General features: G+C 57.7%; 61 protein-coding genes (1 of these 61 only partly in view). 16 read left to right on the top strand and 45 right to left on the bottom strand.

What is annotated here, in order from left to right; all coding sequences use genetic code 11:
* The 20 genes from CKW11_RS25690 to CKW11_RS25595 all read right to left on the bottom strand — a co-directional run.
* Positions 1–450, bottom strand: the 5' portion of a protein-coding gene (locus tag CKW11_RS25690; RefSeq protein WP_095139926.1) for a phage major tail tube protein. 54 nt of this gene lie to the left of the window's left edge; the window shows 450 of its 504 coding nt (coding positions 1–450); it begins with the start codon at positions 448–450; its stop codon lies beyond the left edge, outside the window.
* A 12-nt stretch (positions 451–462) separates the two neighbouring features.
* Positions 463–1,629: a phage tail sheath family protein gene (locus CKW11_RS25685; RefSeq protein WP_095139925.1), complete on the bottom strand. Its 1,167-nt coding sequence runs from the start codon at positions 1,627–1,629 to the stop codon at positions 463–465.
* Between the two features lie 103 nt (positions 1,630–1,732).
* A complete protein-coding gene (locus CKW11_RS25680; protein WP_095139924.1) occupies positions 1,733–2,158 on the bottom strand; it encodes a phage tail protein in 426 nt (141 codons plus the stop codon).
* A 9-nt stretch (positions 2,159–2,167) separates the two neighbouring features.
* Entirely contained in the window at positions 2,168–4,138 is a 1,971-nt protein-coding gene (locus CKW11_RS25675) for a phage tail protein (protein WP_095139923.1), read from the bottom strand.
* On the bottom strand, positions 4,135–4,740 hold the full coding sequence (locus CKW11_RS25670) for a phage tail protein I (protein ID WP_095139922.1): 606 nt from the start codon (positions 4,738–4,740) through the stop codon (positions 4,135–4,137). The genes CKW11_RS25675 and CKW11_RS25670 overlap by 4 nt, the downstream gene beginning before the upstream one ends.
* A gap of 1 nt (position 4,741) precedes the next feature.
* Entirely contained in the window at positions 4,742–5,626 is an 885-nt protein-coding gene (locus tag CKW11_RS25665) for a baseplate J/gp47 family protein (RefSeq protein WP_095139921.1), read from the bottom strand.
* Positions 5,623–5,949, bottom strand: a complete 327-nt coding sequence (locus CKW11_RS25660) for a GPW/gp25 family protein (protein ID WP_085701155.1) — start codon at positions 5,947–5,949, stop codon at positions 5,623–5,625. Before CKW11_RS25660 ends, CKW11_RS25665 begins: the two co-directional genes overlap by 4 nt.
* A gap of 5 nt (positions 5,950–5,954) precedes the next feature.
* On the bottom strand, positions 5,955–6,185 hold the full coding sequence (locus CKW11_RS25655) for a hypothetical protein (RefSeq protein ID WP_095139920.1): 231 nt from the start codon (positions 6,183–6,185) through the stop codon (positions 5,955–5,957).
* 53 nt (positions 6,186–6,238) lie between these two features.
* The gene (locus CKW11_RS25650) at positions 6,239–6,826 is read right to left on the bottom strand and encodes a phage baseplate assembly protein V (RefSeq protein ID WP_095139919.1); all 588 of its coding nucleotides are present in this window, start codon (positions 6,824–6,826) and stop codon (positions 6,239–6,241) included.
* Positions 6,823–7,362: a hypothetical protein gene (locus tag CKW11_RS25645; protein ID WP_095139918.1), complete on the bottom strand. Its 540-nt coding sequence runs from the start codon at positions 7,360–7,362 to the stop codon at positions 6,823–6,825. Before CKW11_RS25645 ends, CKW11_RS25650 begins: the two co-directional genes overlap by 4 nt.
* Before the next feature lies 1 nt (position 7,363).
* Entirely contained in the window at positions 7,364–8,020 is a 657-nt protein-coding gene (locus CKW11_RS25640; RefSeq protein WP_095139917.1) for a hypothetical protein, read from the bottom strand.
* Positions 8,017–8,337 carry a hypothetical protein gene (locus tag CKW11_RS25635; protein WP_095139916.1) on the bottom strand — a complete coding sequence of 107 codons (321 nt, stop codon included), beginning with the start codon at positions 8,335–8,337 and terminating at the stop codon, positions 8,017–8,019. The genes CKW11_RS25640 and CKW11_RS25635 overlap by 4 nt, the downstream gene beginning before the upstream one ends.
* Positions 8,338–8,339: 2 nt before the next feature.
* Positions 8,340–9,335: a major capsid protein gene (locus CKW11_RS25630; RefSeq protein ID WP_095139915.1), complete on the bottom strand. Its 996-nt coding sequence runs from the start codon at positions 9,333–9,335 to the stop codon at positions 8,340–8,342.
* 63 nt (positions 9,336–9,398) lie between these two features.
* Positions 9,399–9,743: a head decoration protein gene (locus CKW11_RS25625; protein WP_095139914.1), complete on the bottom strand. Its 345-nt coding sequence runs from the start codon at positions 9,741–9,743 to the stop codon at positions 9,399–9,401.
* On the bottom strand, positions 9,740–10,909 hold the full coding sequence (locus CKW11_RS25620) for a head maturation protease, ClpP-related (RefSeq protein ID WP_095139913.1): 1,170 nt from the start codon (positions 10,907–10,909) through the stop codon (positions 9,740–9,742). The genes CKW11_RS25625 and CKW11_RS25620 overlap by 4 nt, the downstream gene beginning before the upstream one ends.
* Positions 10,906–12,384 carry a phage portal protein gene (locus CKW11_RS25615; protein ID WP_095139912.1) on the bottom strand — a complete coding sequence of 493 codons (1,479 nt, stop codon included), beginning with the start codon at positions 12,382–12,384 and terminating at the stop codon, positions 10,906–10,908. The genes CKW11_RS25620 and CKW11_RS25615 overlap by 4 nt, the downstream gene beginning before the upstream one ends.
* The gene (locus CKW11_RS25610) at positions 12,384–12,590 is read right to left on the bottom strand and encodes a phage head-tail joining protein (RefSeq protein ID WP_095139911.1); all 207 of its coding nucleotides are present in this window, start codon (positions 12,588–12,590) and stop codon (positions 12,384–12,386) included. The genes CKW11_RS25615 and CKW11_RS25610 overlap by 1 nt, the downstream gene beginning before the upstream one ends.
* Before the next feature lies 1 nt (position 12,591).
* Positions 12,592–14,628 (bottom strand): phage terminase large subunit family protein, encoded by a 2,037-nt coding sequence (locus CKW11_RS25605; RefSeq protein WP_095139910.1) that lies wholly within the window; start codon positions 14,626–14,628, stop codon positions 12,592–12,594.
* Positions 14,609–15,241: a terminase small subunit gene (locus CKW11_RS25600; protein WP_095139909.1), complete on the bottom strand. Its 633-nt coding sequence runs from the start codon at positions 15,239–15,241 to the stop codon at positions 14,609–14,611. Before CKW11_RS25600 ends, CKW11_RS25605 begins: the two co-directional genes overlap by 20 nt.
* A 167-nt stretch (positions 15,242–15,408) precedes the next feature.
* On the bottom strand, positions 15,409–15,753 hold the full coding sequence (locus CKW11_RS25595; protein ID WP_095139908.1) for a phage holin family protein: 345 nt from the start codon (positions 15,751–15,753) through the stop codon (positions 15,409–15,411).
* A gap of 108 nt (positions 15,754–15,861) precedes the next feature.
* On the opposite strand from CKW11_RS25595, the gene CKW11_RS25590 reads away from it, so the two are divergent.
* Positions 15,862–16,209 (top strand): hypothetical protein, encoded by a 348-nt coding sequence (locus CKW11_RS25590; RefSeq protein WP_095139907.1) that lies wholly within the window; start codon positions 15,862–15,864, stop codon positions 16,207–16,209.
* Positions 16,210–16,707: 498 nt separating this feature from the next.
* Here the strand turns inward: CKW11_RS25590 and CKW11_RS25585 are convergent, their stop codons facing one another.
* The 5 genes from CKW11_RS25585 to CKW11_RS25565 all read right to left on the bottom strand — a co-directional run bounded on the left by CKW11_RS25585 (position 16,708) and on the right by CKW11_RS25565 (position 20,596).
* On the bottom strand, positions 16,708–17,067 hold the full coding sequence (locus CKW11_RS25585) for a hypothetical protein (protein ID WP_083366733.1): 360 nt from the start codon (positions 17,065–17,067) through the stop codon (positions 16,708–16,710).
* Entirely contained in the window at positions 17,060–19,276 is a 2,217-nt protein-coding gene (locus CKW11_RS25580; protein WP_095139906.1) for a VapE domain-containing protein, read from the bottom strand. The genes CKW11_RS25585 and CKW11_RS25580 overlap by 8 nt, the downstream gene beginning before the upstream one ends.
* Entirely contained in the window at positions 19,266–19,493 is a 228-nt protein-coding gene (locus tag CKW11_RS25575) for a TraR/DksA family transcriptional regulator (protein WP_095139963.1), read from the bottom strand. The genes CKW11_RS25580 and CKW11_RS25575 overlap by 11 nt, the downstream gene beginning before the upstream one ends.
* Positions 19,486–20,004, bottom strand: coding sequence for a phage regulatory CII family protein (locus CKW11_RS25570; RefSeq protein WP_177440041.1), 519 nt, complete (start codon positions 20,002–20,004; stop codon positions 19,486–19,488). The genes CKW11_RS25575 and CKW11_RS25570 overlap by 8 nt, the downstream gene beginning before the upstream one ends.
* Positions 20,005–20,335: 331 nt before the next feature.
* Positions 20,336–20,596 (bottom strand): hypothetical protein, encoded by a 261-nt coding sequence (locus CKW11_RS25565; protein ID WP_095139904.1) that lies wholly within the window; start codon positions 20,594–20,596, stop codon positions 20,336–20,338.
* 79 nt (positions 20,597–20,675) lie between these two features.
* Here CKW11_RS25565 and CKW11_RS25560 point away from each other — a divergent pair, with 79 nt between their 5' ends.
* Positions 20,676–21,407 carry a LexA family transcriptional regulator gene (locus tag CKW11_RS25560; RefSeq protein WP_095139903.1) on the top strand — a complete coding sequence of 244 codons (732 nt, stop codon included), beginning with the start codon at positions 20,676–20,678 and terminating at the stop codon, positions 21,405–21,407.
* A 4-nt stretch (positions 21,408–21,411) separates the two neighbouring features.
* Here the strand turns inward: CKW11_RS25560 and CKW11_RS25555 are convergent, their stop codons facing one another.
* A complete protein-coding gene (locus CKW11_RS25555) occupies positions 21,412–23,151 on the bottom strand; it encodes a P-loop NTPase fold protein (RefSeq protein ID WP_143500112.1) in 1,740 nt (579 codons plus the stop codon).
* Positions 23,152–23,492: 341 nt separating this feature from the next.
* On the opposite strand from CKW11_RS25555, the gene CKW11_RS25550 reads away from it, so the two are divergent.
* The 6 genes from CKW11_RS25550 to CKW11_RS25520 all read left to right on the top strand — a co-directional run bounded on the left by CKW11_RS25550 (position 23,493) and on the right by CKW11_RS25520 (position 26,001).
* A complete protein-coding gene (locus tag CKW11_RS25550) occupies positions 23,493–24,083 on the top strand; it encodes a hypothetical protein (protein WP_095139901.1) in 591 nt (196 codons plus the stop codon).
* A gap of 9 nt (positions 24,084–24,092) precedes the next feature.
* Entirely contained in the window at positions 24,093–24,377 is a 285-nt protein-coding gene (locus CKW11_RS25545) for a phage antirepressor KilAC domain-containing protein (RefSeq protein ID WP_095139900.1), read from the top strand.
* Between the two features lie 158 nt (positions 24,378–24,535).
* The gene (locus tag CKW11_RS25535; protein ID WP_095139898.1) at positions 24,536–24,853 is read left to right on the top strand and encodes a pyocin activator PrtN family protein; all 318 of its coding nucleotides are present in this window, start codon (positions 24,536–24,538) and stop codon (positions 24,851–24,853) included.
* 58 nt (positions 24,854–24,911) lie between these two features.
* Positions 24,912–25,343 (top strand): hypothetical protein, encoded by a 432-nt coding sequence (locus CKW11_RS25530; RefSeq protein ID WP_095139897.1) that lies wholly within the window; start codon positions 24,912–24,914, stop codon positions 25,341–25,343.
* Positions 25,340–25,738 carry a hypothetical protein gene (locus CKW11_RS25525; RefSeq protein WP_256582147.1) on the top strand — a complete coding sequence of 133 codons (399 nt, stop codon included), beginning with the start codon at positions 25,340–25,342 and terminating at the stop codon, positions 25,736–25,738. The genes CKW11_RS25530 and CKW11_RS25525 overlap by 4 nt, the downstream gene beginning before the upstream one ends.
* The gene (locus CKW11_RS25520; protein WP_095139895.1) at positions 25,735–26,001 is read left to right on the top strand and encodes a pyocin activator PrtN family protein; all 267 of its coding nucleotides are present in this window, start codon (positions 25,735–25,737) and stop codon (positions 25,999–26,001) included. Before CKW11_RS25525 ends, CKW11_RS25520 begins: the two co-directional genes overlap by 4 nt.
* 35 nt (positions 26,002–26,036) lie before the next feature.
* Here the strand turns inward: CKW11_RS25520 and CKW11_RS28960 are convergent, their stop codons facing one another.
* The 3 genes from CKW11_RS28960 to CKW11_RS25505 form a co-directional block, all read right to left on the bottom strand.
* On the bottom strand, positions 26,037–26,636 hold the full coding sequence (locus CKW11_RS28960; RefSeq protein ID WP_095139894.1) for an HNH endonuclease: 600 nt from the start codon (positions 26,634–26,636) through the stop codon (positions 26,037–26,039).
* Entirely contained in the window at positions 26,623–28,020 is a 1,398-nt protein-coding gene (locus CKW11_RS28955; RefSeq protein WP_256582146.1) for an AAA family ATPase, read from the bottom strand. The genes CKW11_RS28960 and CKW11_RS28955 overlap by 14 nt, the downstream gene beginning before the upstream one ends.
* A gap of 103 nt (positions 28,021–28,123) precedes the next feature.
* Positions 28,124–29,212: a site-specific integrase gene (locus tag CKW11_RS25505; protein WP_095139893.1), complete on the bottom strand. Its 1,089-nt coding sequence runs from the start codon at positions 29,210–29,212 to the stop codon at positions 28,124–28,126.
* 102 nt (positions 29,213–29,314) lie between these two features.
* Here CKW11_RS25505 and dusA point away from each other — a divergent pair, with 102 nt between their 5' ends.
* A complete protein-coding gene (gene dusA / locus CKW11_RS25500) occupies positions 29,315–30,334 on the top strand; it encodes a tRNA dihydrouridine(20/20a) synthase DusA (protein WP_095139892.1) in 1,020 nt (339 codons plus the stop codon).
* 52 nt (positions 30,335–30,386) lie between these two features.
* Here the strand turns inward: dusA and CKW11_RS25495 are convergent, their stop codons facing one another.
* Complete coding sequence (locus CKW11_RS25495) at positions 30,387–31,220, bottom strand: undecaprenyl-diphosphate phosphatase (RefSeq protein WP_095139891.1); 834 nt, start codon at positions 31,218–31,220, stop codon at positions 30,387–30,389.
* Positions 31,221–31,727: 507 nt separating this feature from the next.
* Here CKW11_RS25495 and CKW11_RS25490 point away from each other — a divergent pair.
* The 3 genes from CKW11_RS25490 to CKW11_RS25480 all read left to right on the top strand — a co-directional run bounded on the left by CKW11_RS25490 (position 31,728) and on the right by CKW11_RS25480 (position 35,191).
* Positions 31,728–32,468 (top strand): winged helix-turn-helix domain-containing protein, encoded by a 741-nt coding sequence (locus CKW11_RS25490; RefSeq protein ID WP_095139890.1) that lies wholly within the window; start codon positions 31,728–31,730, stop codon positions 32,466–32,468.
* A gap of 278 nt (positions 32,469–32,746) precedes the next feature.
* A complete protein-coding gene (locus CKW11_RS25485) occupies positions 32,747–33,406 on the top strand; it encodes a helix-turn-helix domain-containing protein (protein WP_095139889.1) in 660 nt (219 codons plus the stop codon).
* Between the two features lie 390 nt (positions 33,407–33,796).
* Positions 33,797–35,191 (top strand): undecaprenyl-phosphate glucose phosphotransferase, encoded by a 1,395-nt coding sequence (locus CKW11_RS25480; protein WP_095139888.1) that lies wholly within the window; start codon positions 33,797–33,799, stop codon positions 35,189–35,191.
* 420 nt (positions 35,192–35,611) lie between these two features.
* Here CKW11_RS25480 and CKW11_RS25475 read toward each other — a convergent pair whose 3' ends face one another.
* The 6 genes from CKW11_RS25475 to galE all read right to left on the bottom strand — a co-directional run bounded on the left by CKW11_RS25475 (position 35,612) and on the right by galE (position 41,810).
* Positions 35,612–37,690 (bottom strand): YjbH domain-containing protein, encoded by a 2,079-nt coding sequence (locus CKW11_RS25475; protein WP_095139887.1) that lies wholly within the window; start codon positions 37,688–37,690, stop codon positions 35,612–35,614.
* Positions 37,687–38,448, bottom strand: a complete 762-nt coding sequence (locus CKW11_RS25470) for a capsule biosynthesis GfcC family protein (RefSeq protein ID WP_371917889.1) — start codon at positions 38,446–38,448, stop codon at positions 37,687–37,689. The genes CKW11_RS25475 and CKW11_RS25470 overlap by 4 nt, the downstream gene beginning before the upstream one ends.
* On the bottom strand, positions 38,445–39,110 hold the full coding sequence (locus tag CKW11_RS25465) for a YjbF family lipoprotein (protein WP_095139885.1): 666 nt from the start codon (positions 39,108–39,110) through the stop codon (positions 38,445–38,447). Before CKW11_RS25465 ends, CKW11_RS25470 begins: the two co-directional genes overlap by 4 nt.
* A gap of 8 nt (positions 39,111–39,118) precedes the next feature.
* Positions 39,119–40,180, bottom strand: a complete 1,062-nt coding sequence (locus CKW11_RS25460; RefSeq protein ID WP_095139884.1) for a polysaccharide biosynthesis/export family protein — start codon at positions 40,178–40,180, stop codon at positions 39,119–39,121.
* A 144-nt stretch (positions 40,181–40,324) separates the two neighbouring features.
* The gene (locus CKW11_RS25455) at positions 40,325–40,561 is read right to left on the bottom strand and encodes a hypothetical protein (RefSeq protein WP_003226528.1); all 237 of its coding nucleotides are present in this window, start codon (positions 40,559–40,561) and stop codon (positions 40,325–40,327) included.
* A 232-nt stretch (positions 40,562–40,793) separates the two neighbouring features.
* Complete coding sequence (gene galE / locus CKW11_RS25450) at positions 40,794–41,810, bottom strand: UDP-glucose 4-epimerase GalE (RefSeq protein ID WP_095139883.1); 1,017 nt, start codon at positions 41,808–41,810, stop codon at positions 40,794–40,796.
* Positions 41,811–42,198: 388 nt separating this feature from the next.
* Between galE and galU the strand changes: the two genes are divergently transcribed.
* Both galU and CKW11_RS25440 read left to right on the top strand, forming a co-directional pair.
* Positions 42,199–43,032 (top strand): UTP--glucose-1-phosphate uridylyltransferase GalU, encoded by an 834-nt coding sequence (galU, locus tag CKW11_RS25445; RefSeq protein ID WP_047600100.1) that lies wholly within the window; start codon positions 42,199–42,201, stop codon positions 43,030–43,032.
* A gap of 38 nt (positions 43,033–43,070) precedes the next feature.
* Entirely contained in the window at positions 43,071–43,475 is a 405-nt protein-coding gene (locus tag CKW11_RS25440; protein WP_095139882.1) for a mannose-1-phosphate guanylyltransferase, read from the top strand.
* 90 nt (positions 43,476–43,565) lie between these two features.
* Here CKW11_RS25440 and CKW11_RS25435 read toward each other — a convergent pair whose 3' ends face one another.
* From CKW11_RS25435 to CKW11_RS25400, 8 genes are all read right to left on the bottom strand, one after another.
* Positions 43,566–44,693: a GDSL-type esterase/lipase family protein gene (locus CKW11_RS25435; RefSeq protein ID WP_095139881.1), complete on the bottom strand. Its 1,128-nt coding sequence runs from the start codon at positions 44,691–44,693 to the stop codon at positions 43,566–43,568.
* A gap of 214 nt (positions 44,694–44,907) precedes the next feature.
* Positions 44,908–45,951, bottom strand: a complete 1,044-nt coding sequence (locus tag CKW11_RS25430; protein WP_095139880.1) for an acyltransferase family protein — start codon at positions 45,949–45,951, stop codon at positions 44,908–44,910.
* 11 nt (positions 45,952–45,962) lie between these two features.
* Entirely contained in the window at positions 45,963–47,066 is a 1,104-nt protein-coding gene (locus CKW11_RS25425) for a hypothetical protein (RefSeq protein ID WP_095139879.1), read from the bottom strand.
* Positions 47,057–48,286: a polysaccharide biosynthesis C-terminal domain-containing protein gene (locus tag CKW11_RS25420; RefSeq protein WP_095139878.1), complete on the bottom strand. Its 1,230-nt coding sequence runs from the start codon at positions 48,284–48,286 to the stop codon at positions 47,057–47,059. The genes CKW11_RS25425 and CKW11_RS25420 overlap by 10 nt, the downstream gene beginning before the upstream one ends.
* Positions 48,283–49,395 (bottom strand): polysaccharide pyruvyl transferase family protein, encoded by a 1,113-nt coding sequence (locus tag CKW11_RS25415; RefSeq protein WP_095139877.1) that lies wholly within the window; start codon positions 49,393–49,395, stop codon positions 48,283–48,285. Before CKW11_RS25415 ends, CKW11_RS25420 begins: the two co-directional genes overlap by 4 nt.
* Before the next feature lie 14 nt (positions 49,396–49,409).
* Positions 49,410–50,492 (bottom strand): glycosyltransferase, encoded by a 1,083-nt coding sequence (locus CKW11_RS25410; protein ID WP_095139876.1) that lies wholly within the window; start codon positions 50,490–50,492, stop codon positions 49,410–49,412.
* 40 nt (positions 50,493–50,532) lie between these two features.
* Entirely contained in the window at positions 50,533–52,761 is a 2,229-nt protein-coding gene (locus tag CKW11_RS25405; RefSeq protein WP_095139875.1) for a polysaccharide biosynthesis tyrosine autokinase, read from the bottom strand.
* A 38-nt stretch (positions 52,762–52,799) separates the two neighbouring features.
* Positions 52,800–53,240, bottom strand: coding sequence for a low molecular weight protein-tyrosine-phosphatase (locus CKW11_RS25400; RefSeq protein WP_095139874.1), 441 nt, complete (start codon positions 53,238–53,240; stop codon positions 52,800–52,802).
* A 290-nt stretch (positions 53,241–53,530) separates the two neighbouring features.
* On the opposite strand from CKW11_RS25400, the gene CKW11_RS25395 reads away from it, so the two are divergent.
* Together CKW11_RS25395 and tal are read left to right on the top strand one after the other, a co-directional pair.
* Complete coding sequence (locus CKW11_RS25395) at positions 53,531–54,493, top strand: cellulase family glycosylhydrolase (protein ID WP_095139873.1); 963 nt, start codon at positions 53,531–53,533, stop codon at positions 54,491–54,493.
* Positions 54,494–54,695: 202 nt separating this feature from the next.
* A complete protein-coding gene (tal, locus tag CKW11_RS25390) occupies positions 54,696–55,622 on the top strand; it encodes a transaldolase (RefSeq protein ID WP_095139872.1) in 927 nt (308 codons plus the stop codon).
* A gap of 43 nt (positions 55,623–55,665) precedes the next feature.
* On the opposite strand, the gene CKW11_RS25385 is transcribed toward tal, so the two are convergent.
* Positions 55,666–55,800, bottom strand: a 135-nt coding sequence (locus tag CKW11_RS25385; protein ID WP_143499931.1) for an integrase core domain-containing protein, incomplete at its 5' end; no start/stop codon positions are given.

Here is a 55,800-nt window from a genome sequence, read left to right as displayed (position 1 = left end):
CAGGACCATCCCCAGCATGTCGATCTCGTAAACCACTCGGCCGGCAACTTCGAGCTTGTAGTAGGTGAGTGCCATGCTGTGTTTGGTCTCAGCCTTGTCGCCGGGTTTCCAGTCACCCATGTCGACTTCCTTGATGCCGCCACGCATGGTGACAATCACCGGGGTGACCTTGCCCTTGAGGCCTTTGAATGAGCCTCGGAACACCGCGCTGCAGGCGGTGCGATCAGACAGGCCGAAAAACTTCAGTGCTTCGCGGCGTACACCGTTGGTGGTGAAACCGGCCTCGAGCTTTTCCACGCCGGTCGGGATCTCGACCTCGCCGGCCATGCCGCCGCCTCGGTAGGCTTCGGTTTTCAGGACCACCTTGGGCAAAGTGAGACTCGGCATTTCACCGGAAAAACTGACGCCGTCGATAAAACCGGCGCAGTTGGAGAGAACTTCAGGAATCATCAGGGTGCCTCCTTAGGCAGGTTCAAGCACTTCGGTCATCCACTCGTTGGTGACCTCAAAAAGGAAGTTCGGGTTTTCAGCCGGCGGCACGTCGGTGAAGCGGATCCGCCAGTACACCTTGCCCTGCTCGATCTGGCTGGCCGTGTTCAATTCATGATCCGGGAACACCTCGAAGTTGATCACCGCGCCTTGATTTTTCAGGTCGCGCATGAACGCTTCCAGGCCGTCGGTGACGTCCTTGACGTAGGTCTTGGTAATCGAGCGGTCGACCGCCCATTTGTGGCCGGCCTGTACCGCATCCATGAGGATGAACAATGTGCGCACGCGGGTGACGAATGCCCATTTCGGATCGCTCGACAGCGTGCGGTTGCCCCAGAGACGGAAACCGTCGTCACGAATGATCGTGGTGATGTTCGCGTTGTTGAGCAGGTTGGCTCGGCAGGTCTCATCGCCATCCAGGTACTCGACCGCACGGGTGGTACCGGTGATGCCGGTGAATTCCTTGTTTGACGGCGAGGCCCAGAAGCCGTAAGTGGCATCCGTCCAGGCAAACAGGCCGGCAGTCCAGGCCGAACCCGGCGCATCCACCGTCTTGCTTTTGCCGGTGTCCCAGAACTGCACACCGGGGTCGACCATGAACAGGTTGCGACTGCCGAAGTTTTTCGCGTAAGCCATGGCGGCCTCGTCGGTCGTGCATGGCCCGTCGATGATGCCAATGGCGCGAAGCTTCTGCGCCAGGCTATCCATGGCCGTTGCCACCGCTTGCGTCGCCGAATGGCCGGGGGCGATCAACAATCGCGGCTGGGCGTTGAACAGACTCTTGCCGTCGAGCAGCGCCTGCAGGCCAGTACGCTGACCGGATTCCAAAATACCGCCGATGATGGCCGAGGTCTGCAGCGCCGGGTCGTCCATCTTCGGTACACCGATGGCGACGATCACCGCCTTGGCCTTGGCGTAAATCGCCTGGCAGGCTTTGGTGATCGCTGAGTCGGCGCCGAACGCTGCAATGGCTTCACGCTCGGTGGTGATCAGCTTAAGCTCGCCGGCCTTGGCCGTACCGCCGCCCACTAAGCCAGGGCTGAAGGTGTCGCACAAGCCGATGATCGAGGAAGACGGCAGCGAGATAGTGCGTGCGCCAGTATCGACCGCCGTGGTCGTGACGCCGTGAAAGAAACTCATAAGGCTCGTTCTCCAGAAACGAAAAAGCCCCGCGTGTGTGCGAGGCTCAAGGTGTTGGTGTTACGTTTGGCGGAATGAAAAACGCCCCGTGAGTGCGGGGCGTTTAAGTGATTTGCGTGGCCAGCCAGCTCGGTGTTAACGGGCGATGCTCGGTGAGCGGAAATTGCGAACCTTGCGGCCAGTTGCGCAACTGCCGGCGGTAGGTCTGCAGCTCTGCATACTGCTCAGCCGTGATTGAAGTCGAACCGCTCTCCTCGACTTCGTCACGATGCCGGGACACCAGCGGATCGGTCAGCGCTAATTGCGCATCGCGCCAGGCGCGCTCAATAGCCGCAAGCGTCTGCTCATCAAGCGGCGGCGGTTCTACAAGCCTGGGATTGCCCTGACGATCTGGCTCAATACGCTTTCCACTCTCCTGCCCCCTGAGCAGTTCAAAGTAGAGGCTGTCGGAAATTTCTACCGCATCCAGCGGAATAAAGGCGTGAATAACAGGGCTATAAAAGCCGTTATCGATCGCTCTGTAAAACATGGGCGCTCCTTAATATCCTCTGGCCGTCCAGAAATGCTGCGGCCCTGAACTGTTTGTGCCGGAATGCGAATAGTTGAATCCCGTCTTCGTAACACTACCGACCTGAACCGGGCCACCCCTTGAGGCTGGAGCCTGTACGCCGGTATCCACATAGGTCATATGCACACTCAGGCAAGCGGTAGGAAACACCGACGGGAAAGAAATTGGGGTTACAACATTCGTCCCAGCTCCACCCGTCAGTCCCCACTGTTCAATTTCACCTGAAGGCAATCTCCGCCAGCCGGTCGTACCGAGAGAGCAGGCAAACAGTGGCGAGTATTTCAGAGCCGAGTCGCCATCCTCCAGCACCCAGCCTGTACCGTCATTCAGCCGCCTGAAAACCGACATGCTCGACGACAGCACCGCAAGAGGGCCGGCCACGCTGGAAAGACTGACCAGAGACTGGCCGGCCTTGGCCTGAATCATCAGCCCTGCCGTCGCACTCGCGAGCACGGTGATCACCGCCCCCAGAGGCACGGAACCGGCATCTGGCAAGGTGACCGTTGCAGACGTTCCACCGATGGCAACCAAACGCCCGACATCTGCAGCAGTCAACGTTGTGTTGCCGTTGTAAGAAACCGAATCGGCATAACTACCCTGCGCCCGCTGCGCAAACTCCGTCGTAGCGAGGCGCAGGCTGCTATCGAACTTCGGCGGCGTGACGAAGTTCGGGCCGCTCATAGTCCCAGCAAAGCGCAGAGCCGCCGTTCCACCGACCAGCCGCCACTGATCCTGCAAGCGGATGAATTCGGCAGTGTCGCCCAAAGCCAACACCAGCGGCCCAGAAACGCCGGTAGAGGTGTAGACCAGATCGGTACCCGAACCGACGATTTTCAACCCACCCGGCCCGGCGCAGGCCAGCGTGATAGTGGCCGCATACGCGATGCCTGCCGTTGGTGGCAAGGTCGCCGTGAGCTGTGCAGCGTCGGAGAAGCTATGAAGTCCGCCAACATGTGTAGCGGTCATCACCAAATTTGCGGAGTTCGTGGTGAAGCCTGAGAACTCAATGCCGCGTCGCTTCACGTATTCAGTCGTCGCCAGCGATTTGCTCACGTCGAATTGCGCAGGCGTCGGGGCCGTAGGATTACCAGCAAAACTTGGTGATAACAGCCGAGCGAAACCGTCTGTTATGTCCTTGAATGTGAGCGCCGTGGTGCCCACGACAATCGGGCCGTCGGTCACCAATTGCCAGATCGTGTCAGCCTGCGTAGTACCGGCCTCGACCGCCACTGTCAGGTTGGGCGTTACCTTGGTGTTGCTGTCAGCATCCTTGGCTCGTGACCAGGCACCCACTGCCACCACATATGGCCCGTTATCCTTGGTGGCCACCTGATTTTTCACCAGCACCCGGTCACCGGCCGCGAGCGCGAGACCGTCAATCGTCTGCAGACCAACAAGATTGATGTTGGCTGTGGTGGCGGCGCGCACCGACTGCTTGATGTCGAGCTTGCTCAGCTCTTCCAGAATGCGCGAATCGACATATTCTCGCGTCGCCAGCACCACGGATGGATCAATCTTGAGGCTGATGTTCGCGGTACTGGAAACGATCAGGTTCATCCGCACCACCTGCGTGCGACCCGAACCCTGCGACAGGATAGGCTTGAAGCTTGGGGCACAGTTTGCAACTGCCACCAGATCGCCGTCCGCGTCGTACAACCCGACCTCGCGAATCCAGCGGCCGCCCTCATCGGCTGGAATGACCTGCTCGGCGATGATTACCGCTGCGTTGACCGGGTCGATCTTTAGCTGATTCAACGGCCGGCGGCGCCACTCGTTGATCAGTTTGGTTTGCTTGGCACTGGGCTGAGGGTCAGTGTCGTTCGCATCCCCTAGCCCCATTTCCGTGATATTCCATGGCACGCCCAAGACGTTGGCGTTTGCCAGTTTAGCTGCCCCCACGTCCGTCAGGATCGCGAAGAACTTAGAGTTCGCATCAATCATGAATAGATATCCAGAGTGTCTATGGTGTGTTCACGACCGACCACACCGAAGGTGCCGGTTACGTCGATGGCCTGCATTTCAGGTGGGTAGATGTCGAGTTCGTCGCCGTCGTACAGGCTCACGCCAACATTAAGGTTGCCTTGCGTTTCAAGGCTGATTGCCAGCCCGGTGAGGTGCCGGGAGACGGGCTTGGCGTCGTCGATAAGGCGTTCAAGTTCGAGATACATTTCCTCGGTGATGCCGGTGTCCAGCACCCCCACCTTCAGCGCGAAGGTGCCCGGCACCCCCTGCGGCACGGTGTTAAACCATTCAACGATCTCGATCAGGTAGCCCAGCGGCTCGACCACTCGACGTATAGCGCCGATGGTGCCCTTGTGTTTGTGGATGAAGAACGACGCCTTGATGGCTGCGCGCTTGACCGACTCAGACCACGCCGGATCCCAGCGGTCGACCGACCAGGCCCAAGCCAGATGCGGCAGCAGGTGCACTGGACAGGTGTCGGGGTTGTACAAGGTTCGCAACGGAATCAACGTGTCTTCGGCGAACGTCGCCTCGATACCCCGTTCCAAGGGAGTGCTGTTGAGCGGCAAAAGACTGCGCATATCAACCTCCCAACACGACGGAATAGCCGGTGCAGTACGCCGCCTGCGCCTTGGTCGGCTTGAGATCCAGCCAGTCCTTCAGCTCCACGCGAGCCACACCGGCAACGTGCAATTGCGCATCGACGCCAGAGCGCGCCACCTCGACGCCCAACCGGCGGCGCGGATTGATCCAGGCCTCAAGCCGCTTGATCGCCTCGGAAAGCGCGGCGTCGTTTTCCGGTCCGGTACCTTTCATGTGCAGCACCGCGTCGACGCGGTAGCGCAGGATCTGTGCACCACGTACCGTGACGCGGTCCCCCACCGGGCGCACGTCGTCCTCATTGACCGCCGTGGCAACCAGCTTCAACAATTCAGGGCCGGCCGTACCGTCACCTTCAAGGCCCAACACCGTGACATCCACACAGGCAGGTGATGGGCTTTCCGCCGTGGCATCCGCCACCAGCGCCGACGCGTTGCGTGCGTGCAAGATGTAGCTGTTACGCGGCCCTGCGGTGGTCAGTCCCTCATAGGCCAATTGCACACGCTCGCGCAGAGCGTCGTGTGATTCCATCACCGCCTCGACCGGTGGTACCGCCAGCGGATCGGCAGGTTGAATCACCAGGCGCTTGAGATTGACGTTAGCCGCAAGGTGATCCAGATCGGCGCCCGTCGCATAGGCCAGCAGTTGCGATTTGGCCGCGTCGTTGACCCGTGCCCGGTTGCCGAGCTTGATGTAGCTGGCGACCTCCAACAGCTTGGTCACCGGATCACTTTCCAGAGAGGCCGTCCAGTTCCCGCCCATGTGGTCGCGAAACACGTCGAGAGCTTCGCCATACACTTCTTCAAAATCCAGCGGTTCCAGCACGTCCGGTGCCGGCAGCTCCGACAGATCCACCAGGGTACTCATACCCACACCTCCAACGTGCCGCGCACACCGAGGTATTCGCCGCTGACTTGTATGTTGATTTTGCCGCCCAGCACGGACAGCACACGCACCCGTTCCAGCTTCAACCGTGGCTCCCACCGCCCCAGCGCCCGGGCGGCTTCAGCCTGCACGGCGCTTTTCCAGCCCTCGTTGACAGGCAGGTCGACCATGCGCCGCAGTTTGCTGCCGTACTCAGGACGCTCACGGCGACTCACCAATGGCGTGCCGAGGATGTCCCCGACGGACTGGCGTAAATGCTCGATGCCGGAGATGGGTTGCCCGGTGTGGCGATCCATTCCGATCATCAGGTTTACTCCTTGAGTTGCTCGAACTCGGCATGGGCTTTGAGCGTTTTCAGCGCTACATCGTCGGCGCAATCGACCGTAACCTTGTTTTTCGCCACGGTGAGCGTGCGGCCGTCCGGCAGGACGACAGTGCGCGAGGTATAGAGCGTGTCGCGAAAGGTCACGGCCATGGGCATCAGCACTGGGCTGATGGGGGTGGACTCAGGCACAGTGGATTCATCTTGATGTTTGGCCATGGGAGCTCCAGGCATGAAAAAGCCCGCACGCGGCGGGCTGAATAAATGTTGAGTTAGTGTTTGTGATGATTGTCACTTTGACCGGCGGCCAGAATGTCGGCATCGCTGGTGATGCTTTGGGTAGCGTGCAGCGGGCCGTCGATGTTGACCTGGCCCTTGATGTTCACAACGCCCTCCAGATCGATCGTTCCGGACTTCACGGCGACGGCATTGTCAGTGACTTCGGCCAGCGTTGATCCGACCCTGATCGTGACCGTGCCGCTCGGCACGCTGATGGTGTAGCTGCTCGTCTGCCAGTCGTAGACCAGAGATCCGCCATCGTCGAAACGCCAGACTTCGACGTGATCGCGATTGTCCGGCGGCGCGCCGCCATTGCCATAAAGTCCGGGAATGAATGTGCCCTGCGCCACCTCGCCACTGGCACTGAACAGGGTGCCCTGCTCGTTGAGGCTCGGCGCCCGCCAATGCCGTGCCTTGCCGGCGGCGACGCTGTGCCAGCGCACCCAGCCACTGACCCATTCACCGTCGGACACCCGGCACACCGGTGGTGACGCAGCGAGATCCACCGCCACCACATAGCAGTCCTTCACCAGCCCAGCGAGCATGCGGTCATGCTGGGCGCTCACATAGCCACCACTCATGCCTGACTCTCCGGTGCAAAATACTTGTCCCGGTTGGCTGGCCCCGCATCAGGATCAACGCCAAACAGCAGCGTGCCCGGCGGCTGATCTGGCCACGGCCATTGCGCTTCGCCAAGGTAGATCTGCTGCGTCCATTCCACGACCCAGACCGTGTAGCCATCCAGCTCTGGCTTGGTCCAGTCCGGCATGGCCTGAACGAACTCGGCCGGTTCGACCTCTACACCCCAGGATTGCATCCGCAGTAACACAGCCAATTGCCCGACGATAAACACCGCTTGTTGGTGGTGATCGGGCTGGATCGGATCGGTAATCACCCGCGCCTCGAACTTGCAGGACAGGCCTGTCTCGCCCGTTCCCGGGTCAACGCCTGGCTCCATTTCTGCGAGTTCGACCAGCACCGCCGGCAGTGGAATGCTGCTTTCGATGATCGGCCAAGCTGCAACGATCTCAAGGTCCGGCAAATGATCCTGAATGCGCCGCTCGATGGCTTGATACAGCCGCTCAAGACTGAACGGCTCGTCGACTTCATCCGTCACGTCATTTCCCCTTCAAGTGCTTCTGCACTTCGAAATTGAGTTCCTGCTGCAGGACATGCACCAGTTGTTCGTCAGCTTTTCGCACCCAGCTTTCGAAGTGTGGCCGTGCCTGCTCCAGCGATACCTTGGCTTTCGCCAGCGGAAAACGACTACCGTGCTCGGCGATCCAGCCTGAACTGGCGCCGCCCGCCCCGCTGACATCGCTGTCGGGGTAGTCACTGACGTCGAAATACTTGCTCGCTGTGCGGATCCAGACGTCCGCGCTGTTGCCGTAGACCTTCTTGAAGAACGCGCCCTGAAAGCGCCGACCGGCTACCGACACACCGGACCGACTCTGCCGAGGCCGACCAATGCGACTGGCCTCCATCGCGTTCAGACCGAACCACAATTTGCCGCTGTTGGCACCGCCACTAACCGGGTAGGCCCGCAGGCGCTGCCGCACAGCAGCGACCGCAATGCGTTCCTGTCGGCCAACGGCGCGGGCAATTTGCGTGGCGAGCCATCGCAGGGTTTTGTTGATGGCTCGACGCTGAGCAGCGGCGGCGGCCTTTGGCAACAGGGCAGCAAAATCCTGAAAAGCTTTCAGGTCTGCCGCTGAGGTTTGCAGCGAGATCATCCCGCCGCCGGCCGAGGGTTTGAAGTAGCTGCCGACACTCATGGCCGTTTTCTCAGAATCAAGGCGACCAGGCCATCACCGGTGGGTTCAAGCTGCAGCAGATCGTAGTCCCCACCACCGTCCAGTTCCGGTACGTCAACGCTTACCAGCAGCCCCTTGCTCAAACCATCGGCGTCAGCGACGCGGACCTCGAAGCGCGGCTCACGAATGGCGGTGTTCATCCGACCTATCCGCGGTTGCAACCAGGGCGCCGAGAACATGCCCAGCACCGGTTCACTGCGTCCCTCGACCCGCGCGCGGTCGCCCAAGGTTTCGAAGACGACGTCGTCGACATCGGCCATCAGCTCGCGAATGCCCATGACTACATCTCCAGCAGGATCTGCGCCAGCGGCCGAGTGCATATGTGCAGTGGGTTGGACTGCGCCTCACCGACCATGCCCTTGTTGAACGGCAAGGGTTCGATCTTGCTGTAGTACGGCACGCCTTCAGTGTTGACCGTTTCCATGTAGTCGGCCGGTGCAAACACCGAGATATACAAGTCCGGGACGCCCTCGGGAATCAGCAGCGCCTTGTCGTCATGCACGAAGGTCATGCCGGCGATCTTGCCGCGATAACGCTCCCAGGTGATGCCGCCGTAGTCGAAGCTTTCGCGGGCATCGCCACGCAGCGAAGCCGCCTGCTGCGTATTGAGATACGTCTTATTTACCTCTTCGAGCTCCAACATCGCATTCCAAAAGTTCTTACCGCAGAACGCTCGCGAGCCGCTACGCGTCACGGTGCCGAGAGCCTCCTCCTGCATGTCCAGCGCGTCACCACATTTGACGCGGAAATTTGCCTTGGGATTTGCGAACTCCATCGGCATACGTTGTCGCTGCACACCGAAGCGCTCATAAAGATCGAGCAGTACCGTCTTGCCGTCAGCGTCGTAGATCTTGCCGTTGAGTGCGCCCAGGCGCTGGAACTCATGGGTGACGTCCAGCTGGCGGCGCGCCTTGGCCAGACGTTTGTTGACGACGTCCTGCACCGACTGCAGCTCGGAGCGCGTACCGAAGGCGCGAATACCCTGGATCTCGTCAGCCTTGATGGTGAAGCGCTCAGGCAGGTGCACGGTGTTGAACGGAATCAGGTTGCGCTTGCTGCCCGAAACCACCAGACCGGAGGTGCCGCGCTCACCGGCCGGTACCAAGGCGAGGGTGTCGCCGTCTTTCTCGATTTGTACTGTCAGGGTGGTGATGCCCTCCTCCTGGAACAGACCCAAACTGCCAATGCGCCCGGGTACGTATTCCTGTTCGTTGATGGCGGCGGTCAACGAAGACACCGAAAATGCCTCGTCGTTGAAGATTTGAATGTCAGCCATGAAGCAGTCTCCAGAAAACAAAAAACCCGCACAGGGCGGGCTGAAAATTCGAAGTTGATCGCGTTAACGGACGATCACGTTATGGGCAGCCAGCGCTTTCTCGGCGGCCAGATCCAGACCGGTCAGGTGTGCTTCGCTGACCTCGGCCAGACGCACCACGGCGCGCCCGCGACGAACAATGTCGGACGTGCTCAACGGGCCGAAGAGAATCGCCTGCGCGTTCTCGCTGCCGTCTTCAGCGGTCGGGTTATACGGCGCGAATTCGCCGGTGGCGGTGACCAGACCGAGTATCTGTCCAGGCTCCAGCGCCGGGCCGGCGGCGACGTTGATTGCTTCGCGGGAAATGGTGCCGGCGCCCTCGGACAGGAGGAATTCCCCGGCGTGCATCGGTTCACGTTGAATATTCATGCAGTAACTCCAGTAAGTGAGGTTCGTTTGCCGGTCTGCGCCGCTTGGCGTGCGGACCAGATCGAAGGCTGGTCGATTTGCTTGGCCTGCACTTTCGGCGGAGGGTCATCGGCCAGCGGAAGGCTGTTGTCGATCTCGAAGCCTTTGCCGCTGCCTACCAGTTTGTCGAAGAGCCGGGCACGCACCGCCGAGGTATCAAGACCGGCCGAAACGTACTCGGCACTGAACTCCGGTAACCGCGCGGCGACGCACAAATCGTTGATGGCTTTCGCCTGGGTCAGCGCCACCTGCACCACCGCTTCGCTTTCCAGCTTAGTGACAGCGAGCAGCGGCTCGATCAGGTTGCTGATACCCGCCGCTGTGCAACGCTGGCTGATCAGCACCGCGAGTTGTGCGGCATTGGTCACCGGCGCCGGCGGGTCATCCGGGATCGGCGGCGCCGGCTCCGGTGTGGGTTCGTGCTCCGGATCGGTCGGTTCATCCAGTTGAGCCAGCAGTGCGGCCGGTGCATGCTGGAAACGCTGCAGGACGGCGCCCTGCCCCAAACACGCTTTGACTTTGACGCCATCGCCGATCTCATCGGCCAGACCCAAGGCCACCGCTTCGTTTGCCGTCAACCAGGTCTCGGCCGCCACCAGGCGGCGCAGCTCGGGCTCGTCGATGTCAGGGGCTTTGGCCTTGTAGGCCGCGATAATCGCTTCCATGGTCTGGTCCAACACATCGGCGACCTTGCGAAAGCTTTCGGCATCGCCGGCGGCGTAGGTCCACGGGTTGTGAATCATCAACATGGCGTTGGACGCGATCACCACACGGTGCGCACCACACACAGCAACGCTGGCTGCGCTCGCGGCCAGCGCATCGACTCGGCCGGTGCAACGCTCGCCCAACCGCGACAGTGCGTTGTGCATCGCCAGCCCATCGAATAGATCACCTCCGACGCTGTTAAACGCCGCCACGACGGGCGACACACCGTCGTCCATGGCGCGCAGATCCTGGACAAACTGATTGGCGGTGATGCCCCAATTACCGATCTCGCCGTAGACAAACACCTCAATGGTGCGTTGCCCGGCTTCGCCGTTGGCCTGCATGGCGTACCAGCTTTTTTCCGATACCTGCACGCGCTCGCCGGCCTTGTTGTAAATGCGCGGTCGCGCTTGTTTGCTCATGGTTGCTCCTTGTCGTCGAGCGACTCGATGACGTCGAGGGTGTTGTAGTTGAGGCCCAGGCGAACGGCCCGGGCGAGATCAGCGGCGTTCTCCGCATCGACCGTTTCGGCGTCGTAGCCGGTGCGCAGCACCATCTCGCTGCGCGAGGCGAAGCCGGCTTTGACTTCCATCGTGCGCGCCTGCACATCCTGCACCGGCTGGATGTAGGCCCAGCCCTGCGGCACCCAGCGCGTTCGTAGATACTCGCGCCGTCGTTGGGCGTAATCCTCCAGCACTAGTGCACCGGACAGCACCGCCATGTCCATCCACGCGGCACGAACCGGACGACACAGCTGATGCACGTAAACGCTGAACTGCAGCTGCTCCAGCCGACGGCGAAACTCGTTGAGCACAACGCGTAACGCGCGGTCGTTGATCTCGCGCATGTCGCCGGTGAGGATCTCGTAGGGTGTGCCGGTACCGGCAGCAGCGGCCATCAGTTGCTGTCGCATGAAATCCGGGTAGTTGTTGCCCGCGTCCGGCGGCTTGGAGAACTCCACCTCCTCGCCCGGCCCGAGCTCCTGCATAGTGCCGGGCTCAAGTGCGACCATTGGTGTGAAGCCGTCGCGGTCGGTCACCAGCGGCTGACCGGTAACCGGGTCGCGCGGCATGGGACCGGAGTCAGGCGGCGGGCGGGTGATAAAACCCGCGAACAGGTTCGCGACCTCTTGGCGAAACAGCACCGCGTCGTCGTAGTTGTCGAGGCTGCGCAAGCGTTTGAGCACCGGCGACAAGCGCGGCACCCCCCGCAGCTGTCCGGGCTCCAGTGGCTCGAAGATGTGCAGCACCTGAGTGGCGGGCACCCGCACAAGCTGGTTGTAGCCGGCATTCAATGCCGAGGGATCGCCCGGGTGCGAGCGATACATCCAGTACGCCACGCGCTTGCCGACCGGGTTGAATTCGATGCCGGCACGGATCACGTTGCCGTCGCGAGTGGTTTCGAATTTGTCGTGCGGCACGAACTCCGGTGCGAGCAACTGCAATTGCAGTGGCACTGCATGACCATCGTCCAGACTGCGTGGTCGCAACCGAATAAAGCATTCGCCGGAGGTTTCGACCGTGCGCGCAGCGAGCGCCTGCTGACCGTAGAAGTCGGTGAGGTCATCGGCGTCCGACTCATCGACCCAGTCTTCCCACAGATCCTGCAGTTGCTTACGCAGGGCGTCGTCGTCCGTCTTCGGCCGGGGGTTGATGCCGGTGCCGATCAGGTTGCTGACGCGTTTTTCGATAACGTTGAAAGCATACGGGTCGTTGCGCACTGCGGCCCGCGAACGGGAGCGCAGATTGCGCAGCGCCGGAGTGTTGATGGTGTTCAAGCCATTGTCGGGCGCATCCCAACCAGCGGAACGACGACCCTCCCCGGCGCCTTCGTAACTGGCCTTGATATTTGACGGCAGCAAGAATCCGTTACGGGTAAGCGTCGGATAACGAGCCATTACAGTCCTTTGCCTCCGTGATATAGCCGGACCACGCGTGAACGCGGCCCAGCAGCGTTGAGCAGCGAGGTGCGAATTTCTTCGCGCGCCTGCAGAAGCTCGTTGATGGTGCGGTACTCGACGGTGCGGTCGCCAAAGCGAACGGTTTTTTCACCGCGCGCGATGGCCTTCTCGATCACGTCGAGGTGCTGTTGGGTAAAGGACATATCAGCGTCTCTTCAAATAACCGCTGGTAGAGCTGCGGCGTTGTGACGGCGATGCAGCAGGTCGCGGGGGTGCGACAGGTGCTGCCGGTGTAGGCGGTGCCAGCTGGGCTTGCCGGAAAACAGCCGGCAGCGCTGTTTCGGCAGATTGGGCTTGTTCAACACGCGGGGCCTGGACAGGCTGGACCGGTGCATCGTCGAACAGTCCGGATTGTGCCAAGGCTTGCCGCACCCGATCCCAGTCATGCTCCTGGTACCGATTAATGCCCAAGTAATGCGCCATGGCCAGGCAATACACCATCAGGTCTAGTGCTTCGTTGCGCTCGGCTTTGCCCTTGATCCACTCGACACGTTTATGGCCGCGGACGTAGCGGGCGACCTTTCGTTCTGCCACACATTGGGCGAAGAAGTCGTCCGGCAAATCGTTGGCAAAATGCAGCGAGCCGGGTCCATCCGGGAACGGGTAACGGTTGTAGATCCAGTCCTTGGCGGTGTCGGTACCGACGAACCACAGCTCGGCGCCGTGGCGCTCGGTCTGACCCTTCCAGGTCACGTCGACCATCGAGGGCCGCTGGGCAATCACCGGCCTGCCGGGCTTGCTCGCACCTTTGATGGCGAAGATGTTGCGCCAGCGCCGCATGCGGCAGAACTGGTAGACCTCATCGGTGTGGTGGCCCCCGGAGTCGACAGCCGTGGCAAGAATCGCCAAGCCGACACCGCAAGGGTGCCGGTAGCGAGCTTTGAGCAAGTCATCAAGTACCGCCCAAGTTCGCTCATCAGCGGGATCGCCTGAGATCACCTTGTGATCAATCACCCAACGCTCCATACCAACGCCCCAGCCCATGACCATCAACTCCAGACGGTTAGCCTGAACGTCGACGGCGGCGGTCAGCATCAGCGAACCGGACGGCATTGAGCCGAGGCCATAGCTTTCCAGACGTGCCCGGTCCATTAGAGCATCGGCTTTGGTTTGCTCTTGAGCGCTGTCCCAGACCTTGGCCAGGCGGGTGTTGTAGAACACCTGCATCGGTTCAAGATCGCCTTTCGCCTGTGCCCGCTTGGCCTTCTCGTACTGCCTGGCAAGCGTACGCCAGTCCATCCAGCCTGGTGGCGAGTACAACGCGTTGAGATGAAAGCCAACCGTTTCGCCATCACCTTCGGCATGGGCGATCCACTCGCCATTGGCAAGCATCCAGCCCTTATGATGCTCCTCGATCAACACGTCGCACTCAGGCCCAGCACACTGGTAGTGAATGAGCTGGTAATCCTTGGAGTAGAGCAAACGCTCCCACTCCAGTACCTGCTTGTGCCCGCAAGTTGGACACGGCACGTAGAAGTAACGTTGATCGCTGGACTCGAACAGATCACTGATACGCGAAGCACCTTTGATCGTTGGTGAGCTGGAGAAGTAGAACTTGGCATTCCGGCCAAAGGTACTGCCCCGAGTCTCTGCCAGCTCGATGGGATCACCCTCCTCTCCGACGTCGACTTCCCAACGATCCACCTCATCGCCGTACACATAGCGCGCTGAGAGCTCGGCCAAGTTGGCCGCGGAACCCGCAGTGGTCACGTACAGTGAACCACCTTCAAACTCTTTGGTGTCCATCGTGTTGCGGGAGTCACGAGACCGACTGGACGCCACTCGCTTACGCAGAACGGGCGTGGCCTTGATGGTCTTGCTGATCCTCGATGACACCCGCTTAGCCAGGCTAAGGCTCGGCAGCAGTGTCAGGATATTAGACGGTGCCATATGGATCAGGCCACCAATCCAATTTAAGGCGATTTGGGTTTTCATCAACTGCGAAGCCACCATCGTAACGACGCGCTTGCAGGGGTGAGCTGGCGATAAACAGCGCATCGGCTCACGTGCGTAAGGGGTGCGAGAGGTGCGGTATTGGCCGGGTTCAGCGGCACCTGAGTCACGCGGAATACGCATGTATTCGTCGGCCCACTCGTCCACCCACACATCCGGGTCAGGTTGAAGCCCCCGGAAATAAGCCTCGCAGTACACCGTCGCTCCATCAGATCTGGTCAGGTTCATCTATCACCTCCCAGTTAGTATCCAGTGTGTGGCCGAATTCCTCAGAGGACATACGGCCGGCGTCCTCAAGCCGTTGTCTCAATGCTGCAGTCAGGTGTCGTTCGATCTCCCATGGATCCGACATGGCCGCCAGTTCCGGAGCCAGTTGCGGAGGCATACCCAGCAACGTGTCGCGAAGCATGCGACCGGCGTTGTATGCCCCGGACTGAACTGCCGTAACCTCGACTGTTGAGCCCTGTGCTTTGTGAAACTCCATCTCGGCCATCTGCGCCAAGTAGAACTCACGGTGTGCGCGTGCCTTCTGAAAATCCGGATGCTTGTCTGTCGTGGGAGCCGCCAGCGGCGGCGCAGCCATGGAAGTCGGCTCGGTTTGGGTCGACAGTTGGCTGTAAACGTTGCGCTGAATCCGATCTTGTTGATGGCGTTCAGCAACGGCGGCCTTGCTCGGGTCGGCGGTGTCGCGAATCAGCGCTTCGGTGGCATGTACATCAACCTGTTTGCCATTGGGCGAAAGCACCAAACGGTTGTTGTCTTTCAGCCAGGTGATGTAACTCGGCGACCTGCCGAGCCGGGCCGCGAAGGCGCTCTTCGACAGGTAGGTTGGTTCTGTCATGAGCCCTCCTTTTTCAACGTATTTCAATGAATCCTTTCAAGATTTCAATGATTGAAATTTCAGTAAGCTGGGAAGTCTGCGGCTAACAGTTTCCCGCGGGTTTCCGACCCCGTGTCCTTCAGATACCCTAGGGTCCCCGGCGGTTTTCGGCGCCCCAGATCGGTGCATCACCCCTGTTCGCCCCCGGCGGGCGGGACTTCGCAGACACCCAGACGCTTGGCGGCCCAGCGTTCGTACAACCCGATGGCCACATCCGCACCGGCCATCGCCGTGAGGCACCCCAAGGCACCCGCCGTCCAGATCGTCATGCCGGCGGCGATCATCAGCATCATCGCCGACACCCCGCAGACAATGCAGGCACCGGATCGAAGCGCCAGGCGGCGCAACAACGCCCAGCCCCGCGCACCATCCTTGTCGGCCCGCCACATTTCCCCCGATACGCCGCCGACCAGGGCCAGGACGATCACTAACCAGATCGGCATCTCTGCCAGTGCTTGTTGCTCATTCGTCATGTCTGCTCCCTATGGCTTTTAGATTCGGAACACGTCCAAGTTACTTGGCTGTCACGCCAGAATGTAAGAAGCTCTATCCGACGTTTTCCAACGGATCGGAGAAGAGCAATGAGTGTATTGATCGATGTCGTAACCACAGTGGGTGTAGTTGGCTCGCTAATGATCGGATGGGTTCAACTAACAGATCAGAAGCGATTAGAGCTGCGCACATGGGCAATCAAGCTCGCAACAATTGCCAGTGTTCTGCTGGTGGTGGGCAGCGGGATATGGGAAACGATCAAGTTCGGTAGGAGTGATGCGCCTTTGACGCGCATGGATATCTTGTGGCTCCTGGCTAACCTGTGGAACACGGTATTTTATCTAGCGATTGGCGTGGCTCTTGCCGCGTACTGGTCTAGTCCTAAGGGTACGAAGGAAAAGCTGGCAGCCTTTCGAATTCCCACCGTCGACAAATAAAAAAACCGGCCATTTGGCCGGTTTTTTGAACCGCTCTCTACGGTCGCACCTATCGAAGATGACTACTTTTTACAGGTCGATTCCGGTGGCAGCAACCCTGTTTTAATGCCACCCGGTGAATAAGTGGGGAACGCAGGGGGAACGCCTAGCGAATGTCGGCGAATACACCACCCCGGCATTCTGTTGCTTCGGTGGTGTCCCATACGTCCCACTATTCGGAATCGAAGTAGGACACCTGAGAGCGCCTAAATTCGGGGCTTCGCCCCACTGTCCTACTTATCTTTCTCCTTTCTCGTGTAAAGGAAGAAATTTAAAGATCACGCGTTCGCGCGTAAGCGCGTACTGCTCGTCCGCTACGCTCACACGGGCGGGAGGCACTTCCAAGCGGGACGGTGGGACAACCCAACAACGACAAGGCCCGCACCTGTCCCACTGCATCAAAACGCAGCGGGACAAGACGGGCCAGTGGGACAACAACAGCCGGACGAATGCCAGGGGTCACGCAGCCGCCCCCATCAGCACCCAGTAGATCTGCAGATGCGCATCATGCAAACGCTGGTAGTACGTGTCACGGCCACAACCGCAGTGCGCATAACGCAAGCGCATATCAACGTCGAGCGTGCAGTAATGCTCCCGCACAACCGTCACCAGCTCGGGCGCCAGATGCTTGGTCACGATCAGCTCGATGTCGAGAGAACTCTCCAGCGGCGCACGAAAGGCCCGCCGTCCACGGATCAGTTGCCCATTGCTTTCCATCATCATGGCAACCATGTTCCCTCCAGCGAGCCCCCCTTTCGAATGTTCGGAATGCAGCTCCTGCGCCCACAACCGAAGCAGCGAATCGATCTCCTTAATCAAAGCACGGCTCCTCAATCGGTTCCCGCTTCAACGCCGAAGCACCGCCCCAACCTGCAGGCTTCTTGTAAGCCCACGGACGCTGACCACTCTTCACCAACGGCGGCAACCGCACACGCCGCCACCCCAAGCGATGCATGATCGCCCCGACCCGCATCTGCTCAGGCTTACCCCAATGCCCGAAGTCCAACTTCAACGCACTGGTCAGCACTTCACTGCCGGTGGTGGTCTCGCCGATCTGGGATTCTTCCAACCAGGTCAGAATCGGCCCTTCCCACTCGTCCACCACAAAGCGCTCGTCCTGCTCTTCGCCGAACATCGCCGCTTCATCCAGCGTCACCCACCAAAGGTCGCCCGCGTCGTAACAGAACACCGCCTCGGCCCACAGCTGATCGCGGATCGAGCGCAACAGCTCCAGATCCACCTTCGTACACGCCACCGGCCAATAACGGCGGTTACCGGTCGCGTCCTTCAGGTACTCGTCCTGGTTCGTCGTCCCCACGAACACGCACTGACGCGGCACGTCCATCGTGCGACGGCCGTAACTCTCACGGTAGGTATCGGTGGACGCCGAGAAAAACTGCTTGGCCTTGGTACTCTCGGCCTTGTTGAAGCTGTCCAACTCGCCCAGCTCGACGATCCACTTGCCCCGGATCGCCTGAAAGCCATCCTTGTCGCCGAGGGCGAACGGCGTATCCATGAACCACTCGCCGCCGAGGATGCTCATCGCCGTCGACTTACCGGCGCCCTGCGCACCCTCCAGAATCATCACCGAGTCAGCCTTGCAGCCCGGCTTCATCACCCGCGCCACGGCCGACAACATCCAGCGCTTACCGACCTTGCTCGAGTAATCGGTGGCCTTCACGCCCATGACATCCGTGAGCCAGCTTTCCAAGCGCGGCACGCGATCCCACTCATGCTTGCGCAGGTACTGCCGCACCGGATGAAACGCATGGTCATGCGCAACCACGCTCACCGCCTCGATCACATGCGAAGCCTTCACCCGCAAGTTGTACTGCTGCGCGAGCCACTTCATCACCCGCACATCATCGATGTCCGCCCAATCGCCCGTGCCGCCGCCATAAGGCGCCGCACGCAGCTTCACGATCTTCGAACTGAACGCGCTGTAACTGATCACCCCTGCCCAACGCTCATCGTTGGCCAGGATCAACTCGACGTTCTGCATGTGCGCAATCAACGCGCCGCTCTCGCTTCGAGCCAGCATGTCTTTCCAGCCACCAGCGGCCGGCGGCTTGACCACCGCCAGCACCTGACGGCGCACAGCCTCCAAACCTTCGGCGACATGCAGGTCGTTGAAGTCGGTCCACTTGATCTCCCGCTCCCCGGAAAAGATCGGCGCAACCACCTGGCCACCGACGATCAGCGCAGCATTGTTGGCCTTCTCTTCACCAGGGTTCCAGGCATCACCGTTGGGCTTCGTGGTCTTCCAGTCATCGTCCCGGCAAATGATCAGCGGGCAGCCGGCGAAGCGCTCACGCATCGCCTTGCACACCACCAGCAAGTTGCCGGCGTCAAACGCGATGGCCACGGTCAGCGACGTCGCCATATGCAGGCTTGCGCCCGTGGCATAGCCCTCACACACCAACACCGGCTCACCGGGATCCGGATGCGGACCAATCAGGTGAAAAGCGCCCTCCTTCGACATCCCATAGGGCCAATACGTCTTGTCCCGAGCGGTGTCTTCTTGTTTGGTTGGGTACACCACCTGCAGGCCGACAATCTCGTCGCGCACGTTGCACATCGGCACCAGGAACGCACCGGTGCGCGGCGCATACCGAACACCGATACCGACGATCTGCTTACGATCCAGATAGTCGCTACGGCCCTTCTCCGGCATGCGCTTGAACATGCCCGCCGCTCGCTTGGCTGCACGACGTGCCGCACTGGCCGCAATCTCTGCAGCGCGGCGCTTGGCCTCCTCCTGTCGAGCGCGCATAACCTCACGCTCTTCCGGCGACATCCGCCCGGCCTTGACCTTAATCTTCTGCGACTCACCCGAACGCCAGTCACCGAACGCGCCGAAAATAAGCGTCTCGCCCTTCTCGGTGCGATGCTCATGGGCAATGTACCAGCCGTTCTTTTCCTTGCCCTTGTCCTGCGCCGTCTTGCACCGGGTGAGCTTGCCGAACACCAATGGCTGCGCAGGCTCAAGCCCATAGTCGGCGAATTGCCCCAGAACCTCATCCAGCATGGCGAGCCCCCTTCAGTTCGTTGACAGAAAGGCATCCCACGCATTGCGTGCAGCCGAGCTGCGCCAAACGACGGGCCTCAGGGATCGGGTCATCACACGTTTCGCAGAACAGAAACGAATGCGCCGCCAAAGCGGGTTTGGCGGCGTTGCGTGCAGCGAGCGCTTGATCGATACGCTCTTGCACCAGGTCATTAGCGAAGTCAGCGATATCAGCCACGATCAACACCCCGCGTCGTCTGGTTGACATACGTGGCACGGTTAAACATCCCCAGCAGCCCCTGAATCCCACGAAACACCTGCAGGCGAATCGCGGCCAGTTCCTCATCAGTAACAACACCGTCACCAATGCTCTTGGCCCAGGTGTCCGCCAGATCCGCCACCTCGCGAAAGTATTTCGCGATACCGGTGGTCAGCGTCTCGGGCATGTCATTGGTGTACGCCTCGGCCAGCTCCTGCCAGGTCGTGTCACCAACCAACGCATGCACCGCATCCAAAATGCGGCGATCCTTGGTCAGCTCCAGAATCTCGCCGAACTCTTGAATGTTCACCGTGTGACTGGGGTGGGTCGGGGAAAGTTTGTGCTGCAGTGTGGTCGCATTACGGCCGGTGGTGGCGGCGATGGCAGCGGCACCGCCGGGGTAGTCCCGTGCAGCATGGTAAAGCGCGAGATCGAGCGGCAGAACTTCCCGCTGCGCCCGGTCTAGAGAGCTCAGAATGATACGGCTCATGGCATTATTCCTTGTAAGTTGCCAGTGCCGCGCGGCATGCAGTGGTGATACATTTGCCGCGTGGCTTGAAAGGGCCCAAACGCCGGCTAGATCTTCGGGATCGACACCGGCACTGTGCCGGGGCGAACAATCCGTTGTTCACCCCTGGCGAAACAGCTGCCCAATCTGTGGTGGAAAAGGCAGCAACACCAAGGCTTCCGAGCCTTGGAAAAGCGCGATAAAGAGAGGTGGTTGCATGTGGTGTGCCCGCCTACCTTTATCGCGACCCGACAGCGCTGTGGTGGTGCGTGCCGGGAGGAACTGGGCGGCCCTTCGGTCGCCTTTTTTCTATCTACGCTGCGGCTTTCTGAGGAGCTGATGAGTTCAACAGCCAAGCAGCTTGAAAAGCATTGCCTTTCCGCTCTGCGGCATTAGCCAAAAGCTCAGCGTATTTGGTTTCACCGGTGTAATCCGTTCGCGGCAGGAACCCAGCCTGACGCCATTTGTTCAGAGCTTGATAGCTTCGATTGCATATTTTGGCGGCGGCCCCAATGCCACCTACTGCTTCAAAGGCATACGCAATCGCGCTCGGAAAATCTGCGGGGTCCAACATGACAACCTCCATTTATCAACTTGCGGTTGATGTTATAGATCAACTGACTATTGCGCAACCTTTATGAGACTCTCAACTCATGGTTGATAAAAACTCTCTCCGCGCAGCTTTCAGCGAGCGCCTACACGAAGCTCTCGACGATTCCGACGTACGCAGCCGGGGTCGTGGGGTGGACATCCATCGACAGTTGAAAAGCATGGGAGTTGAGAAAACCACTCAAGCAATCAGCAAATGGCTAAACGGTGAGGCAATCGCAGAGGCCGACAGCATGTCCGCGCTTTGCTCTTGGTTGAAGGTTCGACGCGAGTGGCTGGAGTACGGAGTACTACCAAAACACCAGTCTGAAGAGAGCAATGTCCACAGGATAACCGCCGATGACAGAAGCAATGTAAGCGAGGTCAATCAGCGTTTTGGCAAGGTCCCGTTGATTTCGTGGGTCCAAGCAGGCGCTTGGTGTGAAGCGATTTCAAATTTTGAGTCTTACGATGCGGATTCTTGGCTGTCTTGCCCTGTCCAGATAAGCAGTCATGGGTATGCGTTGAAAGTCCTCGGTGACTCAATGACGAACCCCGGTTCGGGTCGTAGTTATCCAGCTGGATGCATAATTTTTGTTGATCCAGAGGCCGAAACTAGAACCGGCGACCGTGTGATTGCAAGTCTACCAAGAACCAATGAAGCAACATTTAAGGTACTAGTAGAAGATGCCGGCTTTCAGTATCTAAAACCGATAAACCCGCAGTATCCGATAATTGAAATTACGGAAGAAACACATATCTGCGGGAAAGTTGTCGGTGCTTTCATTCCGGAGTAACTATCTAAAGCTTTACACCATACATATTCTCGACCCTAATCGAGTTGAGTTTATTCTCACCCCCAATTTTCTTTAATGCTTCCACTACTGCGTGACTAATCGCCGCATAGAGCTCCGCATCATCCGGATTTGTAGTCGATATATTTCGAAAAGAGAGCAACCCACTTCTAATCTTTGTGGTTATATTTTCGGGAGATGAGCGCATCCACTGTATATAGTCATCTACAGTCAAGGTTGCGAGATATGCCACATCCTCCGGACTCCAAGACCGTTCAGTTGCGATCCGCCATGAGATATCATCAATATTATAATTCTTACCCGACTTACCCGCCTCAATGACTTTTGACCTTAGCGATGCATTCTTAACGCGTTCCAAGGTCCAAGAAGACATGATGGCATCATCCTTGAAACTATCATAATGAAGGGATATGTAATCATCTATATATGCGTTAACGGACTCATCCATTTCCTCCAACATCTCAATAGCAGAGGAAAAGTCAGATAATGAAATGCTTTTCAGCTCTCTATCAAGGATACTCTTAAGCTCAGATTTAAACTTCTCGGCGTCATCCCCAAAAGAATCATGATAAATCTTCCATGCGTTCTTTAATTCAGCGTCAATATTACTCTTACGGTAATGCTCTTCGACCTCTTTAAACACCCGTAAGACCGAGAGTTCATCAACATACCCACACTCTAGATAATTTCCGATTAGAGAATCGAACTTTGATTCGGACATTTGCAGATCAATATTTATATTTTTGAATGCCAACTGACCTTCAGTCAAGCTTTCCGCACTAGCGGACAGGTATTTTGCCCATGACCCGCCTACTAAGCTGCTCCGAAGATCTGCATATTTTATAAAACTACTGCCCAGATAATAGGATGAACACAATACCGCCGCATGCAAATAAAACTCGCAAACCAAGCCATCCTCTTTATCTTTGAGAAATGAAGCATGCGCATGCAATAAAGCTCTTAACTTACGGAGTACCCTTACGTTCTTCACCCCTATCCTAAGCACCACCGACTTCAAATATTCAACTTGATTTAATTCGGCTGTAAAGACATGAGAAAAGTTTGTTTCGCAAGACGGGTTGTATAACAACTCAGCGTCAACTACTTTTTCCCGGTACGACTCAAACTGCTCTAAATCTTTGCTGTCTTTATCAAAAGATTTTTCATTAAAAATCAGTACAACTTTACATGACTTGCGTTGAGCCAGTTCATCTGCCAGCCCCATCAACTCTTTGATGCTTAGCGAACTTCCCTTCCGCTCGATGTCATCAAAACAAACGACGTAGTTATTTACCACACTGTATTCAACACTGGACAACAGGCTAGAAAACTTGTCAAGCACCGGAATTTTTTTTGCCGTACCACTGATCCAACCAAGCCAGGGCAGCTTATTTTTTGCAAACTGGAGAGTAGACTTAACTTTTGGAAACTTTGAATAAAGCGTATTAGATTTTTCCAGCTCTATTTCAAATGAACGGATAACCGCATCATCAGAAGCGATAGCTCTTCCACTTTGAAATACACTAGCCTTAATATCTGCGAGAGAATTCTTTCCAAACAGGGAAACATAGCTATATGCAATTTGCTTCAGATCTTTTTTCTGGATTCGGCTATTTATATACTTTTCCCAGAAAAAAGTTTTTCCGACTCCCCAATCTCCCCTTATTACTACAACTCCAGAGTTCGACTCAAAAAAGACATCAAAAGATTTTTTCAAATACTCCATATTCTCAAAGTCCTTTTTTCTGTGAGTAGACCGCATCATATCAATGAGCCACACCTTCATCGCAAGCCTTTCAAGATGCAGTCGTAATAATCAACCATAGGTTGTTGACAAAAAACAACTACTGGTTGATATTTGTCTTACTCTTCCACCACAGAGCGAGGCAATACCATGCACACCACAGCAACCCTGCACGTCCACCCGGCCGCTGCTGACCCCTTCCGAATCTTCGAAATCCGCCGCTTGGCTCGCGAGAGCGGCTGCTCGTTTGTCACCACCAAACCGAAGCAGCAAGCTCGCACCGCCCCTACCCCATTCGATCCGAACGGCGGAGGGTTCGCAGCATGATCAAGTACAAAATCGACAACCGCACCCTGCAGTTGCTCAACGCCCAGGTCAACCTGAGCGAGACCTTCAATCACGTCCTCCGGACAGCGCCCAAGCGTGAGTGTTTGGCGTTCCGTCTCAAGGTCGAACGAGGCACGACCGAGAGTACCTTCGTCGTCGAGCTGGGCAGCGAACACCACACGCTAACCCTGCAGAACGACAAGAAAACGCACCTCAAGCTGGCCGACTTTATCGAAGAGATTGCCAACGGCCCGTTCGACGCGAGCAACACCAGCGACCTGGTGCACCGCCCGCATGCCAGCCGCGAATACGGCCGCTTCGAGGTCTCCGACAAGCAACGCGTGTTCGAGCTGGTACGCACCGGCGGCGTGCTGAGCCTCGACATGGGCTTCGACTACCCCCTACAGGTCGCGCTGCACCGCACGCAATCGCGCTCGGGCGTCACCACCATCCTGAGCCTCGGCAACAAAAGCCCGCACACCCGCTGCTTCACCGCGTACGGCACAGATGTCGAGATCTACGGCAAGGTCACCGAGTCCATCAACCACCTCGCTGCAGCGGCCACCCCAGCCGCACACGCAGCATAAGGGGACGCCATGGAACGCAACCTCGCCCAAGCCGCAACCCAACTCGGCCTCACCCGGCCAAAGCTCATCGCTCGCATGCTGGAAAAAGGCCTGCTCAACGAGAAGAACCTACCGGCCTACCCCAACCGTGACCGCGCCTACCTGCGCATCAAGGACGGCCAGTGGTACCACGACCAGCTCGGCATGCAGTACAGCCAGTCGACCAGGGTGAAACAACCCGGCATCCGCTGGCTAGCTGAACAGTTGGGCATCGACCTACCTGCCATCCCGGCAGACCACCGTGACGTGGCCTAGGGAATACGCCCGCCAGATCATCGCCATGCGGACACGAGAGGAGCGCAACGCCGCGCTCCTCGAAGTGCCCGAACATCTGCGCGAGCTGACCAGAACCCACTGCCTGAACGCCTGGAACCACCCGGCCCGAAAACAACGCAAGGAGGCCCAACAGAGCCATGAGTAACACAGCACAAAACCCGCTGCGCCTGCACCCGGCACCGGAGTCAGCCACCGTCGAGCTGCTCTTTCGCACCTTCGGCGACGTTCTGATCCCGCTAGACAGAATTCGCGAACGCTACTTTCGCAACCTCAACGAGCAATCGTTCGCGGCCGAAATCAGCAGCGGCCGCATCCAGCTCCCAATCACCACGCTGGACACCAGCCGCAAAGCGCCGAAGTACGCCCACATCCGGCACGTCGCCTCGCTGATCGACATCCGCGCCTACAAGGCCGACGAAGTCATGCAGCGACAACAGGACGACACCAACGAGTAACAACCACAAACCAAGCGGCTGCCACCACCAGCCAATGACATCACCAGGAGCACACCACATGACTGCAATTCAAATCTGCGCGCTGATAGCAATCTTCCTCATGACCACCGGCATTTACTGGCTCGCCTACCGGAACGGATTCAACAATGGCCTCACCGAGGGTTATGCAGAAGGCTACAGCGAAGGCATAGCCGTTCAGAGCGCTGACAAATCTGAAGAGATCCGCAACCTCACGCTATCGCTTAAGCAGGTTCAAAACAAACACGAGCAACTATACGACTTCTACAAACGCGCCTTAAAGGCCTCACAGCTTGGAGAACCTGCACGGATCACCCTGCTGGAGATTGCCGAGAAACTGCGGATCGCAGCCGATACGTTCGCCGCCTTCCGCACAGGCAAAAAACTCGAACGCGAAACCCGCGTCCTGCGCGACCAGGCACTCGCCATTGCGGCATTGCTGGAGCCGGCAGATCAGGAGAGCGCCGTATGAACCAGGCCTGTTCCCAATCCCAAACACACCGCAACCCGGCGCACGCCTCACCAGCGGCTGAAGAACCAACCCGCAATCGAACCTCGGAGGAAAGCGGCATGCAAAAGGGCCAGCACAATACCCAATCCCCGACCGCTTTGCTCCGCGAGGAGGCTAGCGTCGACACGCTAGAAACAAACAGCCTCTGCTGTGCAGCAGCAGGCATTATTGCTCTTTCCAGCAACAACATCGAGGCGCTTATACCCCACGAAAAGCTGCGCGAGGCAGCCACACTTAATGCAACACTTACCGTTCAAAATCGCCCGCCCGCGCAGCCTGCTCAGGGGTATATGCGCCGTCAAAGTAAAAGTAATTCAGGAACCGCATTGAACGAGAAAGGAATGGAAGTTTCATGAATACAATTTTCCTACTAATGGCCCAATACGAAGGCCAGGCCGTTATTCCTCTAAGTCGCGTTTGCGCAGACTACATGAATTTGACCGTAGAAAAATTCAAACAGAAACAGATGAATGGAGAGATCGACATACCAGTGGTTCGCCTTGGCGCTCAAAGTCAGAAAGCCGGGCTCGGAATACACCTGAGCGACCTTGCAGACTACATAGATCGCCAGCGACAAAAGGCTGTAATCGAACGAAACAAGCTACTTGGGCGATATTAAAAAATTCAAAGCCCAACCAATGGTCGGGCTTTGAACTACAAATCCACTCTACCCTGATCGTAAAAACGCTCAGATCTTTGCACAAGATCAGCATCATTTACGAATTCATCACAGCGCCCAAATTTTCGAAAGAATCTATTCAAATTACAAATATATATAGTGTAGCCACCCTTATCAGAGCACTCAACATAGAGCTTATTATGCCTCATAATATTATCATCATACTCATCATAATGAGGATGCATGATCCTGAATGCCATTCTGTCTGTGGGATAGTTGACTCGGCTAGCTACCAGAACTGGCTCAACTAAAACCTCTCGCTTCCCTTTGTATTCATTACAATCAGGACAGATAACACATAGATTTTTTGGCTCGAACATAAATCCTAGGTGTTGGGACTTAGGAACAATATGTTCAACTGGCGCCCCAAAGGCCGAGCGCATCGCTACAGGCCCTTGGCAATAGACGCATACTAATCGTTGCACCTCACGATAATGATCACGAATTTCACACCTCACTGACTCGAGGTCGGCATCACTCCACTTTGTATGATCAAACCCCGGCTCTTGTAGTTTTGCCTGAATTATTTCAAGAGAGTTCTGACACAAAACAACAGGATTATTAATTATTGGCATATTGATCACACAAAGCTACGACTGAACTTATTAGTTCCTTCACTGGATCCGACTGCTCAACCTGTAGATCCAAATCCTTCAGCCTTTCTAACTCCCTCAGTGATTCGCCATCAACCTGCCTGCTAGCCTTGACTTTTGCAAGCAAATTGAAAGCAAGACGTGATATATATTCATTCATAATACCGGGAGCGTCGAACAACTCAGCGAGTTGATAATCTGCTGATCTATTATAAAATTCCTCAGCGCGATAAACCTTCTGCTTAGAGAGCGAAGTTATAAAGCACGCCTTATCTCTAAGTCTGGCAATAATCTGAGGCGAATGCGTAGCAACAATAAAATGGCATCCCTTATACGCAGAAAATGAAGTAGTTAAAAGCATCATAAACTGTTCTTGCCAGCGAGGATGCAGACTAATCTCAGGTTCATCAATCAAAATTAGGGAACCATCAGTGATATGACCAGCAACTCCAAGCATCAATACCAGTAAACATTGCTCCCCAGAACTTGCACGCCTTAGCGACATTTCTCCATAGCTTATTTTATTTAGCTTGAGATCAATCAAGCGCATCAATCCAACATTTACCAAAACAAGCATGGCTTGAATATAAGAATCGTTGGCAATTTCACCATCTAAGGATGCGGATCCACCTGTAAAATTAACTCTCAGCTCAACAGCCTTCCTTTTCGTGAGAAGACTCTGAACTTGCACCATCGCGTTAAAAACCTCCCTGAACTTTACGGGATCTAGCGATAACAAAATAGGATAATAGCGCTCATCGACTTGAACGTCGAAGTCTCGATGCAAACGGTCCAGCTCAACGCTTAAATCAGTATTACCAATATTATAAGGATTATATTTACCACCATCCCTAGAGGATCTGATATAGCCAGGCTTGAACACAAAATCGACCACAGGACTAAAATTTAGAGAATTAAATACAGCAAGAAGATTGTGGTTACTCTCTCTTGCGAGCAGTTTGTCAATCAACCCCTTCGCAGCAGAGCCAATTAGCGAAACCGCTGAGGAAGCTTGATACATTCCTTCCCCACGCATGCCGACGTATCGGTAATTCGTATAAACGCCCTTGTGGAATAAACTTTTGGCGTTAGGAAACTTGTCAAATGGGCTCGTAGAAACAGCCACAACTTTTGAACCATCATCGTATTCCATATGATAAGGTTGGATTAAGTACCTATCAGCGGGATCGACTTTATATGTATATTCAATAGTAAAATCTTTAGCGATATCAGCTAACAGCCTACTTTTTCCTTCTCCATTTTTTCCGACTATAACCGTAAAGACGTTGTCATCTTCGAACAGCTCTGCCGACTTCAACAATTGGATGAGATTATCGTCGTGCAGAAAACTCTGTACTCTTGCCATCACCTATACCTTCCTTGAGCCTGGAGACAGAGTATGGTTCAAGATGTCACTTTGCAATCACGACAATTAAATTTTGTTGAAGCTAATCCCTCCCTGCCTAAAGCTAAATCAAACGAGGCAACCACTTCCATAATCTGTACCGATCGCCACGCCCCTTCATGTGCGTGTATCGTCGTAGAGAGTTCCAATCTCTGTGACCCGAGACACTCGACACCCTTGGGATGTCCCAATCCATCTCAAACAGCCGACTCACCCCTTCATGCCGTAGATCATGGAAATGTAGATCCTCAATCCCGAGCATAGGGCACGCCCTCGTGAAAGAGGCCGAGACCGACCTTGCGTTATAAGGGAAGATCTCTCGTTCGACCTTAGGCATGCTCTGCAGAATTGCCCAAGCTTCATCTGGCAGATAACACCACACGTCATTTCCGATCTTCTGACCGGGATTCTTCATATCGCGCACCAGTACAGCGTGTCGCGAATCGTCGAGATCATCCCAGCGAATCCGTGTAATTTCTTCCTGCCGACGCGTCGAAAAAAGCGCAAAGGCGATCACCTTCGGCATGTCGATCTGCGCCTTGCGGCGCTCCTGCATCTCGAAAAAATGCGCCATAAGCTTGTCCAGCTCTTCCAGCGTCGGCCGGCGGTTACGCTCCTTGCTCTTGCTCACCATACCTAGCTTTCGTAACACCTTGCGCGAGTCAGGCATCGCTAACGGATCTACCTCATAGCCCCACGCAGGCCGGGCCACAGATAACACCGCACCGAGGTGCGAGAGATCATTACCAACCGTCTGCGCCTGAACACCGCCGCCCTCTTTGCTCATCCGCCACTGTGCGAATTCCACAAGCTTCTGACTGGTCAGAGCCGAGTCGTCAAGGTCGCCCAACCAGGTATCCTTAATCGCCTTCAACGTCGCATTCTTGGTCTTGCCCAGTGGCCGGATCTTCTCGTACTCGTCCAGGTACTGCTCGATCATCTTCCGGATCGTCACACCCTTACGGTTTGCACGCTCAATCGCACCCGGCTCAGCCAGCTCCGTCTCACGCCGTTTGATCCAAGCCTGCGCGACCTGCTTGCGGTCGAAGGTTTGGCTTTCCTGATAAACTGTGCGCCCGTCCCGATTGATCCGTATCTGCGCCGTGTAGGCCGTCGAGTTGTCCTTGCGCTTGCGTGATGTGATCGTGCCCATTTCCAGTTGCTACATTGCCGAATTCGCTTGCTACATTGTAGCAACCGACCTCAAAAAACAAGGGAAAATGGGTAAAAACCGCTGTATAAAAGATCAGTATCAATGAATTTTGAAAAACCTGAAGCGCCCGTAAATAATAGCCCTGCCCGTTCCGAGCCGTCTCGCCGCTTCAGTGTGGCCCCGATGATGGACTGGACTGATAGGCATTGCAGATACTTCCTACGCCTCCTGTCGAAGAACGCCCTGCTCTACACCGAAATGGTCACCACCGGCGCTCTCCTCAACGGCGATCACGAACGGTTCCTCCTTCACAACGAAGCCGAGCACCCGTTGGCGCTGCAGCTCGGCGGAAGCGTCCCGCTTGATCTGGCCGCCTGCGCGCGCATGGCGCAGGAGCATGGTTACGACGAGGTGAACCTTAATGTTGGCTGCCCGAGTGATCGGGTGCAGAACAATATGATCGGTGCGTGCCTGATGGGGCATCCGCAGTTGGTGGCGGATTGTGTGAAGGCGATGCGCGATGCGGTGTCGATTCCGGTGACGGTGAAGCATCGGATCGGGATCAATGGGCGGGACAGTTACGCCGAGTTGTGTGATTTCGTCGGGACGGTGCGGGATGCCGGGTGTACCAGTTTTACCGTGCATGCGCGGATTGCGATTCTGGAGGGCTTGTCGCCGAAGGAGAATCGCGACATTCCGCCGTTGCGGTATGACGTGGCGGCGCAGTTGAAGGCGGATTTTCCGGAGCTGGAGATTGTGCTGAACGGCGGGATCAAGACTATGGAGGCCTGCCATGAGCATTTGCAGACTTTTGACGGTGTGATGCTCGGGCGTGAAGCTTATCACAATCCGTATTTGCTGGCGGAGGTGGATCAGCAGTTGTTCGGCAGCAGCGCGCCGGTGATCAGCCGTGCCGAGGCGCTGGCGCAGTTGCGGCCTTATATTGCCGAGCATTTGCAGGCGGGCGGTGCGATGCATCACATCACCCGTCACGTGCTGGGTTTGGGCACCGGGTTCCCGGGGGCGCGTAAATTCCGCCAGTTGTTGTCGGTGGATATTCACAAGGCCAAGGATCCGCTGGCGTTGCTGGATCAGGCCGGCGAGTTGCTGCAAGGGCGTTGATGCCCTCCCTCCGTAAAACGCGCCAGGCGGGTTGATCCGCCTGGCGTGCGCATCACCCCGCCGCCGCTTCCGTCCAGTTCACCCAGCCAAACACCCACGTCGCCAGAATCAACAAACCAAACGCGATCCGATACCAGGCGAACGCCGCATAACTGTGGTTGGCGATGAATTTGAGCAGGCCGCGCACGGCGATCATGGCGAAGATGAAGGCGATGACAAAACCGAGTGCGAACACTGGCAGGTCGCCGGCCTGGAACAGGTTGCGGTATTTGTAGCCGGAGTACACCGCGGCGCCGACCATGGTCGGCATGGCGAGGAAGAACGAGAACTCTGTGGCGGCTTTCCGGGACAAGCCGAACAATAAACCGCCGATGATGGTCGAGCCGGAGCGTGACGTGCCGGGAATCATCGCCAGGCATTGTACGAAACCGATTTTCAACGCGTCTGACCAGCGCATGTCGTCGACGTGATCGACGCTCACCACGTGGCTGCGCTGTTCGGCCCACAACATCACAATGCCGCCCACCACCAAGGCCATGGCTACGGTGATCGGGTTAAACAGGTATTGATGGATTTTGTCAGCGAACAGCACGCCGAGGATCACCGCCGGCAAAAAGGCAATCAGCAGGTTGAGGGTGAAACGTTGCGCATTGCGTTGGGTGGGCAGGCCTTTGACGATGTCGAAGATCTTCGGGCGAAACTCCCAGACCACGGCCAGGATCGCCCCCAACTGAATAATGATGTTGAACGCCATTGCGCGTTCGCCGCCAAAGTCCAGCAGGTCGGCGACGATGATCTGGTGGCCGGTACTGGAGATCGGCAGAAACTCGGTCAGGCCCTCTACTGCGCCCAATATCAACACCTGGATAAAGGTCCAGAAATCCATTAATCCTCCGTCAGAGCGCTCGTGATGAGCGACCGGTCAACTGTATTCAGGAATTGAGTATCTGAAGTTAAACAATCGGTATAACGCGACACCCATTGCCTGATCAGGCGACGGAGAATATGTCTTATCAAAAGACACACTCAAGCCATGTTAATAAACGTCCGCCTACGAACTACACGAAAAATATTTAGGGCTATAGTAGAAAAAAGTTCGATTGGCCAATAAAGTGTGATCCAGCTCACATTGTCTCAGGATCGTCGACAGTGGCAATTGGACATGAATAAAGCCGTGGCCATAGATTCAAAATAGTGGCACAATTCCACATCGCCATCATGTAACGACTAGTTCACAACCCCGAGAAAATCAACTAAAAGCTTGAAATGCTTAATTATTGTTAGAAAACTCGGGAGCCACGTCTAAAAATCGCGTGAATGTTACCAATTGTCAGTCACAGATGAGAACCGGTGCTTTAACATCCCGATGTCAGCACCTAATTCGAGTCAAAGCATGATGCTCTCAGGGAACTTGGCGACTAGAAGTCCGCGCCCGACAAACGACGTACCCGGTGTTCTTACTCTGGGTCGTACCCGTGGCGTGGCCGAACATTTCAGGGCGCTGATCGCAAAGCAGGTACGCACTGATATGGTACTTGAGGCGGGTTCGTACACTAGTTCCTATAACGATGAACTTTCCGGTTCGTATCGTGCCATCTTCGTCGTTATCGACAGTCCGCAAGCGCTGGAAGACAATCTTGCGCTGATCGAAAACCTGCGCAGCGACAACTTGAAGCCAATCATCTGCGCAGTCATTACCGGTCGCGGCGCGTTCAACAAGATCAAGTACTTCCTGGCCGGGGCCGACTTCTGTATCAAACTCAATACCCTTTCCGACGAGGGCGACGAGTTGCTCGGTGAGTTCTTCAACAGTGAAGAATGGCAGCGGGATATCAATCTGACACTCGACCCGACGCGCATCTGCCTGCTGGGCGGCGCCAGCCAGAAACTCGACATCTCGTTTGCCGAAATGAAGATCCTGGAAGCCTTTGCGCAGACCAGTAATCACATTCTCAGCCATGATGAAATCGCCAGCATCATGGGGCTCAATACCAATTTCTACGATCCGAGGGCGCTGGAAAAATCCATCAGCCGCTTGCGTGGAAAAATCAAGGACATGTATGGTACCAATGCGATTCAGAGTATCCGCGGCTACGGCTATCGCCTGATGCGGGGTCTGATATCGACTGCCTGACTCTCGGGCAGCCATCCTCTTTGCATAATCACGAAGGATCGTCATATGCAACCATACAGCTCAAGTTGTACTTCAAATCTACTAATAATCAAGCCATTGAATGAGCACGGCTACACCGAACCATAACAATAAACTTAACAACATAGCAGCAGAACGAGTGGAACTTATCGAGGCCATTTTGGGCCCAGACCCTGCCTGTCGGTTACTTCCAAGGAAGTCATTGCTCGCCTGCCGATTTACCTTTTCGCCCATTTTGGTGCAAATTTTAGGAGAGAGACATGGAAACTAGTACAACCCTCCCAAGAAAATATTTTGTCGTCGTGACCAACAGTACAACGTCGCAGCGTGAACTTGAGAGCATTCTGTCCAGCGAGCGCTTCAATTCGTTTGGCACGTCTCAGGCGCAAATGTTTATTGAAGGTGCTACTTCGCCCTCTTCCGCTCCCATGCTGATGGAGTTCTCTTACCCAAGCGGCGCCCGGAAAAACGTCGCCCGTACGATTGAACACGATACCCAGCGCATACTGGCCACCCTCGAGTCGGAATGGCTCGCAGCACAATCGGCCAATCCGTTTCACCAAGTACCGACGATGAGCGCGGAGGCCAGCCACCAGACTTCAGCCAATGAAGACGGCGCTCCTTGCAGCGAAACCTGGCATCTGGACAACGATCAAGGCGCGCTGGTGAAGGAAGGCGTCGAGATCAGTCTTACCGGGCTTGAAACCGCGCTGGTGCGCAAAATGCTCCATCACGAAGAACGCGTGGTCAGTCGAGATGACCTGATCCTCAGCATCGGCCGCGAGCCGGAGCAGTATCGTGGCCTGGAAATGTGCCTGAGTCGCCTGCAGGACAAGTTCAAAAACGCGAGTAATGGTGAGCGCTTGTTCCGTGCCGTAAGAAACCGCGGTTATTGCCTCATTCAGGAAATCGTTGCGTAAGTACCGCCGATATCCGCGAACAAAACAAACAGAAACAGTGCGATTACAAAAACAACAAGAGCACTCTGTTTGGTTTCACCTCTCCTGGTAAATTCAAGCTCCCTGCCTCCACCCCTCCTACAGTAACAAACACAACATAATTTATTCACCCCCTGCTCTGCGACCTTTTCTAACACCCTTGTATTTGATTATTAAAAAGTTGGCACTGTGCCATCTTGTTAGAACTCGTCAGACACCCTCTCCAGCAATAACTTAGTCTATTGATTGACGACAGTTCGGCCTATCGACGTTGTTACCTCAGGACACTCGTCCAATAACAACAACAAGCCTATCTAGCAACTCGGACTTCAACTGTCGAAACCTGAATGGACGTATTTCTGGGGATATCTCATGGAACTTTCTCTACGGATCAATCGAAATAACGGCCTCAAGGGACTTACCTTCTGGGGCCAATGGGCATTGGCGCAGGCTTTCATTGTTGCGTTGTTATTCATACTCGCTGAACGGCAGACGGGGACCGTCGAGTTTTATTACCGCATGTGCGCGACACTGGCGGTATTGGCCTCGGTGCCGGCGTATACGTTCAGCGGCGTGTATCGCAAGCAGGACAACTACCTGACCGGTCTCGGACGTTTGTTCATGGGCTGGTCGATGACTATGGTGGCGCTGGCCGGCATTGCGTTCGTGTGCAAGGCTGACGAGCTGTTCTCCCGCGAGGTGACGCTGAGCTGGGCGGTCTACGGCTTCCTCGGTCAGGCGTTGATGTACGCGCCACTGCATGCCTTTTCCAAGTACTACCAGCGTTCCCGCACCAGCGCGCAGAAGACCCTGATCGTCGGCACTGGCGAGCTGGCTCTGGGTCTGGCGAAGAAGATCAGTCAGGTGGAAAACCTGCCGCTGGTGGGTTTGGTCAGCAATGGCGCGAAGCCGAACCTGGATTCGGATGCGCCACGTGTGGTCGGTGATCAGGAAGATTTGCTCAAGCTGATCAAAGACCATGACATCCGCCGGTTGTACATCACCCTGCCGCTGGCCGAAGCCGCGAAAATCGAAGCGATGTACGTCGATTTGCTCGGCGCCAACGTCGATGTGGTCTGGGTGCCAGACTTGAACAGTCTGACCCTGCTCAACCACTCGGTGAAGGTCGTGGATGGCCTGCCGGCGATCTGCCTCAACGAAAGCCCGCTGACCAGCCGCCCTACTGCTGCGCTGAGCAAGAGTCTGGTGGAAAAAGGCGTGGCGCTGCTGGCGATTATCCTGTTGAGCCCGGTGCTGCTGCTGATTGCGTTGGCGGTGAAGATCAATTCGCCGGGGCCGGTGTTCTTCAAGCAGGATCGCCACGGCTGGAACGGCAAGGTGATTCAGGTCTGGAAATTCCGCTCGATGCGCGTGCACGATGATCGCGAAGTGGTTCAGGCCAGCCGTAATGACTCGCGCATTACTGCGGTTGGCCGCTTCATCCGCCGCACCTCGCTGGATGAGTTGCCGCAGTTGTTCAACGTGCTGCAGGGGCAAATGGCCTTGGTCGGCCCACGCCCGCACGCGGTGGCGCACAACCACTACTACTCGGGGAAAATCCTCGCGTACATGGCCCGTCATCGAATCAAACCGGGCATCACCGGGCTGGCGCAAATCAGCGGCTGCCGTGGCGAGACCGACACCATCGACAAGATGCAGCGTCGGGTGGAGATGGACCTGCATTACATCAACAACTGGTCGTTGTGGCTGGATCTGAAGATCCTGGTGAAGACGCCGTTTACATTGTTGTCGAAGGATATTTATTGATGGGCTGGTGACAAGCCAGGCGATACCGCAAGGGGACGAAAGTCCCCTTTTTTGTGCCTGGGATTTGATGGTGGGTCAGGCTATTGCGAGGGTGACAGTGCCGCCGCCTTCGCGGGCAAGCCCGCTCCCACAGGGTCCGGCGGTGTCCACTCAAATCGGGCACACCACAAAATCACCGTGGGTGCTTGCCTGCAAGCGATAGCGGTGGGTCAGGCAACATGGGTTTTGAATGGATTTGCGCCTTCGCGAGCAGGCTCGCTCCAACCGGGATGGGATTTGGGTCGGGATGTGTGGCCTCACCGCAGGACCATTGTAGGAGTGAGCCTGCTCGCGATTGCGATGGGTCTGGCGACATGGATGTCAACTGGGCTGACGCTATCGCGAGCAGGCTCACTCCTACAGGGAGAGGTGGCTCGGGATTTATTCGGTAATCTTCGAGAAGTTGCGGTAGAACATGTCACCCTCGCGGCTATCGGTCATTGAGTGCAGCTGGAAGCTGCGATTGAGCCTCGCGCCGCCGTCGCGGGTCAGCGGAGCCCAGACCAGGTTGGCGCGGCGCATGGTCGACATGCTCATCATTTCGTCGAACGGGATCGACAGGTAGATGCCCTTGTCGAAACTACCCTCCCCGTACTCGGCGCTGCCAGCGGTGGTGATCGTCGCCCAGGCGCCGAAACGCACGCCATTGAAGAACTCGCGGGAGATGTCGAGTGTCCCGCCCCAGTCGCCGGCCAGATAACGGCCGACGCTGACCGCAGCCAGCGTGTCGTACGGCAAGTCGGTATAGCCGGTGATGTGCCCGGTCCAGACCGAGTAGTCGCGCAGGCCGAAACCCTGGTCGAACTCGCGCTGACGCACGTAGTTCAGATCCGCCCCCACCGACCAGCGCTCACCGGTCGGCCGGAACAGCACCTCACCGCCGACACCGGCAAACATCGACTCCAGATAGCCGCCGTAGACCATGCCATACAGGTCCTTGTCCAACTGCTCGGCATGGCTGACCTGGAACAACGGCATGGTCACTTCCGAGGTGGTCAGGTATTGACGCAAATCGGTACGCACCCGCGGCAGGCCGCTCGGCGCATCGTAGGTGAACTTGTCGAAGTTGTTCACCAGGTTGGCACTGAGCAGACCGTTCCACCAGGTGTTGCGGTTGAAGCGGTACTCCGCGTCCGCGTCGGCACTGAATTGATAGAGCAAACCATCCGGGCCGCCAACGTTTTGTTTGAAGCCCAGCCCGACACCATAATTGAAGTGCTGCGGCGTTTCACTGTAGAGGGTTTTCTCGTTGTGCGGCATCGCCGGATTGATCTCGGTGGTGCGGTGCAACGACTCCAGCGGCTCCTCGTTGTTGATCACTTCGCGGAAAGTCTGGCGCGGCACACTGGTCTCTTCCAGCGGCAGGTCGTAACGCTTGTTGACCACGGTGAACCAGTTGATGTCGTCGTTCACGCTGTTGTCGAGAATCCGGCTCGCGCGACCGACAGCCTTCGACGAATGGAAATAACGCTGCTGCTCGCCGTACACGATCAACTCGGAATCACGCTGACTGATGCGCTCGACCTTGTACCCGGCATTCTGCTGCAGGCGTTGCGACACGTCGGCCCAATTGACCTGTTCCATCGGTGTGGTCGGCATCTTCGCCGGCAGCGGTTCAGGCGTCGGATCGTAGGTCTTGGCCGGCGCCTTGCGGCTGACGAAATTGGTGTGGAAGGTGATGCCGAACATCGCCGTGTTGCCCCGCTCCCACGCCGCGCTGACGTCCACCGAATCGGCCACCTTGAACACCGCACCGAAGTTGATCGGCGAGTCCTGCTTGATCACGTTGTCCTTCGGCTCGTGCTTGTAGTCGTTGCCTTCGTATTCGAGTTTCAGACTGAGTCGATCCCACGGCGTCTGGTAGCTCACACCACCGAAGAACGAAGGCCGACCGCGAAAGTACGAGCCGGAGTTGACGTCACCGGTACCTTCGAGAGCCGGTCGAGTGTCGAAGCGATCACTGACGTAGCCCAACGGGTTGTCGAGATCACCGCGATTACCGAGATAACCCCAGGCAATGCCGGCGCTGAAGTCGAAATTGTCGAAGCGTTTGTTGGCGACGAAAAACTCACTGGAGAACAAGCCCGTACCACCGATGTCTCGGAAGCCCAGCGCGACTTCCGGCGCCCAGTGGCTTTCCTGCCACAGCCGGACTTTGGCGTCGACCGCCTTGTCCTTGTAGCTCTGGCTGCCACTCAGCGCCTCGGAGCCGTACGGCCGGTTGGTGATCGCGGTGTAACGGAACGAACCTTCGAGCCAGTCCAGTGGCTGCAACGACACGCTGTAGCGGCTGTAAGGCTCGGTGCGGTTGGCGTTGACGCTCAGCTCGCCGGCCGGGGCCATGCGCGCGGTCGGGGTCTGCAACAGACCGGTGCCGCCGAAATCATTTTGGGTAATACGCGGCTCGGCATGCACCAGACCGCACGGCAATAACAACACAGCTGCAAAACGTAACTTCAACGAACCACCTCAGCCAGCTGCGTGGCAATCAATTCGGCCAACTGCTGATTCAGTTCAGGAACAGGCGGATCCAGATCATCGTTTTTCACCGGCACCAGAATCTTGCTGCCGGCCACGGGGAACTGCCCGCTCTCGCGATTCCAGTGGGCGATACCCACCCGCCGCACCGCACCATTGGGCTGGATCAGCCACAGGTAATCGGCCTCGGCATCGTCCAGCGGCGTACAGCTTTCCAGATACTCGCGCGCCTCCAGCAGAGGCTCATAAGGCAGGTCGCAAGTCTCGGCGACCGCGCCCAGCACTTGCACCTCGTCGACCCGTTTCGGGTAGATCAGCCGATCGCCATCGTCCAGACGAATGTTGCGCGCGAAACCGACTTCCACCGCGACCGGATCGAGGTCCGCGACCTGACGCCCGGTGACCGGCATCTGCCGCACCTGCTCGGCCAGGCGCAGCGCCAGCGCCGCGCGACTCGGGCGGTCAAACAACGAGGCCATGCGCTGCAACACATCGAGATCAAACAACACTCCAGCCTTGAGCCGCGCCTGCTCCTCCAGCAACGACTGGCGCAGCAACACGCCGGCCAGCCAGTAACCCTCGGCATTCGGCACCGCCACGCTGATCACGTCGAGCAAGCGTCCGCCCGGCGGCAACTCCACCGGCCCCGGATTGGCCACATCACCACTGACCGTGACCGCTGCCTGACTGACGCCGCAGAGCAACAGCAAACCCGCCGATAACATTCGTAAGCGCTTCACGGCAGATGCCTGCGATCAGGGGTCAGTTGCACGATGCGCACACGCATTTGCGCGGTCAGTTGCTGCTCGCTCTGCAGGATGAATCCGTCCAGCGGATCGACCCAGTAATGGTTGGTCGCGCGCAGGCCGATGGCCGGGACGTCGATACGTTCGTCGACACGCAGCACGGTGTATTCCTTGTCGAGAATTTGCAGGGTTTGCGTGGATCGACGGGAGAACCGGCTGTTGACGATCAAGCCGACTTCCTGGCCCTTGTACAGGTCGATCCAGCGCTGACTGGTGAAGCCATCGGCGACTTGATGCAGGCCGCGTTTGAACGGTGCGTTGTCAGCCAGCCGCGTGCCGTCCAGATCGCCCTCCACACCGAGGCCGATGGTGCGCACGGCGAGGCCGTCACGCAGCAGCAACACCTGTTTGCCGGAGGCGACCCAAAATTGCAGGTCCTCGCGCTCGCGCACCAGCGCCAGCACCCCGGAGCCGGACGGCGTGGTCAGTTTGACTTGCGGGTACTTGACCTCGGCCACCTGGGCCGCGCTCACGTCCAGCTCATCCGGGCCGAGCACCGCCGACTTGAGGTTGCGCACCGAGGCGGTCATCAGCGGGTTACAGCCATACAACATCAAGGCCGCCATCAGGCAGACGCCAACTTTCAAGGTTTTCACAGTCGGCCTTATTTGCTGTTGTTACTGTATTCGCTCCAGTTCTTCGCAGCGGAAGCCCCGGTCCCGACAATCGATGCCGACGGCACCAGTTGGCTGATGAAGCGGTTCCAGCGCGTGACATTGGCCGGGCCGACGTACACCACATCCTGCGGACGCACTTCAAAGTGCGAAGCGAGTGCCATGGCGGTCGGCGACTGGGCTTCCAGTTGATAGATCTTCGCCGGCTCGACATCGAGGTTTTCCACCCCGCGAATCACGTACACCGCGTTGCCGTTGGAAGTGGTCTGACTCAGACCGCCGACCGAACCGAGTACGTCGGACAGGTTCATCGTCGAGGTCTTGAAGCTCAGCGCACGCGGCTGATTGACCTCACCCATGACGTAGATGCGCTTTTTGTCGTTGTACGGCAGATACAGCTGATCGCCGCCCTTGAGGAAGACGTGCTGCAACTCGGAATCCTGCTGGTTCAGCGAGTCGAGATTGAGCGGATACACCCGACCATTGCGCGTCAGCAGCAGGCCCGACAGGTCGGCGTTGTTGGTGTCGATGCCGGCAGTACCGAGGGCCTCGACCACGCTCAGCGGGTTGGTGGAAATCGGTTGTGGTCCGGCCTTGGCCACCGCGCCGGAAACCACCACTTTCTGACTGGCGAAACGCAGCACCGCGACATCCACCTGCGGCTCGGCGATGAACGCCGACAGGCGGGATTCGATGTCCGAGCGCAATTGTTGAATAGTCTTGCCGGCCGCCTGCACTTCCTTGATGAACGGGTAGTACAGCGTGCCATCGGAGCGCACCAGTCGACCGTTGGCGTCGATCTGCTGTTGTGCCCCCGATGGCGCGGTCAGCTCCGGGTGATCCCAGACCGTGATGTACAGCACATCGTTGCTGCCGATGCGGTATTCGGCAGGCGTGGCCAACAGCTCCGCCGGCACCGTCTCACGCTTCTGCGTGGCGCGGGTCATCGAGATCAGCTTGGGCGTGATCGGGATCAGCTCGACCCGACTGCTTTCACTGGCGCCCTGGCGCGTGATGTCGACGGTGCTCAGGTACTGGCCGGGGGAAAACATGCAACCTTGCAAAGCGATACTTGCCAACAGCAAAAGAGAAAAACTACGAGTCATAATGGCACTACGCTATTCAAGGGCGAATCTAAAAATAAAGTCACCCGACTTGCGTCGGGCGACCCTGTACTGCACTAACAAATGTTCCTGTTAGTTGTGCGTGCCGGTGGTGCCGGTAGTACCGGTGGTGCCAGTGGTACCGCCGTTGGCACTTCCGCCGCTGTTGGACGCTGCGACTGCACTGGCAACCATTGCAGTACTGGCAGCAGGCGCTGTAGAAGCCGCAACACTGCCAGATACATTGGTCACCGCAGTAAGCGGCGCTTCAGCGGCGGACGCCCAGTTGCTCAACATCGTCAACAGGGCAATCGCCATCACTTTTTTCATATCAACTCCTTTCTAACATTCGACCTGTTAAAAAACCGGTCTTTGTTAGCGGTGGTAGCGTTCAAGTCCGCGAAAAGCGCGAACAAGATCCGTCGTTCTTTCACAGTCTTACCCAACTGATAAAAGTCGAACGGCAGGTTTATATCTACGGACTTGCAAAAGGCATTTCCAGCGTATTTTCCCGACGATATCTAACAGCTGACCGAAACTAACATTCAGTATTAGAACGACATCATTCGAGATAACCGCGCGGATGATTCGATTGCCAGCGCCAGGTGTCGGTGACCATGTCCTGCAAACTGCGCGTGGCTTTCCAGCCGAGTTCTTTTTGCGCTTTCGAGGCGTCGGCCCAGCTCTCGGCGATATCCCCGCTGCGCCGCGGCATCACCCGGTACGGCACGGGTCGCCCGCTGGCCTGTTCGAAGGCGTGCAGCACTTGCATCACGCTGTAGCCGTCGCCGGTGCCGAGGTTCCAGGTATGGATGCCCGGGCGGTCGGCAATCGATTGCAAGGCCTTGAGATGGCCATCGGCGAGGTCGACGACATGGATGTAATCGCGCACCCCGGTGCCGTCGATCGTCGGGTAATCGTCGCCGAAAATCGACAGCTCCTGCAGGCTGCCGACCGCGACCTGGCTGATGTAAGGCAACAAGTTGTTGGGGATCCCGTTGGGATCTTCGCCCATGTGCCCGCTGGCGTGGGCGCCGATCGGGTTGAAGTAACGCAGCAAGGCGATGCTCCAGCGCGGCTCGGCCTGGCTCAGGTCGCGCAACACGTTCTCGACGATAAGCTTGGATTGACCATAGGGATTGGTCGGAATGCCGGTGGGGAAATCCTCGCGGATCGGCATCTCTTCAGGCTCGCCGTACACCGTGGCCGAAGAGCTGAACACCAGCCGGAACACCCCGGCTGCGGCCATCGCCTGACACAGCGTGATGCTGCCGCCGACGTTGTTCTCGTAGTAATCCAGCGGCTTGCGCACGCTCTCGCCGACGGCCTTGAGCCCGGCAAAATGCAGCACCGCGTCGATCGCATGCTCGCGGAAAATCCGGTCCAGCAACGCCCGGTCGCAGACATCGCCGCGAATCATCAACGCGCTTTTGCCGCAGATACCTTCTATCGCATGCAATGCCGCATCGCTGCTGTTGCAAAGATTATCCAGTACAACAACTTCATAACCTGCTTCAAGCAGCGCAAGTGTGGTGTGCGAGCCGATATAGCCGGCGCCACCCGTTACCAGAATCTTCATAGCGCGGTCCGTCATTGGATAAGTGACAAGTAGCTGTCAAGTCCCTTTCATTGAATCTGTGGCGCACCACACAAATAAGGACGACAACAGCCTCAAACAAAATTAGTTCAACCACTGGCAATAAATATTTTTGCAGGTCAAACTGTATTGCCTGGTACTTATTAGCACCCCAAGTACACTCATCACTATCAACAGATACCGACTAAAAATAACTAATAACGTTGTTACCGACATCTCATAACATTGTCATGTTTTATCCCCCGCGCTAATTGCCATTAACAACCTGACTCAGGTATTAAAGTACTCGTTCAATAATCATTGAAACTTGTGCGCTTTCGTAAGTGCGCGCATCCGTTGCCTGTGTTCCATGACTGTCCAGGATACTTTTATGATTCGTAAATGTTTGTTCCCCGCTGCCGGTTACGGCACGCGTTTCTTGCCGGCAACCAAAGCCATGCCCAAAGAAATGCTGCCGATCGTCAACAAGCCGTTGATCGAATACGCCGTTGAAGAAGCACGGGACGCCGGCCTGCAACACATGGCCATCGTCACCGGTCGGGGCAAGCGTGCGCTGGAAGACCACTTCGATATCAGCTACGAACTCGAACACCAGATCCGCGGCACCGAGAAAGAGAAATTCCTCGCTGGCACCCGCGAGCTGATCGACACCTGCACCTTCTCCTACACCCGTCAGGTGGAAATGAAGGGCCTCGGTCACGCGATTCTCAGCGGCCGCCCGCTGATCGGCGATGAACCTTTCGCCGTGGTGCTGGCCGATGACCTGTGCCTGAACCTGGAAGGTGACGGCGTGCTGTCGCAGATGATTCAGCTGTACAAGAAATTCCGCTGCTCGATCGTCGCCATCCAGGAAGTCCCGGCCGACCAGACCCACAAGTACGGGGTGATCGCCGGCGAGCTGATCTCCGACGGCATCTACCGGGTCAATAACATGGTGGAAAAACCGGCGCCGCAGGATGCGCCGTCGAACCTGGCGATCATCGGCCGCTACATCCTTACCCCGGACATCTTCGACCTGATCGCCGACACCCAACCGGGCAAGGGCGGCGAGATCCAGATCACTGACGCGCTGATGAAACAGGCGCAGAACGGTTGCGTGCTGGCCTACAAGTTCAAGGGCCTGCGCTTCGACTGCGGCGACGCCGAGGGTTACCTGCAGGCGACCAACTTCTGCTACGACAACGTCTACCTCAAGGGCCGCTGAGACGGCCCCCGCCCACTTCTCTTTTCAGGAGGCAACCCATGAACATGGCACAGCATGCAGCAGAGATTGAACGGGAGGTGGGCAACCTCGGAGCGGTGAACTGGCTGTCGCACCATCAGCCGTTGCCCAGCGCCAACGAGTCGTGGCTGGGCAGTATTTTGCTGGTGGAGCGCATCGGCATGTTTCCGGCGTCCGGCGACATTCGCCGGACGCTGGCGGATCCCTATCCCCTGCTCGCCCATCTGAAACAACTGTATGCCGAGCAGGCGCTGGAAATGGACGATCGTGATGGGCTGAAGGTGATCTTCAGCGACTGGCGCTTCCGCGTACGCCTGTGCTGCAACGAGCCGGCGATCATCATCAATGTCGAGACCCGGTGTGCCACGCAACTGATGCCGCAGAAGACTGCAGAGCTCCTGAGCCAGATAGATAACTTCAAATAAAAACACTTTCCTGTAGGAGCTGCGGCACGCTGCGATCTTTTGATTTTGTTTTCAAGAGCAAGATCAAAAGATCGCAGCGTGCCGCAGCTCCTACAAGTCGCAACTCTCCGCGTTGATGCCACTGACGATCCAGCGATAGAAGTAATCGGCAATCACTTTCCCGCCCGTGGCCGGTTGCGGATGGATCTTGTCCGGCCCGATCATCGCCGCCGCATAGCGTTTGACGTCAGGGCCGAACGCGCATTGCAGATTGGCAAAACCCAGCTGCTGCTCATGCGCCCACGGCTGCAGCACCTGCGCATACGCCGACATCGGATAGGCGCTGGAACGCGTGGTGTCCTGACGCATGATCAGGTTGATGCTCGCCGCCGGTTGAATCTCGCGGATCATCGTTACCAGGCCCTGAACGTTCTGCAGATACTCCGCAGGTTTGACGCCGAAGCCCTGGTCGTTACCGCCGAGCATGATCAGGTAAACGTCGGCGGGGATCTTCGACACGGCGGCTTTCCACTGCACCTGCCATTGCGGGTCCTGGTGATAGAAGTCCGCCGATGCCGCGCCCGAGGCCGCCAGTTTCGACACCCGCACGCCGTTCTGTTCGTTGCTCATCCACAAGCCAAACAAGGTCGGCGCGCCCTTCACCACTTCCAGTTTGAACGACCAGTCTGCCGCTGAAGAGAGACCTGCGAGCGGTACTTCCTGAACGCCCGCCCCCTTGAGCGTCAACGGTCGCCAGTCTTCCGAGGGTGTCCAGCGGTAGCGCAGCTCACTGGCTTCGCCGTTGCCCAGATAGAGCAATTTCGCCTGGGTGACTTGGGTGTCGATGGCGGGTGTCGGGCTGGCATCGATTTGCAGCCAGGCACCGGGCTTGCCGGTTACCGTGCGGCTGTCGGGGCTGGCCTGACCGAGACCGGACACCTGCCAGCCACCACCGAAGTACTTTTCGCTGCTGCGGGTGTATTTGAAATGCGTGCCCCCCAGCGCGGCGCCGTGGTTGAAACCGACGTAACCGGGGCCGGCAAAACCGACCTCGCCGGCCACGCGCTGCACCAGTTTGTTCAGATAGAAATCCTGCCCGGCACTGTAGCTGTCGCCGATCACCGAGACCGACAAGACCTTCCCGGCCTTACCTTCGCGCCACTGCGCAAAACGCTCGCGGGCATCGCCCACTTCCACCACCGACGCTGCGACAGGCTGAGCGTCATTTACTGCCAACATGCATTATTTCCTTCAGTCTGGAATGCGGGGACTGGAGTACGACCCAGATCCATTGTAGGAGTGAGCCTGCTCGCGATGGCGTTGGTTCAGACGGTGCAACTCTGATTGACAAATCGCTATCGCGAGCAGGCTCACTCCTACAGAGATTGCGGTCATCTGCTGAATCTGTGTCCAGCACCGAAAACTGTGGGAGCGGGCTTGCTCGCGAAGCTTTTCAGCTATTGGCCGGCACCACCGGAGCAATGCTCGCCAGCGATTTTTTCTTCGCCGCACGCTCGCCCAAAAACAGCACCGAAGTGACATTGAAGCGACTGAAAATCATCGACAGCAGCACCGGCCCCAACAAACCCGACAGCAGTCCGCTGAGCACCAGAATGCTTTCGTCTTTCACCCCCAGCCGTCCCATGACAAACCGCGAAGTCGCCGCGAACAACACATGGAACAGAAAGATCGCGTAAGAGTAGCCGCCCAGCCAGGTCAGCCACTTCGAGCGCATGTCACTCGACAACAAAGCGATGCAGGACACGCAACCCACGGTCAAGCCGATCAGGCTGCGGCGGTCGACGATCAACTCACGGTCAATCGCCGCTACATACAGCAGCGTCAGCGAAATCAGCACAAACACTAGCGGCCCGATCACCTTGAACCGTTGCTTCAACGCCTCGACATTTTCCTGACCGATCATCCCCGCCACGAAAAACGGCAGCAGGTAAATCGCGCCATTGATGCCGAACGCATCGAGCTTGAACGGCGGCAACAGAAACACCGCCGCAGCGAAGGCGAACAGCAGGTACAAGCGCGTCATAGAGCGCAGCATCCCGCGCCATTCCAGCAGACCGACGAACATGAAAATGATGAACACGGCCTGCAGGAACCAGAAGTGGTTGACCGGCACCCAGAACGATAACAAGGCATCGATCACCCCGACGTCCTTGTTCACCCCGGGCCCCACCGCCTGCAATACCGAGAACGGCACGCCGACGCAAAACAGCGGCACGATCAGCCGTCGCACCTTGCCGCTGAAGAACGCGGAAAAGTCATTGCCACGGATTTTGTAGATCGAATAGATGTAGCCGGAAATAAAGGTGAACAACGGCATGCGCACGTACACCATCGAGTCGGCGATCACCCGGAACGGCGAGCCGATATCGATTTTCAGCCCTCCGCCCAACGGGCCGATAACGTGATAGAGCACCAGCAGCAGGCACGCCAGACCACGCAGGGTTTCGATCTCCAGCGATTTTTTCTTGCTCGACATAAACACCTGCCTCAATTCAGAACTCGTGATTCAACCCGCACCGGTTTGTTCGCGCGCAACATCAGGCCCAGACCGACAAACAGCACCGGCACCACCATGGAAAAGTGCCGGGCGAAGGAACCGAAGTCCGGCTCGAACAAGCCTTGCACCAACAGAAACGCCAGCGGAATCGCGATCAGTTCCTTGGGTTTGGTTTCAATCGGCGCGCCTTTGTAATCGGTGGAGGTGATGACTTTGAACAGCAGCAGCGCGGTCATGATCATCAGCGCCACAAAGATCACCTGGCCCGGCCCGGACAACAGAATCAGCTCCACCGGGAACGACAACCGGAAGAAAATGATCATCGAGTCCAGCGCCTGCGAAACGAAGTCACTGCCGCTGAGCCACGAGACGATCAGCGATTTCGAGCCCTCCTCGCCCGCCGTGCGCAACTCGTTGTTGCTGGCGCGAATCGATGACACCGGGAAGCCCAGCGCCAGCTGAATCGCCATGGCCACCGCCAGGTAAAACAGGAACAGCATCAGGAAGAAAGTGAAGCGCGACACGTACTTTTTCATCACGCAGACGCCGACCCACGACAGCGAAAACAGAATCCAGTAAGGCCGGATCAGCACGCCGTAGATCACCGCCGACAGAAAAAATCCGCCGCGGTACTTACGCGTCAATGCGCTGAGCAAAATGCTCAGCACCGCCACCGAAACGATGATTTCCTTGGTCAGGTTTTCCAGGAAAAACGAGCGCACCACGCCCCACAGGCACAGGGTGCCGAAGATCGCCAGCGGCATGCGCCGGAACACCACCACCGGAATCGCCGTGAGGAAGAAGTTGCAGAACATCCCGTAGGCCCAGGCGTTGGTCAGGTTGATCCCGGTGGGCCGCAGCAGAAACGCCGAACACTCATAAGAGGAGCGATCCGGCGAGAACGGGTTCCAGAAATTGCAGTTGTCGGCGCGGGCGTAGGACGACCACAAGGTCATGGCATCCGGGCCCGGAGCACGCGGGATCAACAGCGGCATCGCCACCGACAGAAACAACCCGGTGAACAGAATCAGGAACGACAGCGAGGAATCGAGTCTGCGGCCGCGAAACTCGATGCACGGCAACTTCAACCCCATGCCAGCGCCCCTTTGGCACGGGTCGCCCGAGTCAAAACGGCGATCACTCCGAGCTGGACGATGATCGCGAAGACATTGCCCCACGCCGCGCCATAAATCGAATAGTGCTTGATCAGCAGGTAACTGACCGGCACCGACACCAGCAGGCAGATCGCCGCGCTGGCGAATGACACCCGACTGTTTTTCGAAGCGATCAGACCACCCCAGACGATGTCGCCAATGGCCCGCAGGGCAAAGGAAAAGATCAGCACGCCGAGGATCGCGTTGTCCGGACGCGGCACGCTGCTGGCGACGTAATCGAGCACCACGTTGAAGAACAGATAGATCAGCACCGCCACCGCCGCCGACACCACTAACGAGCGCATCACCCATTTGTTGACGAACAATTGCTTGACCGTAAATGACTGCTGATCCGCCTGAAACCGCTTGGCCAGCACCGGTATGCCGACCACCGCCACTACCGCGTAAGACAGCGCCTGCAAAGTGTTCGCCGCCGACCACGCGTACACGTATTTACCGAGGCTGGCGTAGGGTTCGAGATCGGCAATCAGAAAGCGCTCGGCGTACTGACTCAGCGCGATCAACCCCGTACCGAAGTAGAACGGCAACCCGGCCTTCCACACGGTCGCGGTAGTCAGTGCTTCGCTGACCCGGCCCTTGTGCACATTCACCACGATCAGGTAACCGGCGACGATCACCAGCACGTTGGCGGCCACCCACAACCACAGCACACTGGCGATGCCGGCGACCCAGTCGAGCATCATCCCGCCCACCGCCAGCAACGCCCAGAGACCGGTCTTGATGAAGAACAGCAGCGCGCCCGCGGTGGCTTTCTGCGCAGAAAACACGAACGAGTTGATCTCGAACGACAGGTGTTCGGTGAGCAGCACCAGCGTCACGCAGAGGATCAACGCGGTGCTCGCCTCGACCTGCTGGAACAGCGAGTAAATCCCCACTGTCAGCAGCGACAGCAGCAGCCCCACCGCCAGGTACAGCAGCAGGACTTTGTCGACCACCCGACGCGAGCTGCCGCCAACGCTGATCAACCGATTGATCTCGGAACTGAAACCAACGCTGTAGAACTTCGAAGCGATCAGCGACGCCGCGACCACCACGCCATAAAACCCCAGCGCTTCGTAGCCCAGGTAATGGGTGATGGCCAACACCAGCAAGAACTTCGCGCCCAAGGCTCCGCCGCGCAGCAGCAAGCGAAATATCATCGAACGACGCCTTTGATGATCTCGTCCATCATCACCGTCTTGGCTTCGATTTCGCGGCAAGTGTCGGTCAGGCGCTTGCCGAAATTCGACAGGGCGTTCGGCGCGTACACGGTGTCGATGATCTGCTCGACATTGATGTCGCCGCCGTTGATCACCCAGTCTTCCACGCCCATGTCCTGATAGGCGCCAAAGCCTTTGCGCTCGTAGCTGATGTGGTACGCCGGGACACCGGACAGCAGCGACTCGATGGCGCCGTGCAGGCGCACCGAGATCACCAGGTCCGGCTGATATTTGGCAATCGTCGCTTTCAACGACAGCAGATCTTCGGTGATGCCCAGCTCGCGATAGAACGCACCGTCATCGTTGCCGCGAACGGCACTTTGCACCGCGCAGACCACTTTGCTTTTGTTCTTCAGGCGCTGCAGTAGCAGCTTCAGGTTGGCGACGTAGGCGACCTTCTTGTCCTTGCTCCACTCCGGCGGCTTGCGCAGCACCACGCACACCGTGGCCGGCGATGCGGCGCAGCGGGTGAACTTCGGTTGCTGAAGGATCTTGCTGGCCAGTGACTGCACCGCCAGATCCGGCGCGCGGTAGACGTTTTCGCAGGCATCGAACATCGCCGAGGAACGGTTATCGCGCACGAACACCGCGTCGGCGCTGGCGTAGTGATCGACGATCTTGCGGCTCTCGCCATGGAACGGGCCGATGCTTTGCGGCAGGTACACCGACGGCACCTTGCTGAGGATCGCCGTTTCCAGTTGCTTGGCGTGGCCGAGTTTCAGCTTGATGTGTTCGAAGGCACTTTTCGAGCGCATGTAGCCGCCACCGACACCGACGATCAGATCGGTCTTGCGCAGCAGATCCGCCAGCCCGGCATACGACTGATTGAGGAACACCGCCTGCTTGACCCGCCCCAGGCCCTTGGCTGCCATCACCGGCGCGTCGAAACGCGGGTGCGGCAAGTAGGCGAAAGACTGCGGGTCGGACGCCACGACATTGATCGCGGTGTCTTCGCCAAAGTTGCGCTGCACCAACGCGATGGCCAGATCGACGAGCAGGCCGTCACCGGAGTTGGAGGCACTGTAGCCATGCAAAATCGTTACGTTCATAAGCTGAGTTCTACTTAATAAGTGGGAGCGCAATACACGTCGTAGGTCTGGCGGATCATCAGCGCGGCGCTGAAACGCTCGCGCACGATGTTCCGGCCTTCGCTGCCGAGGTCGAGCAACCGCGGCTTCTGGATTCGCGCCAGCACATCGGCCAGCGCCTGGTGATCACCGGTGGGAAAGACGTAGCCGGACACTTCATGGGTGACCAGTTCGGGCAGTGACGTGCAGTTGCTGGCGATCACCGGCAAGCCCATGGCCATGCCTTCCAGCGGCACCATGGCAAAACCTTCCCAGCGGCTCGGAACGATCAGCGCGTCGGCCTGTTGATACAGCGCCTGCACTTCGGCCGGCGTGACCCACGGCAGGTACTCGACCGCGTCCATCTCGGGGCACTCGACCGTGTCCTCGTTGACCGCACTGCCGACCACCGTCAGTTTCAGATCGCTGCGCTGCACCTTGGCGAAGGCCTTGAGCAGCACGTCGAAACCTTTCTGGTAGTCGAGGCGACCGACGAACAGCAGATGAATCGGCGCGGGGCTCTCGGCCTTCGGCGCCTCGTCGCGCTGATGAATGCCGTTGTAGATCAGCTTCATGCGCGAGCGCTGAATGCCGAACCGCGCCGCCTTGTCCATTTCGTAACGGCTGACGCAGATGATCACGTCGGTGACTCTTTGCAGGACCCGCTCGATCCACGCGTAGAGCTTCTGCTTGGTCGGCGAGCTTTCCATCAGGAACGAAAAGGCGTGCGGGCAGTAGACGATTTTCGGCTTGCGCCAAGGCCGCAGAAGCACACAGACCACGCGGCCGATCACTCCGGAAAAGGTGCTGTGCAAATGCACCACATCGGGTTTTTCCTTGAGCATCACTCGGGTCAGTTGCCAGGCAAATCGCAGCAGCGAACGCACATCCCGCCCGCTGCGTTCGAACGTGCGAATCTGCTGTGCATCGATGCCGTGCAGCTCTTTTTTCTGGTCGAGCGGCACCAGATAGACCAGCTCGTAGTTCGAGTCGTGGCCTTCGGGCGACGCCGAGATGGTGCGGATAACGGTGGCGACTCCACCTTTTATCGTTTCAGCCACGTGCAGTATTTTCTTCACAACCCACCCACTTTCATGCCTGTTGGAACGTCCCTGAGTCTCAGGATTTGTCCGACGCGTATTCGTAGTTGTAATAGCCGTAGCTGCCATTGCCGTAATAGCTGGCAGCGCGCTTCTCGACGCCGTTGAACACCGCGCCCTTGAGCTCGATGCCGTTCTGCGCGAAGCGGCGAATGGTCGCTTCAATTTCCTTGGCCGGGTTTACCGCAAACCGGGTGACGATCAGGCTGATGCCGGCTTCGCGCCCGACAATCGCCGCGTCGGTCACCGCGAGCAGTGGCGGCGTATCGATGATCACCACGTCGTAGCGTTCACTGAGTTCGGCCAGCAGGGCGCGGAAGTTGGCGTGCATCAACAACTCGGAAGGATTCGGCGGAACCTGACCACGACTGATGAAGTGCAGGTTGTCGATTTCCACCGTGTTGATCGCCTGCTCGATGCTGCAGCGCTTGACCAGCAGATCCGACAGGCCATTGGCGATCGGCACATTCAGCGTCTTGTGCAGGTGGCCCTTGCGCATGTCGGCGTCGATCAGCAGCACGCGCTGACCGCTCTGCGCCATGACCGCTGCGAGGTTGGACGAGACGAAGGTCTTGCCGACCTGCGGGCTGGGGCCGGAGATCATGATGCGGTTGTTGGTCGAGTCCAGCGCGGCAAAGTGCAGGCAGGTGCGCAGGCTGCGGATCGATTCGATGGACAGGTCGGTCGGGTTGCGCAGGGCCAGCAGATAGGCCGGCGTCTCGGCGGTGCTTTTGACCCGGCCCTTTTTCGTGTCCTCGTCGCGCTGCAAGGCGCTGTAAGGAATCGAGGCGTACACCGGCAGCCCGAGCTGTTCGATGGCTTCCGGCCCTTCCAGACCTTTGCTCAACGATTTGCGCAACAGCACCAGGGCCACCCCGACAAAGGCGCCGAGGAACGTTGCGATCAGCACGATCAGGGCTTTTTTCGGTTTGACCGGGCTGCTCAGGTCAACATCCGCCGGATCGATCAGGCGCACATTGCCCACCGCCCCGGCACGGACGATGTCCAGTTCCTGGGACTTGTTCAGCAACTGCGTGTAGATCTGCGAAGCCACTTCCACGTCGCGGGTCAGGTTGAGCAGCTCCTGCTGGGTGGCCGGCAGATCGCCGACCTTGCCTTCCAGCGACTTCTGCTGCTGGGTCAATTCACCGATCTGCGACATCAGCGCGCGATATGCCGGATGCTGTTTGGTGAACTTGCGATCCATTTCCGCCTGCTGCATTTTCAGCTCGGAAATCCGCGTTTCCAGCGCCACGGACTGGCCGAGCACCGATTGCGTTTCCATGGAAATGTTCACGGTCTTGCCATGGGTCTGATAGGCGTTGAGCGCGTCGCTGGCCTTGGCCAGATCGCGTTTGACCTGCGGCAACTGGCTTTGCAGGAACGCCAGGCTCTGCGCCGCTTCCGCCGAGGTGCGGCGCACGTTCTGATCGACGTACAGCGCGGCGATCTTGTTGAGGATCTTCACCGCCTCGGCGGCGTCGGCACTGGCCAGTGCCAGACGGATAATCCCCGACTCTTTACCTTGCTCGGAAATATCCAGCGCATCCTGGTAACCCTGAATGGTCACGATCCGTGGATTGCGCACCACTTCGAAACGGGCACCCGGATTGGCCTGCAGGCGCTCGATCAAACCCTCGACGCCGTCCTGGGCGAAGGCTTCGCCGGCGACGCCCTCGACCAGCAGGTTGTCGTTGTCATCAAGCAATTGAAAATGCTGTTGTTCGCCAGCAATCAGGGTGAGCTTCTTGCCCAACAGTTCTTTGGGCAGATTGAGCCGGGCGAACTCCAGACGCTCACCGCCCCAGGCGTAGCTGTTGAAGCCAAAACGCGGCGGCGCCACGCTGAACTCGGTTTCACCGCGATAACGCCGGGCGAGAAAACCGCCGATGACCGGGAAGGTGTTGGGGGTGACGTCAATGTCCAGGCGCAGGTCATCGACAGTTTTGCCGATCACCGCGCGGGACTTGATGATGCCGATTTCGGTCACCGACGGCGATTGCCCGCCAAGCATGCTGCTGAGGTCGGAAAAGCCGAGCATGTCGTTCTTTTTCGGTTCGACCTGAACCAGCGCGTTCGCCAGGTACACCGGCGTCGCCAATACCGCATAGGCAACGCCGGCGGCCATGAAGGCACCGGTGAATGCACCGATCAGCCATTTCTGGTCGATCAAACTGCCGAATATGCCGAGAAGATCAATACTGTCTTGATTGTCATCACGGTTGGCGATTACTGACGGTAACTGCATAAGTCTTTCTTACCATTCACTGATCTGAAGAATATTCATCAATGTCCGAGGCGCTGCGCCCACGAGCTAACAGCATCTTCAATCAATGCATGGGCATGAATAAAAGCGGCCTTACCTTGACGATACGGATCCTGTATTTCTCGTTCGCTCTGCCACTTGCCGAGAAGAAATACTTTGCCTCGGGCGTGCGAGGCAATCTTCAGCACCTGATTCACATGTTGTTTTTCCATGACCAGAATCAGGTCTGATTCATTGACGATATCGGCGGTCAATTGCCGGGCCCGGAAACCCTCGGCGCTGTGCCCGTGGTCTTCCAGCACCTGACGTGCCGACGCCTCCATGCCTTCGCCAACCCGCGCAGCGAGGCCTGCGGAAGTCACCGAGATGGTTGAGGGGGTCAGCGCGTTACGCAGCAGAAGTTCTGCTGTCGGACTTCGGCAAATATTGCCAACGCACACGACAAGGATCTTTTTGAACAAGGTTTACATTCCTGTGTAATATCATTCTGCCAACATCTAGAGCGGATCTTAATGAACCCACTAGATCATTCTGCACTCAGAAATAGATTCGCCCTGTTAGTACCAGCGTATTAAGTACCACAGGGTCAAAAGCCGCCAAAACACAATTACCGGACTAAAAATAACTGTGATTTTCAGGTTGGCTTTTCCTGACAAAAAATAACATTCATGCACTAAGCACTCTTGTCAGTTTCGAAACTGGAGTAAGGGGATAACTATTCGTCGTTGTCATTCTCATCCGGAGAGCAGACATGAAATCAGCCCATCTCAAACAGCTCGGCGCCTCGGCGCTGCTGGCACTCAGTGTTGCCACTCATGTTCACGCCAGTGAACTGTTTCCCAATCTTCCCGCCAGAACCATCGGCGTCCAGGTGAAGATCCAGAACTTCACCGCCGACGACGCCGCCAACATCAAGGCTGCCGGCTTCAGCTTCGTACGTTTCGGGGTATGGAGCGACAGCCTCAGCGCCAAGGCCTATCAGAAACAGGTCAGCGACGCATTCGCCGCCGCCCGGGCCGCTGGCCTGCCGGTGCTCCTGACCGTGCGCGCGATCAAGCCATTGACTGCAACGCCGGCCAACACCAATGAACTGGCGACGGCGGGCGAAGCATTTGCCAACGCCCTGACCAACCTTGAAACCACCTACAGTTCGCAGCTGGTCGCCATCGAGATCTGGAACGAGCCGGATCTGGAAACCTACTGGCCAACGCGCAATTTCGACACAACGTTTGTGCCGTTCATGAGTGCTGTGTGCAAAACACTTCAGGACAAACCGCAGTCCGCACCGCGAATCGGCTACGGTTTCGCGCGGCCGCCAACCGCCGGTTCGGCGTCCACCGTGGCGTTGAACCGCATCGTCAGTGAGCACCCCAAGTGCCTGAATGCGATTTCCTACCACCCCTATGGCATGACGGCCACGCAGATCAGCAACGCGCAATCGTTCATCCAGCAGAACTTCCATCTGCCGGGGGTCATCAGTGAATGGGGAATTTCGGCGCTCGGTTCCAACGGCGGGATTGAAGGGCAAGCCAGCAAAGTCGGCGCGTTCATAGCCGACGTCAAAAGACTGAACATTCCGCTGACCTCGATCTATGAATGGAAAAACAGCGACTCGGGCAGCAATGAACGGGAGAAGAACTTCGGCTTGCTGACCTCGGACGGCCAGCCAAAACCCGCGAGAGCGGCGGCCGAATTGCAGCTCAACGCCCAATAAGTCAGCGGCAACTGGCCTGGTCACAGGTCAGTTGCTTTGAACCTGCGGCCGATTTTGGCATCGTATTCATCGATACCGCACCCCACCGTTCAAACAGCCGTTCTCAGGTTGTTGCCCCCGGGGAACCCGTTACGCCTTGATGCCCTTGAGTGGCCGTCAGCGCTCGGGTAATGTCGTCAAACCCACAGGACAGAGCACACCCATGACTTCCAAGCTGGAACAACTCAAACAGATGACCACCGTGGTTGCCGACACCGGCGACTTCGAAGCGATCGCCCGGGTCAAGCCGGTCGATGCCACCACCAACCCTTCCCTGCTGCTCAAGGCAGCCGCCATCCCGGCCTACGCCGAGCTGCTGAACGCCTGCGTCAGCGACTGCAAGGGTGACGTGGGCCTTGCCAGCGACCGCTTCGGCGTCGCCGTGGGCCAGGAAATTCTCAAAGTGATTCCGGGCCGGATTTCCACCGAAGTGGATGCGCGCCTGTCGTTCGACCAGGACGCCGTGCTCAAGCGCGCGCATCGCCTGATCGATCTGTACGACAAGGCCGGCGTCGGTCGTGACCGTGTACTGATCAAGATCGCTTCGACCTGGGAAGGTATCCGCGCTGCCGAGATCCTCGAGAAGGAAGGCATCCAGACCAACCTGACCCTGCTGTTCTCCTTCGCTCAGGCTGCCGCTTGCGCTGACGCCGGGGTGTTCCTGATCTCGCCGTTCGTGGGCCGCATCTACGACTGGTACAAGAAGGCCAACGGCAACGACTACACCGGCGCCGATGATCCGGGCGTGCAGTCGGTGACCCGCATCTACAACTACTACAAGGCCAATGACTACAAGACCGTGGTCATGGGTGCCAGCTTCCGCAATCTGAGCCAGATCGAGCAACTGGCCGGCTGCGACCGTCTGACCATCAGCCCGGACCTGATCGACAAGCTCGCGGCAGACACCGGCAAACTGGAACGCAAACTCGCCCCGGGCCACGCCGGCGAAGCGCGCCTGAGCCTCAACGAAGCCCAATTCCGCTGGCTGTCCAACGAAGATGCGATGGCTACCGAGAAACTGGCCGAGGGCATCCGTCAGTTCGCCCGTGACCAGGAGAAGCTTGAGGCGCTGTTGCAGGCCAAGCTGTGATCTGAATCGCTGTGTCTAGTCCTGAAATAGGTTTACACCTGTTTCACCCTGACGCCCGATGCACCGCATCGGGCGTTTTGTATTTCAAAGACAGGTGCGGACGCTCACCGTTGTAGATCGATACCGACTCACTCACCATCTTCTTCGCCTGCGTTAAATCCTGTGGTCGCTGGAGCAT

The organism is Pseudomonas sp. Irchel s3a10 (assembly GCF_900187525.1).
GTDB lineage: Bacteria > Pseudomonadota > Gammaproteobacteria > Pseudomonadales > Pseudomonadaceae > Aquipseudomonas > Aquipseudomonas koreensis_G.
The sequence above is the reverse complement of the archived record's forward strand: the minus strand, read 5'-3'. Positions and strand labels throughout refer to the sequence as shown.

Bases quoted from the DNA above. Each gene is read 5' to 3' on its own strand.
- CKW11_RS25685 (WP_095139925.1), bottom strand. From the start codon at position 1,629: ATGAGTTTCTTTCACGGCGTCACGACCACGGCGGTCGATACTGGCGCA.
- CKW11_RS25680 (WP_095139924.1), bottom strand. From the start codon at position 2,158: ATGTTTTACAGAGCGATCGATAACGGCTTTTATAGCCCTGTTATTCAC.
- CKW11_RS25675 (WP_095139923.1), bottom strand. From the start codon at position 4,138: ATGATTGATGCGAACTCTAAGTTCTTCGCGATCCTGACGGACGTGGGG.
- CKW11_RS25670 (WP_095139922.1), bottom strand. From the start codon at position 4,740: ATGCGCAGTCTTTTGCCGCTCAACAGCACTCCCTTGGAACGGGGTATC.
- CKW11_RS25665 (WP_095139921.1), bottom strand. From the start codon at position 5,626: ATGAGTACCCTGGTGGATCTGTCGGAGCTGCCGGCACCGGACGTGCTG.
- CKW11_RS25660 (WP_085701155.1), bottom strand. From the start codon at position 5,949: ATGATCGGAATGGATCGCCACACCGGGCAACCCATCTCCGGCATCGAG.
- CKW11_RS25655 (WP_095139920.1), bottom strand. From the start codon at position 6,185: ATGGCCAAACATCAAGATGAATCCACTGTGCCTGAGTCCACCCCCATC.
- CKW11_RS25650 (WP_095139919.1), bottom strand. From the start codon at position 6,826: ATGAGTGGTGGCTATGTGAGCGCCCAGCATGACCGCATGCTCGCTGGG.
- CKW11_RS25640 (WP_095139917.1), bottom strand. From the start codon at position 8,020: ATGAGTGTCGGCAGCTACTTCAAACCCTCGGCCGGCGGCGGGATGATC.
- CKW11_RS25635 (WP_095139916.1), bottom strand. From the start codon at position 8,337: ATGGGCATTCGCGAGCTGATGGCCGATGTCGACGACGTCGTCTTCGAA.
- CKW11_RS25630 (WP_095139915.1), bottom strand. From the start codon at position 9,335: ATGGCTGACATTCAAATCTTCAACGACGAGGCATTTTCGGTGTCTTCG.
- CKW11_RS25625 (WP_095139914.1), bottom strand. From the start codon at position 9,743: ATGAATATTCAACGTGAACCGATGCACGCCGGGGAATTCCTCCTGTCC.
- CKW11_RS25620 (WP_095139913.1), bottom strand. From the start codon at position 10,909: ATGAGCAAACAAGCGCGACCGCGCATTTACAACAAGGCCGGCGAGCGC.
- CKW11_RS25615 (WP_095139912.1), bottom strand. From the start codon at position 12,384: ATGGCTCGTTATCCGACGCTTACCCGTAACGGATTCTTGCTGCCGTCA.
- CKW11_RS25610 (WP_095139911.1), bottom strand. From the start codon at position 12,590: ATGTCCTTTACCCAACAGCACCTCGACGTGATCGAGAAGGCCATCGCG.
- CKW11_RS25605 (WP_095139910.1), bottom strand. From the start codon at position 14,628: ATGAACCTGACCAGATCTGATGGAGCGACGGTGTACTGCGAGGCTTAT.
- CKW11_RS25600 (WP_095139909.1), bottom strand. From the start codon at position 15,241: ATGACAGAACCAACCTACCTGTCGAAGAGCGCCTTCGCGGCCCGGCTC.
- CKW11_RS25595 (WP_095139908.1), bottom strand. From the start codon at position 15,753: ATGACGAATGAGCAACAAGCACTGGCAGAGATGCCGATCTGGTTAGTG.
- CKW11_RS25590 (WP_095139907.1), top strand. From the start codon at position 15,862: ATGAGTGTATTGATCGATGTCGTAACCACAGTGGGTGTAGTTGGCTCG.
- CKW11_RS25580 (WP_095139906.1), bottom strand. From the start codon at position 19,276: ATGCTGGATGAGGTTCTGGGGCAATTCGCCGACTATGGGCTTGAGCCT.
- CKW11_RS25570 (WP_177440041.1), bottom strand. From the start codon at position 20,004: ATGAGCCGTATCATTCTGAGCTCTCTAGACCGGGCGCAGCGGGAAGTT.
- CKW11_RS25565 (WP_095139904.1), bottom strand. From the start codon at position 20,596: ATGTTGGACCCCGCAGATTTTCCGAGCGCGATTGCGTATGCCTTTGAA.
- CKW11_RS25560 (WP_095139903.1), top strand. From the start codon at position 20,676: ATGGTTGATAAAAACTCTCTCCGCGCAGCTTTCAGCGAGCGCCTACAC.
- CKW11_RS25555 (WP_143500112.1), bottom strand. From the start codon at position 23,151: ATGGAGTATTTGAAAAAATCTTTTGATGTCTTTTTTGAGTCGAACTCT.
- CKW11_RS25550 (WP_095139901.1), top strand. From the start codon at position 23,493: ATGATCAAGTACAAAATCGACAACCGCACCCTGCAGTTGCTCAACGCC.
- CKW11_RS25545 (WP_095139900.1), top strand. From the start codon at position 24,093: ATGGAACGCAACCTCGCCCAAGCCGCAACCCAACTCGGCCTCACCCGG.
- CKW11_RS25535 (WP_095139898.1), top strand. From the start codon at position 24,536: ATGAGTAACACAGCACAAAACCCGCTGCGCCTGCACCCGGCACCGGAG.
- CKW11_RS25530 (WP_095139897.1), top strand. From the start codon at position 24,912: ATGACTGCAATTCAAATCTGCGCGCTGATAGCAATCTTCCTCATGACC.
- CKW11_RS25525 (WP_256582147.1), top strand. From the start codon at position 25,340: ATGAACCAGGCCTGTTCCCAATCCCAAACACACCGCAACCCGGCGCAC.
- CKW11_RS25520 (WP_095139895.1), top strand. From the start codon at position 25,735: ATGAATACAATTTTCCTACTAATGGCCCAATACGAAGGCCAGGCCGTT.
- CKW11_RS28960 (WP_095139894.1), bottom strand. From the start codon at position 26,636: ATGCCAATAATTAATAATCCTGTTGTTTTGTGTCAGAACTCTCTTGAA.
- CKW11_RS28955 (WP_256582146.1), bottom strand. From the start codon at position 28,020: ATGGCAAGAGTACAGAGTTTTCTGCACGACGATAATCTCATCCAATTG.
- CKW11_RS25505 (WP_095139893.1), bottom strand. From the start codon at position 29,212: ATGGGCACGATCACATCACGCAAGCGCAAGGACAACTCGACGGCCTAC.
- dusA (WP_095139892.1), top strand. From the start codon at position 29,315: ATGAATTTTGAAAAACCTGAAGCGCCCGTAAATAATAGCCCTGCCCGT.
- CKW11_RS25495 (WP_095139891.1), bottom strand. From the start codon at position 31,220: ATGGATTTCTGGACCTTTATCCAGGTGTTGATATTGGGCGCAGTAGAG.
- CKW11_RS25490 (WP_095139890.1), top strand. From the start codon at position 31,728: ATGATGCTCTCAGGGAACTTGGCGACTAGAAGTCCGCGCCCGACAAAC.
- CKW11_RS25485 (WP_095139889.1), top strand. From the start codon at position 32,747: ATGGAAACTAGTACAACCCTCCCAAGAAAATATTTTGTCGTCGTGACC.
- CKW11_RS25480 (WP_095139888.1), top strand. From the start codon at position 33,797: ATGGAACTTTCTCTACGGATCAATCGAAATAACGGCCTCAAGGGACTT.
- CKW11_RS25460 (WP_095139884.1), bottom strand. From the start codon at position 40,180: ATGTTTTCCCCCGGCCAGTACCTGAGCACCGTCGACATCACGCGCCAG.
- CKW11_RS25455 (WP_003226528.1), bottom strand. From the start codon at position 40,561: ATGAAAAAAGTGATGGCGATTGCCCTGTTGACGATGTTGAGCAACTGG.
- galE (WP_095139883.1), bottom strand. From the start codon at position 41,810: ATGAAGATTCTGGTAACGGGTGGCGCCGGCTATATCGGCTCGCACACC.
- galU (WP_047600100.1), top strand. From the start codon at position 42,199: ATGATTCGTAAATGTTTGTTCCCCGCTGCCGGTTACGGCACGCGTTTC.
- CKW11_RS25440 (WP_095139882.1), top strand. From the start codon at position 43,071: ATGAACATGGCACAGCATGCAGCAGAGATTGAACGGGAGGTGGGCAAC.
- CKW11_RS25435 (WP_095139881.1), bottom strand. From the start codon at position 44,693: ATGTTGGCAGTAAATGACGCTCAGCCTGTCGCAGCGTCGGTGGTGGAA.
- CKW11_RS25430 (WP_095139880.1), bottom strand. From the start codon at position 45,951: ATGTCGAGCAAGAAAAAATCGCTGGAGATCGAAACCCTGCGTGGTCTG.
- CKW11_RS25425 (WP_095139879.1), bottom strand. From the start codon at position 47,066: ATGGGGTTGAAGTTGCCGTGCATCGAGTTTCGCGGCCGCAGACTCGAT.
- CKW11_RS25420 (WP_095139878.1), bottom strand. From the start codon at position 48,286: ATGATATTTCGCTTGCTGCTGCGCGGCGGAGCCTTGGGCGCGAAGTTC.
- CKW11_RS25415 (WP_095139877.1), bottom strand. From the start codon at position 49,395: ATGAACGTAACGATTTTGCATGGCTACAGTGCCTCCAACTCCGGTGAC.
- CKW11_RS25405 (WP_095139875.1), bottom strand. From the start codon at position 52,761: ATGCAGTTACCGTCAGTAATCGCCAACCGTGATGACAATCAAGACAGT.
- CKW11_RS25395 (WP_095139873.1), top strand. From the start codon at position 53,531: ATGAAATCAGCCCATCTCAAACAGCTCGGCGCCTCGGCGCTGCTGGCA.
- tal (WP_095139872.1), top strand. From the start codon at position 54,696: ATGACTTCCAAGCTGGAACAACTCAAACAGATGACCACCGTGGTTGCC.